The organism is Bacteroidota bacterium (genome assembly GCA_030706745.1).
In the GTDB taxonomy this organism is placed as follows: domain Bacteria; phylum Bacteroidota; class Ignavibacteria; order Palsa-1295; family Palsa-1295; genus PALSA-1295.
This window is the reverse complement of record JAUZNX010000012.1, coordinates 1-57671: the sequence shown is the minus strand read 5'-3', so window position 1 is coordinate 57671 and position 57671 is coordinate 1. Positions and strand designations below refer to the sequence as shown.

Below are 57671 nucleotides of genomic sequence, written 5' to 3'. Positions count from 1 at the left end.
TTATGAATGACGAATCGGGCTCAATCGACTTATTGGCAATGGGAAAACAGATGGCTACCTAAGAGACACCGTAGCTCGTTCATGAATATTTTCCGAAAACATAGTATAAAATTATATAGCGTGTCTGATGGAACAGATGATTGAGAATCGAGAGAATGCAGAGGCGTTCATTAAATGGCAGGCCTAAGCGGGCATGAGCTTCAGCAGCAACATTTCCATGAGTAACTCGTCGTTGGTGTGCCCGCGACGTGAGGTTTCTTCGGCATGTACGATGGCTCGGGCGGCTGCATCGAGTCGCTCCCGGGAGTATCGGCGGGCCGCGGAGATCGTCTCCTTGACGAAGTAGGCCGCGCCACCATGGAGCCCGAGCGCTTCTGCAATGGCATGCTCGCTTTCGCGCTTCGCGGAGAGTTCGTGGGCAAGCGTGAGTTGCTCGAAGTGCCTGGCGAGCATGATGAGCACGAAGGCCCGCTGGTCCTTGCCAGTGCGGAGAATGCGCAACAGGATCGTCGCCGCCAGCTCCCGGTTTGCGGTGCCGATGGCTTTTGTGAGTTCGAAGATGCTTCGCTCTCTAGAAGCGCCGGTGAGCGCTTCGACATCTTTGGAGGTGATCTCGTCGCGGTCGCCGGCGTAGATGGCGAGTTTTTCGAGTTCGCTGGCCAGCGTGCCGAGTCCGATGCCAAGCTGTGCGACCATGAGGCGCGCGGCTTCGGTGCCGAGCTTCTTCTTGTGCGTCATGGCGCGAGCTTTGACCCACTCGGTCGCCTCGGCATCCTTGAGCACGGCGAACTCGACGACTTCGGCCTTTGCAGCGAGTTCTTTGAACGGCGATTGATTTCGCGCGCCGAACTTCTCCATGTCGAAGATGAGGACGCAGTCCTGATTTGGATGCTCGAGATAGGAAAGTAGCGGATCCTCGCCGCCCTTTTTCTTGCCGCGCGACGCACTGCTGCGTGTTGCAGCCTGACCTGCCGGCTTGGGGCGGAGCATCCGTTCGGCTTCTCGGACAATGACGACTCTGCGCTCGGCCATCATTGGATAGCCCGAGGCCATTGTGATCACGTCTGACAGCGAGACGTCCGAGGCATAGAGCTGATCGAAGTTGAAAGAGCGCGTTGCCTCGTCCGGGACAAGGAGGGTGGGTGCCTCGTGCAGCAATTCGCTCCGAAGGAAGTCTTCCTCGCCGTGAAAAACATAGACGGGCGCCGGCTTGCCCGCGCGCCATGCTTTCAGGATATTTTCAACCGCTCCGGATTTCTGGCCCCGCTCTTGCATTCCTTCAAAGCAATTCGTAGATTTGTGCCGTTCCCCACGAGTCTCAACCAAACTCTTCCATCTGAGATGGCAGAAGGGTTAGAGCGGAGTGGGCGATTTTCGCACGATGCGCTCAACTTTTGATTAGTTTCGTATACCGGCCGTGCGCATTCCGCGCCCGGTCGGATCGCAAGAACGACAGGAAACGCGCGATTTTGAATTGATAATGCACTTTACTACAGAACAGGGAGACGCGAAGACCATATTCCGCCTCAAGGAGCCACGGCTCGATTCACAGAATGCCGGCCAACTCAAGGCGGAATTTCTTATTCTCGCGCAACCTGATATCGATGCGCTGATCGTCGATCTCACCCAGGTAGGGTATATCGATAGCGCAGGTATTTCAGCGCTCTTGTTAGCCCAACGTCAAATGAAGATCCACGAAGGCGAAGTCCGTCTCGTCGGAGTTCGGCCGAATGTCCTTTCAATGCTCCGGCTGACACAGCTTGATAGAATTTTTCCAATTTTTAACACGGTCGAGGAAGCACTTGCAGCCGAACTTGCGTTACCGGACGATGACGAAGCTTTTGGCGGCGAGCCGGAATCGGAGGAGGGGCTGGACGACCCAGAACTCTCGCTCGGGCCCGGCGCTCCGACCGCAAAAGCGATTAGGGCCGGCGCCATTGCCGCCGGCGGTTCTTTTGGTGCAGCAGCCTTAGCAAAAATCATGATGACTCCGTACGACGACGAACTGACAACCGACTTGCTCCTTGCTTCCGAAGCCCCGACCGCACTGGGGTCTTCCATGCCAGTCATTGGAATGCCAACTCTCGGTGATGACGAAGACTTCGTCGACGATGATGATTTCGATGACGACGACGATGATCTCGATGACGATCTCGACGAAGAAGAGGAAGACCTCGACGAAGAGGACGATGTCGAGGATATTGCCGAGGAAGAGGTCCTGGAAGAAGATGACTTCGAGGATGACGACTTCGACGATGAGGAGTTAGAAGAGGACGAGGAGGACGATTTTTAATCCACGGCTGCTGGCAGATTTGCCTGTCACTCGGCCAACAGTCTCCCCGTGCGTTGCCAAACTCCTGTTGCCGTCACTCCACGAATCACATAGAACATCACGCCACTTTGCTGTGGCGTGAATGTTATTGTGTGTTTCGTTGAGATTGCTCCATCGCTCTCCGGCTCACAAACGGTGCGGCCAAGCTCATCATAGAATGTGAGCGAGAGTGAACTGGGCACGTCGCTCTCGATTCGGATTGCGTCCGGGTTTCCAACAACTGCCGGTTGTCGTAACAGGAGCACATGCACTCCGGACACGTTGAGATCGCCCGAAACCGAACGCGGCAGATTCGACCCACTGTCACGAATGCTTTCGAGGCCTGACGCGAGAACAGAGACTTTGTAGTAGCCGAGTGTCGAGCTCGTATCGACGAACTGCAACGTGGAGGAGCTGAGCGTGTCCAACTTGCCGGCATCCTTCCAAGTCAGAAATGTGTAGCCCTCGCTGAGCGGATAGCCAAATGTAGTCTCCGGCGTGTAGTCCCAAGCGATCACAACAGCCTTCTTCCCATTGACCGTAGTGTCGCGAACAGCAAGGTTACTGACTGGCATTGGCGCAAATGGCTGGACCTTCGCTGTGTAGATGTCGAGATCGGTCATGCTCCGTGAGTCCGCCCACCCAGGATGCCAGGTGTTGTTCCAACCAGCGAGGTTGATATAATCACCGATGAAATAGAGTCTCTGTCCGGAATTAGTTTGACGCGAACTCTCCTTCACTGCAAGGCTGGAAGATGCGCTTGAAATCCGGCGGGCGCTGAATGTTGCGCCGCCATCCGTCGAGTGCTCCATGTAAAGATCGCTCCAGATGTTTGAAGGTCCGGTCGGCGCGACATAATAATCGATTGCAAGATCGCCTGTCTGGGGATCGGCAGCGACCCACGAAAAATATCTTGAATAGGCATTCGGAACAGAGTCAGCATCCGCGATGCGCGGTGCGCTCCAATTGACACCGGCATCATCGCTCGTCGCAATCCAGACGTGTGGCACTCCGTCATCAGATTTTCCACACCAGCAAATATACGTTCTGCCTTTGTGGGCGCCAGTATCGGATATGGCAATCGATGGGAAGCTGTTGATCATCACGAAATCCGTGTCAGTACCAATGGTTTGGTAACCGGTGCTATCGTTTGGCGTGACCCCGGCAAGGTTTTTATATTGGCTTAGCAGATGCGGCGCAGAGAATGTCTGACCCCCATCGGTCGAGCGGGTGACCCAGATCGCATTGGTATCCCAGTATTGGATAAATGTTACGATCAGTGTTCCATCTGGCGCAAGAGCCGGAACCGGCGCAGTGAAAAAACTTCCTCCCGCCAGCGAAACGCGATGCGACCAATGCACTCCACTATCGGTCGAATGCGAACAGACAATATGCGGCCGCGAATCGGCGAGGCCATCGGTCTGACCATAATCGACCCAAACGGCATAGAGTCTGTCAACATACGGGCTGCTTGCATTCACATCAACCGCAAGATAGTATTTATCGGACAGCGTATCGGCTCCCCAACTGGACGCAGTGTCGGCAAACGCATCGCCTGCCCATAACCACTTCGCGCCGCGATTGCTCGATCGATACAGAGCGACTTCATTCTGCGCCTGAGGCACTCCGAATTCGCTTCCAAGTCTCCCAAAGAGATAATACACGGTTCCGAAGCGGTCGAACGACACGGAGGGGTCGGTGGTAAGCTGCGCCCATAGTGGCACGCCGGGCAGCGACTGATTCAGCCAGGTTGCCCCGTCATCCGTTGACGAGCAGGCAAGCATCTGATTATAGATGCTGTCGTCGTTCGCGCCGATCACGACATTCGATGGATCTGTTGGATTGATCGCAATCGATGGTTCGGTCTGAGCGAAGAATAGCTGATGCGTTACATTGGTGTTTGGGAACGGCCAGTTGTGTGGTTCGGGCGCTGGCATACTAAGGGGTCGCATCCGCGGTTTACGCGAAGGACGAGGCCGGTCGTAGCCATCGTGGTGCATCCAGCTTGCCGGAGGCACGAGCCATTGCGCTTCGGCATCTATTGCCGAGCAGAACAGGAATGCGATAAACAGCCACTTCACGTTTGGCTAACACGTCGGAGCCTCTAAGCACTTCACTCTGGAAATCTTCTCCTCAATTCCGCCAGTCCCAAGTTGTGCAGCCGATTGCTCGGGGGGCGCATCCATTGTGCGCACACTGCAGCCCTGTACACCGAATCGGAAATCTTTGCGGAGCGAGATCCTGAAGAAGCCCTCTGTGAGTATAACACCAGCGTTTGCCCGGCTGTTTCAAAAATACTCCAACTCATTGATATTAAACAACTTGCAGCATATTTTCTAATTCCCGCCTTCCAGTTCTTCCTGGTATTTCGGATCGAAGTTCCAACCGATTGGCGGCGAGCGGAGCGGTTCATCCGAGGTCTGTATAATATGGAATGTAGGATTTGTGCTTCGGCTTCTTAGTGCCAGCATCGCTATTTTGGACAATTTCCGCCAGCGCGCACGCTGTAATTTTCTCTTTTTGCGCTCGTTCACAATATATACAACGAATATCAGCGCAAATATGTTGCATATTATGTCTATGCGGTTGATCCATAAGGACTTACAGGGAATATATGAGCACCTATTCCTCGTTCGACTCCTTGGCTTACTTCGCCACAACCACCCGCAAGCTCTGAACGCCCACTTGGGATTTGACCCGAAGATAGTACACTCCTGCGCCCTCCGGCAGCAATAGATGCGCTGGTGTCTCTTTCGTCGGCTTGACCGCGAGCGCGCCTCGTCTAACGCCGAGCATGTCGTAAATCTCGACCGAAGCATCCCCAATATCAAGCGAAGAAGTAAGTTCGACATCGCCCGATGTGGGGTTCGGACGAATTGTGAAGACTGAAACCTGGCCCGACTGAAGATACTGTGAGAGTATCGTCGTGCCGCAACCCGTGGGCAGCGTGATCGTGCTTGTGACAGCCGCCGGCAATGTGTACTCGCATGGAGAAATTGCTGATAGTACCGTTAGAGAATCAAACGTTACTTGCGGCTTAGTGCCGGAATCCGCGAAGACATTGAAACGCGCATAGCCTGCAACCACTCCGGAGGACGCCTGCGCGATGTGCAGCTTCGAGCGTCCCGGCCATTGCTCGCCGGGAATGTCGAGCGTGGTGTTTGCGGGATCGACTGAACTGTTGTATGCAAGTATTGGATCATAATGCAGAACGAGATCGATAGTCTCGGGACGCTTTAGGCCGCTGACGGTGATTGGGACAGAGAGGTCACCGCCGATAATGTCCGTCTTTGTGTCGGCTGTAATAATGTTTAGGGGGTATGTACCCACAGCGTGGCCTTCTAAGGCGATTGTATCGAATGTACCATTGCTAATTTGGAGAATAAATTTGGCATTGTAGTCGCCAGCGCGCGTTCCATGAAAGGTGACTGGAATGAAGACGCCATTTCGAGTGCCCACGCTGAAGGCCTCTGCATCGGCGCCCGCAAGCCACGACGAGTCAAGAGAAGCGGTGTTGCAACCGTTAGCACTCACTGTTACCGAACGGGTGATAGGTTCGCAATGGGTTGTATCGGCTGCAAAGAGTGAGTCCGGAGTAATTGTAAGCGGTACGGAACCCGAAGGCGCCAAGACGGAATCTCCGCCGCTGTTGGACGTGGACCAAATATTTCCGTCCGAGTCAACTGCAAACAAGATGTTGTCATTGATCGCACAGATATTTCTGGAATCCGGTGGGTTTCCAGGCCCGCCGATATTTTGCCAAGTCGTTCCATGGTCGGTCGACCGCAGAATGCCGTTGGTAATCGTCGCGGCATATAGCGCGTGCGGTGCAGTCGAGAACGATCCGGCAAGTCCAGGATAAGGAAGTGTGAATGCCGTTGTCCATGTTGTTCCTCTGTCGGGGCTTACGTACATGGATGAAAAGCCTTGAAATCGGGACGCTATGTCTTCATTTACTACATAGAGTCGGGATGGGTCGCAGGAATCGACATCGATACTCCAACTATCAAGCGAAACCTGACCAGATGCTCTCTGCCATGTGGTCCCGCGATCCGTGCTCGAAAATACATTACTGAGCGGCGGTCCAATCCATCTGCCGAAGAAGTCCTGATAACTATCGCTGCCGAGTGCATAGACCGTACCGTCCTTTGCGGTCGTAAGTGCGGTGAGCACGCCGGGGTTACGGCTCGATCCAGTGACCTGAACGGAGTTCCATCCCATGCCACCATCTAACGAAGTGGCAGTGGAGCCATAAATACACTCGACAAAATGGATAACCGATGAAGAATGATTATAAGTCAGGCGAGAAGCCTTCGAATTCGAGGGATCGACCCGAGACCAAGTCTTTCCGCGATCGGTCGTCCGATAGATCCCTCCCCAATCCCACACTTGAATCGCGGACGGATCAGCATTATAAAGTGCTATCACGCCGGTATCCTTATTCGCAAAGGCAATATCAAGAAACAGGAAGTTCGCTCGTGGATTCAAATAGGTAGGGAGCAAGAGATCGGTCCACGTCTTTCCGGTGTCCATGCTATAGGTTATCCCGGGAGTGGCTGTAAGCGCCAAGCTTCGCGGCCAAGCCGCGGCCCAGATAATCCCATCATTGAAAATGATCGCATCGCCGGCCGGTGCGTACTGGCGGACCATCTTCCACTGCCCTCGCAAGTCATCCCCACGCACGGCGAGGAGCGTGAGAAGCACGAAGACGCCGCGTTGAACGAAAGCTCTCATGATGACCGAAAGTACCGTTTGGTCGAGAACGTGACCGGGTTAACGCCTGGCCTTCGGGTGCAAAATACGACGATTTGGATCAGCGCGTTTGAATTTGGAGCTTACCCCGCCCACAGTCCCCGAATCTCCTCCTTGCCCATGCCATGGGCAAGCGCCACCATCAGCTTGATGCGGGCTTTCGGACCGGTGAGATAGGGCGCGAAGATGCAACCGAGGCGTTCGAGTTCGCGGCCCGCGCCTTCGTAGGCGTAGTAAGGGCGGACGGGTCCCGACATGCAACGCGAGGTAATGACGACCGGGATTTCCATCTCGCGGGCGCGAGAAATCCCGTTGACAACACCTGGTGGAACATTGCCTTGCCCCATCGCCTCGATCACGATTCCACGCGCGCCGGCTTTCAGTGCTGCGATAAAGAGCGAATCGTCCATCCCGGAATAGGTCAGGAATAACTCGACATACGGAAGTTCAGCATCTTCCGAAAGCGGAATATGGATGCGGTTATTAGGCGTCCGGTTGCGGCGTGGCTCATCGAGCGCGAGCGTGCTCACCGTGCCGAGCGGGCCGAAGTCCGCCGAGTGGAAGGTGTCTGCTCGCATTGTGTGCATCTTCGTCACCTCGCTGGCAGCATGGACAAGTCCATTCATCACTACGACCGCACCCGCGCCACGAAACTCCTCGCTCGCCGCGACAGCGAGCGCATCGACGAGATTTCGGCCGCCATCCCATGCCGCGTCGGTCGAGGGATGCATCGAGCCAGTCAACACGATCGGGCCATCCGAATTCGAGACCAGATCGAGAAAGTAGGCGCATTCTTCCATCGAGTCCGTGCCATGCGTGATGACGACGCCATCCAAGTGTTGAGTAGAGGAGCCGTCCTCGGTGGAAATCGCGCGGAGGAATCCGGCGAGCGTGAGCATCATTTCGGGCGACATGTGGGGCCCCGGCAGCATCGCAAAATCGTGGACTTGCACCTTGAGCGACGGAAGGTATTGCGCGATCTCCGGCACCCGCTCGAGAATTTCTCGGCCCGAGAGCACCGGCACGACGCTCGATTTTTTGTTTGCGCTGACGGCAATCGTGCCGCCAGTGAAGACCGCGGCAACGCTCGCGTGACCATTCGCGCGACGGTCCGCCGTCGGAAGTGATTCTATTTGCAGCTCTTCTGTAACAAAACTCATTGGCAGAGATTATTAAGCACGTCGGTTCGTGGCACCATGGATGGAAGGATGAAGGAAATGATAGAACCTTTAGCAGCGGATTTCCGATTCCGAAAGCTGCAAAATGATTACCGTTATATTCCTGATTATCTCGAACACGTTCATGACGTTCGCGTGGTATGGCCACCTGAAGTACACGCGCAAACCGTTGTGGATCGTGATTCTCGTAAGCTGGGCGATTGCGTTCCTGGAGTATTGTTTCCAGGTGCCGGCAAATCGCTGGGGCTACGAGCACGGCATGAGTCCGGCAAGGCTCAAAATTACCGCGGAGGCAATCGCGCTGGTGGTGTTTATCGTCTTCGCGAAATTCTATCTCGGCGAAGCCTTCACCTGGAATTACATCGTCAGCTTTGTTCTCATCATGGGCGCGGTTTATTTTGCGTTTGCGTTCAACTAAACTTCATGCGCATATTCGTTTTCCTCACACTCGCAGCTCTTACGCTGGCAACTTCGGCTTCTGTTGCACAACGTGCGAAAAAGCACTCCGCTCCAAAGCAGCCAGCCGCAGAAGACGTGGTTGAGTATCATCCGTTGCATCTGCTCGGCATCCGGCCGGGCATCTCGATCGATAGCATCCGCAGTGTGATCTACGATGCCGGTGCTCCCATCCGAGAGGTGAAGGAGGACACCTTAACACATTCCTACAGCGACGCGACAGTGCACGTGTTTGTCGTGGATTCGATCATTTGCCGCCTGACCTATATGCGAATGGTTTTCGTGGTCGATGCCTCAAACCGGCTGCGGCGGCTTTCGATCACTCCGCGCGTCAGCTCGATTGCGGTGGGCGCTTCGGATGACGTAGAGAATGTGCTCTTGCTCTATTTTGGCCAAACGTGGGGCAAGCCGGAGCTTATACTCGAGCCTCCGCTCGCTCACTTCCGCTGGAAGACCGGCAATATTGAAGTACGTGGGTTTATCCGGCGAGGTTACCCGGTATGGGTGATGGAGGGATGATCTTCAATTACGAATTACAGATGACGAATTGGGGAACACCGGAATGGTGCTCGGTATCGACTGGTTATCATTCCACAATTCGTCATTCGTAATTCAATTTTGGTCAAGCGTAACGAAACCGTAATTCCCGATCGTCTCGAAGCCGAATTCGAGAAATCGCTGCGTCCCAAAGAATTCGGTGAGTTCACCGGGCAAGTCTCGATCATTGATAATCTGCGCGTCTTTATCACGGCCGCGCGATCGCGTGGTGAGGCGCTGGACCACGTCCTCTTCACCGGTCCGCCTGGCCTCGGCAAGACGACACTCGCGCATATTATTGCGCGCGAAATGCAGGCCGAAATCCGGACGACATCAGGCCCGGTGCTCGAACGTGCCGGCGATCTGGCTGGACTCCTGACTACACTCGAATCGGGCGATGTCCTCTTTATCGACGAAATCCACCGTCTCTCCGCCGTGGTGGAAGAGTATCTTTACTCCGCGATGGAGGACTATAAGCTGGACATCATGATCGATACGGGCCCAAGTGCGCGCTCGGTGCAGATCGAACTGAAGCCGTTCACGCTCATTGGCGCGACCACTCGCGCGGGCCTGCTTTCCGCGCCGCTCCGCTCACGCTTCGGAATTACGAACCGGTTGGACTACTATAATGCCGCCGCGCTTAAGATCATTATCGAACGCAGTGCACGGTTACTCGGTGTCGAGATCGAAGAAGATGGCGCGCACGAACTCGCCCGCCGCTCGCGTGGAACGCCGCGTATCGCTAACCGGCTCTTGCACCGCACGCGGGATTTTGCGCAGGTCAAAGGCACGGGCCGCATCACCCGCGAGATTGCGCTCATCGCGCTTAAAGCGCTTGAAGTTGATGAACATGGTCTGGACGAGATGGATAAACGTATTCTGCTGACGATCATCGAGAAGTTTTCCGGCGGGCCCGTCGGGCTGAATACAATTGCAGTCGCCGTTGGCGAAGAAGGCGGGACCATCGAGGAAGTCTATGAGCCATTTCTGATTCAGGAAGGCTTTATTGCGCGCACGCCGCGTGGCCGCGAGGCCACCAAGCTGGCATATAAGCATTTCGGCATCGCACCTCGCAAAGAAACAGATTCGCTCTTCTCATCAGAATAGATGATTCACGAAAGTACCTTCTTTTATCAAAGACCATTATGAAAGGCACTCCTCTTAACGACCAGCTCTTCGAGTATATCGTCCACAACTTCGCCGAGGATGAGCGCGCCTTGCTCGAAAAGATGAGCGCCCGCGCGCAGGCCGCTGGAATACCCATGATCATGATCTCCGAAGAGCAGGCCCGGTTCATTGGCGTGTTTCTTCGCGCAATCAAGGCCCGACGCGTGCTCGATGTTGGGACGCTCTTTGGATACAGTGCCGCGATCATGTCGAGCGCCGTGGGTGCAGAAGGGGAGATCATCAGTCTCGAATTCGCAGAGAAGCACGCACGTGTCGCAAGAGAGAATCTCGACGAATTGGGAATCAAGAATGTTTCGATTACAACAGGTCCCGCTCTGGATGCGATGAAGATTATGCCCGAGAGCTCGTTCGACTTCATCCTGATCGATGCCGATAAACCCAACTATTCGAATTACCTGAACGAATCACTTCGGCTCATTCGGCCAGGCGGCGTTATTGCCGGCGATAATGCTCTGGCCTGGGGCAAAATCGCATCGGACTTACCCAAAGCCGATCCCGATTACGCGAGCGTAAGGGCCCTGCAACAGTTCAATCACGCCTTCGCGCAACAAAAAGCGATCTTCGGTGTCATCTGCGCGATTGGTGATGGCATGGCCATCGGAGTGGTCAGCAAGTGAATTGTTTTTTGAGGTTCCGTGTGTAACTTTCGTTTACTCGGCGTGTTCTTAGGCAGCACGGCCAAATGTCTGGGCTGCACCCTTTATCCCCACAACTAATTCAATCCTATGCGTTCGAAGATCTCTTGCGTTGTTGTTTCTCTATTTTTGGTACCGACTGTTTCCCCAGTGCATGCGCAGCAAATCGCGCGGCAGCTATCAAATGTTGTAGCTCTCGTCAAAGGCGAGGTTACCTCGACGGACGGCTCGCACCCCGGCGGAGTTTCGCTCACGTTCCTGAAAGGGACCGAACGCGTCACGACCACCAAGACCAAGACCGATGGCAAATTCTCGATGGTGCTCACACCCGGCGCAATGTATCGCATTGTCTGTAACGATCCGGAGTACCTATACCACGAGGATACGCTCGTGATTCCACAACTCACGGCCTACAAAGAATTCCCCGTCGCCACGGTCCTCACGCCTTTGCGAAATGGACAGCGGTTCGATCTCAGCTCGCCTTTGTTTCTGCCGAAATCAACAGCACTTGAACCTCGCGGCGCTGCCGAAATGGAAAAAATCGTGGAGGAATTGAAACATAACACGAAGCTCTCGCTGGCCATCACGGTCTACCCGGATAAACCAGTAATGTCGAAAAAGGACGCGATGCAGGAAAAGATCGCGATTGCTCGCGCTGCAAATCTTCGGGCATGGATGCTTGGCAAAAATATTCCGTCGACGCGCTACGAAGTTACCACGGTAACAACAAGTGTCCCGGCGGGCCGTTTTGATTTAGGCCCTGGCTATGCCACAAGTGACGAACCGAAAGGGAAGAAAAAGAAAAAGGCCGCTGCGCCAAAGGCCCCCTCGCTTGTGCCACAATTTGTTGAGATCACTGCGCATCTGGCGCAGTGATTCTGGAATGCGTAATGCGTTCACGCATTACGCATCATCATTGCGATGGAAGGTCAATACCGATTGGAAGATTTACTCTGATATCTTCTTTCGGCGCATAACCACAATTGCCGCAACCGGTCGCGCAGCCACCCTTAGCGTCAATTACGCCGCGCACCATTCCATATACATGCTTGCCGATGTGCCATGCAGCAACGGCGACCAAACCCCAGACGATCAGCGATTGAATGATCATTATCCCAATCCCAGCATCTTGCCACCATGATAGACGGCGAACGTGACGACCCACGCCAGAACAGTCATGTAGCTCAATTGGAAGAGCGGCCATTTCCAACTGTTGGTCTCCCGCCGAACTACCGCCAACGTTGAAATGCACTGCATCGCCAAAACATAATAGACCATCAACGAGATGGCAACCAGCGGTGTGAATACTTTCGCTCCGCTTGCAGGGTTGGTGTCAGCCTTCATCCGCTGCTGCAAATCGAACTGCGCCTTCTCCGTGCCGACATCCCCAACACTATAGACCGTGCCCATTGCCGAAACGAATACCTCGCGAGCCACAAACGACGAGATCATACCGATGCCCATCTTCCAGTTGAAGCCGAGCGGGGCAATTGCAGGCTCAATTGCGTGGCCAAAGACGCCGACGAAGGAATGGGCGGCGCGTTCCGATTGAGGAAGTTCTTCATGTTTTGGATAGGTCGCTAATGCCCAGAGGACAATAGACACGGAGAGGATCACCGTGCCGGCACGCCGCAGGAAAAGACCGGCGCGCTCGAGCATTTGGAGGAGTACATTCCTCAGGTGTGGCGCGTGATAGGAGGGTAATTCAAGGACAAACGTAGGTGCTTCACCACGAATCAGTGTACGGTGGAAGAGCCACGCGATGGTGAAGGCTGCAATCATCCCAAGAAAGTACATCGAGAGTAACACGAGCCCTGGAAGCGTGAGCAATACCAATGGGCCGATCGTGAGCACGGCTTTGCCCGGGATGAACGCCCCGATCATTAACGCATATACCGGAAGGCGTGCCGAGCACGACATGAGCGGCGCAACGAGAATCGTGATCAAACGCGCCTTGCGGTCCCCGATGGTGCGTGTTGCCATAATCCCTGGAATCGCACAGGCGAAGGAGGAGACCAAAGGGATAAAAGATTTGCCATGCAGTCCGACGCGACTCATCAGCCGGTCCATGAGGAATGCGGCGCGCGCCATGTAGCCGGTATCCTCCAGCAGCGTGATAAAAAAGAAGAGTAACAGAATCTGCGGCAAGAATACCAGCGTGTTTCCAACGCCGGCGATCAGTCCATCCTGAAGAAGGTCGCGCAAATCCCCAGCCGGCAGCAGAGTCCCAATCAGGCCGCCAAGTGCCTGCATTCCCGAGCGAATCCAATCCATAGGTGCCTGCACCCAGGAGAAGATCGCTTGAAACAGGACTGCCATCGTCACGAGGAATATCACGTAGCCCCACACTGGATGCATGACCACACGATCGATCTTCTCATCGACGGAGCGGCGTTCGCGGCGGGTTATCTTCACGCGCTCGATGGCTCCATCCGTAATCCCGGCGATCCACGTATAGCGGCCTTCGATGATCTGGACGGCATGATCGAGATCGTTTTGAAACAGGTGATGATCGTGCTCGCGCGCACCCAGGATTGCCGGAGCCCAAGCCGTCGTCGTTGCAATCAGGTTCTTTAACTCATCTAGTCCATGCTTCCGCGATGCAACAACCTCACAAACCGGAACACCGAGCCGCGACGAAAGCAATGCCGTGTTGACCCGTTGCCCATCTTGCTCGAGGAGATCGGTCATCGTGAGTACGACGATCACCGGCACGCCAAGCTCGAGTAATTGTCGTGTGGTATAAAGATTTCTATCCAGGTTGGTCGCGTCGACAACACTAAGCACGAGATCAGGTTTCGGTGTGTCGTTTCGAAGACCGAGCAATACTTCGCGTGCTATTGCTTCGTCCGGCGAATGTGGTGTGAGCGAGTACAGGCCTGGCAGATCGAGCACGCCAGCGGATTGGCCCCGACCAAAATGCACGGTACCTTGCTTCTTCTCGACGGTAACGCCGGGATAATTGCCAACTTTTTGCCGCAGTCCCGTCAGAGCGTTAAAGATTGTCGTCTTGCCAGAATTCGGATTGCCCACCAGCGCGATCGTCCTGATCACACTGGGCCGAGCCGGATCAACGCTGAGAATGCCGCTCTCGTGAAGAAGCGGATTCTGCTCTCGATCTTGACTAATGGAGTGCGGTGACGTGGCGATGACTCCGTCCTAATGGCTGGATAGTAACTGAATTGCCTGCGCTTCCTCGCGGCGCAGCGAGAGTCGGTATCCTCGAACGAGAATATCGAGCGGGCCTCCGAAAATTGCCAGACGAACAACCCGCACCGTCGTACCTGGTGTCAAGCCCATCTCCATCAAGTGCAATTGTGCGCTCGTTGTGCCGACAATCGTTTTGATTGTCGCCGAATCGCCTTCGTGTAGATCAGCCAAAGTCATGCGGGGCTTGCGAACATGCGGGTCGAAATGAAGGTGCGCTGTCGCTGATGTCGTAATGGCGACCGAGGCTCCGAGGGCAACAGCGTGCCGCCGGCGTCCACGAAAGATCTCCGGGATTCGAGCGAGCATGGAAACGCTACGATTATTCGATGGCAAATGACTTGGTTGCACAGGTTGCGAGGATTGTATAGTATCGGTTTAATAAGACTGAGTCTTAATACAACCAGTTCCATGCCCTATGTGAATTTCCGTTCAAAAACGGCAAAACGATGTTAAATTACTGGGATTGACCGTAAAAAAATCTTACCCGAACACGTTCGAGTAAGATTCTTTACCAATTCAGAATTCGGGCAAACTCGCCTACGGCTTCAACGGATCGAATGTGAGGATCGTATTCCAGCCGACAGCCACGAAGATAATGCCGGCCACAACGAGGAGTCCGAAGAGCGTCCGGCCAAGCAGCGGCTTCATCTTGTAATCGCGCATGATGTTCCAGATGCCGACGAGGCCGTGGTACATGCCGATGGTGATGAATCCGAGATACAGTCCTTTGAACCACGGGGATGCAAGGCGCGATGCGGTCTCACCGTAATCGTGTCCGCTTGCCGGATTGTAGTGCATGAGGATGTAATGCCCGACGAGAAGCGGTATCAGAGCGATACCGGAAATCCGTACGAGCCACCAGGCGGAGGCGCCAGAGCTCTTGGGGCGGGAGTAGCTGCGAAGAAAACGGGTACCTTCAAACGGTTGAGTCGGAGTTGCCATGACTTACCTCGCGAAGAGTTCGTTGCTGAAGATGAGACAGAACATCAGAATCACGGTCGCGACGGAAACGACCCACACGCCGGCCAATAGCTTCTTATGATATCGCGCGCCTTCGGCGAGATCGACGATCACGACGCGGATGCCATTGAATGCATGCCACATTACGAGCGCGCCGAGTAGCCACTCGCCGACCTTGAAGACTGGCGTAGTGAATGTTTTCATCTCTGCAGCGAAGGCCGCCCGGCCGTGCGTCAAAGAACTCAGCGCCCAGATATGGAGGAATAAATAAGCGACCAGGCCAATGCCGGTCAGCCGCTGGAGGAGGTATGCCCAGGAGCCGGAATAACGATGGTACGCAAGTATCAACTTATTCCATGCACCGAAAGGCTCGCGGTTCGGTGTGTATGCCATGTTGCGCCGGTAAACATTCGTTCAGGCAAGAAGGGTTGCCAGTGGAGAAGGAGTTTTGGGTATTCCAAAAATCTTCGAGTTCGATAAATTCTATAGATTCGATCGAATTCGAAGACTCTCTTCAATGGCAAAGCACCAAGCCGCTATCGGAGAATAATCATATTCTCCTCCATCGACTGAGACGAATTCGAAATCACGATACGATAGATGCCGGCTGGTAATGCATGCACATCGAGCACTATCTGAGCTTCGGAGTTGCATGTTGCCGACGTGGAGAGCGCGGTTGCACCCCGAATATCGAACAGCTCAACGTGCAAGTCTACTGGTCCATCGGCCTGAACGCTAATTTTCGCCTGATCGCCGAAGACAGGATTTGGCATTGGTTCGGACACGCTGAATGTTGGAGCATGGATCGGACCGCCGACGGGCGCGCGAAAACTGTCGGTCGAAACATACGCAAAAATATCCCCATCTGTCCCGATAGGATTCTTCCCCGTCCATGCTGCCGCAAAGGTGCCTCCGAAGGCATCGCTTCCGATGTAATCACCAATGAATGGGTAACCGGTAAATGGAATATCCCTTGGATCGAAGAGTGACTGATCGAGATTCTTGGGAGCATCGAGCGTGCTCCAATCAACTCGTGAAGCACGGATCAGATTGTTACTATCGGGATCATCTTCGGAGCTGAGGAATGTCACTCGTGGCTGCTGAAGTACCGGGTCAAAGGAAACCCATGCTTGAAAATGATCGCGGTTTTGTTTGCGCGGGTCGCCGAGTACGATAGGTGGGGTCCAATCTGCACCCTCATCAGTGGAGGTGATGGCAAGTAGACTCGCTGCATTGAGATTGTTGTTGTACGATCCATAGACAAGATACAACTTGTTCGTGGATGGATCGACATCGAACGCTACATACGGGAATGATCGGAATCCGTTGAATCCTTTCAGACCGGGATAATTAATGCTATTGATTGGAAAATTATCGAATGGCGCGACTGAGCGCTCGATGAATGTTGCGCCGCCATCATGCGAGACGAGTAGAAGGTGGTGTCCATAGGTCTCCGTGAGTCCGCTGTCCGTACTCGATGCATGAAAGAGGGTCCCGTGTGCCCCTGTTCGGAGAAGCGTAAATAATCCTCCATCAGTAGGAAGCGATTCTTGCTTCGACCAGGACTGGCCGCGATCATCACTCCATGCAATCATCGCATGGGAGGAATCACCATTGCGATCGAAATATTCATTCCACGCAATGTAAAGACGTCCATAATATGGGCTGCTCGGATCCCGATCGACGGTAATATTTTCTTTGTCCTGGAATAGAAACCGTGAAGAGTCTATCGGTCCCATTCCAAGGACGGGATTGCCCAACGTCCAGTGCTGCCCATCCTGACTGTGGGCGACCATCAAATCCGAGACATCGGTGGTATCCGAGAAATTTATGAGCAGAAATGCGTAGTAAAACATCCCATCGGCACTGCAGACGATCGATGGATCGCCATACGGCTGTGCGCCGAAATAATCCGGGGTGGGAAGCAGCGTCGTATTCCAGGATAGTCCGGCATTTGTGCTGACATAAGCGGGGGCCGTTAGATTGTCCATCGACAACAAGTTCGATCCGGCGATGACCAACTTGGGATTCGTACGGCTGATTGCGATGGATGTCTCATTCTGATCTACTGGAATCGCATCAACATCCGCAGTATTTTCGGTGATACTCGTCTTCAGCATGCGGCCATTGCCCAAGAAGGGAGCCGTCGATGCGTAAAGTCCGAGCCGCGCCCCGACGCGATGATCGATCATCCGCTGGAAGCCATCGCATCGCTCGTAAAGCTTCTTTCCATAGCCATGCGAGGCCAGTTCTTTCGCAACTTCGGCTCTGAACGCCGCCGACGATTTGGCGGGGTGACCTTGAGCGAACAACCGTGGACTACTGACAATCGCAATTGCGATAAAAAGAACGAGAGCGATGGACTTCATGCGCGCATGGGATTACCGCAATACAACAATGGATTTTTCTATCGTTTGTCCGTCTGAAGAAATGAGCGCGCGATAGACGCCTGCCGAGAGATTTTGCAAATCGAGATCGATTGCCGATTCAACTCCAGGCGAGAGCTTACGCTGCTGCGCAACGACTTCTTGCCCATTCAAGTCGATAAGCCGGATCAACGCGGATGCCTCAGCGTTCGTACTGATGCGAATGGTGACCGCGCCGCTGGTAGCAGGATTCGGGAATGGCTCACTCACGGAGAATTCACGAGCATTGATCGCGCGAGTAACGCCCGCCTTGGCGTTTGAAACATAGGCGTAAATATCACCTCCGCCGGCTCCCGACGCATCGTTCTCCGTCCAAACGGCAGCATAGATCCCACTATAAGCATCTCCTCCGGTATAATCGCCGATGAAGGAACCACCCCATGGATTGGTCACCGTGTTCGGATCGAAGAGATCGGATCCCAATGGTTCGGGCATCGTTAATCCAGAACCATTAACTCCGTCAAAATCGAACCGAACCATGCGGGTCATTTGGTTCGAGGCCAAGTCCTCCTCTGAACTATACATGGAGACGCGCGCCTTGCCAATGGAAGCATCATATGTCACCCACGGCTGAAAATGATCGGACTCGAGATAGTCCGGATTGCCAATTTGCTGTGGCGCGCTCCAATTCACGCCTTCATCCGTCGAGGTGACCGCGTATTGCACGGCATATCCGCTCGATCCGGTCGAGACGTAATCTCCATAGACCACATAGAGCTTGTTCGTTGCCGGATCGACATCGAAGGATGTATACGCATATGCTTTAAAGCCGTTCTTTAGCGCGTTTGGATACGTGTTGCCCGATGGAGGCGGGTAATTCAGATAGGATGCGATATAATGTTCCTGGAAGGTCTGGCCTCCATCATGCGAAACCATGATTCCATGCATCCCTGTGTCGTTGTCAAAATTCGAATAATCGATAGTTCGCGAGTTCGTTGCGATGAACACGGTCCCGCCTTTGCCAACGCGTATCTGCTCGAAATATCCGTATTTGGATAACCGTGATACCGGTTTGGACCATGTCATTCCATGATTATCGCTATAGGCTACCTGGTACTTGTTCGGATAGCCGGTATACCGCCATGCGATATAGACACGTCCGTAGTGGGGACTTGCGGGATCGCAGTCCGCCGCGATAGTTTCCTTGTCCTCATCACCGCTGACATGCGTTACATTTCCGACAACCGGCGCACCGAGGGTCCAGTGAATCCCATCCGTACTGCGCGCAACCATCAAGTCGGAAATATACGAGTTGGGATTGACATTCTGACTTGAGATAAGAAACGCGTAGTAGAAATTGCCCTGATCGTCGGCCGTGAGATACGGATCCCCAAACGCCTGGGCCGCTTTGTCCTGGACCATCGGCAGATAGTAAGTATTCCACGACCGTCCACCATTCGTGCTCACGAACGCGGGCATCGAGGAGTCATACATCGCGTAGAGATCGTTCGCGCCGGCAACGATGATGTTCGGGTTCGTCCGGCTGATTGCGACGGAGGCTTCGTTCTCGTCACACGTGTCGGGACTGATGTCCGATACTCTTGAAAAACCGGTAGGGCGGAGAACCCGTCTGCCATTAGTACCGAGCACCATCGCTCGAAGGTCATCGCGCGTCAAACCCAACTTGTGCGCGGCCACCACCTGGATCAGCCGCCGGAAATTATCGACCTCTCGATACCGCTCTTCGCCGTTCGGATAGCTTGCAACAACCTTCTCAACTTCGGTACGGAATGCCTCCGCCGAAACGCGCCCGGAGGAAGTGATCTGCTGGGCAGATGCACTGGAAACCAGAACGAGGGTAAGCAGGACGAAAATTGACTTCATAATCACAAATCTATTAACGGAGCGAAACCGAGCTCCGATTCGAGTAGTGATTCACGAACAGCCGGGAATGCCGGATAAATGCCCGCCAGCGGCTTGAATGAAACAGGGTCCAGCCTGATGAGGCCGGACCCTGTTTCAAAGATCAAAAGACCAACATCAGGTGCCCGCCGCGTAATCCAGATTGTACGCAAGCTGCTCTTCGGTCAGCGCGTCGATCGAGATACCGATCGTCGCGAGCTTGAGCGCACCAAGTTCCTGGTCCTGCTCGGTCGGGATGTCATAGACTTGTCCGCGGTCCATCGTCTCCTCGCCCTTATCAACCTTGACAAGACGAAGCTGACTCAAGAATTGATTTGCAAAGCTCATGTCCATAACTTCTGAAGGATGTCCTTCCGCTGCCGCAAGATTAACCAGGCGGCCTTGTGCCAGCAGATACACGCGTCGGTTGCCACTGAGCAGATACTCTTCGCAGTTCGCGCGGATGGTGCGGTGCGTGGCAGAGCGCTCTTCGAGTTGCGGGATATTGATCTCGCAATCGTAGTGACCCGTGTTGGCAACGATCGCGCCGTCCTTCATCACATCGAAGTGACGACCAACGATCACGTCCTTTACGCCGGTGGCTGTGATGAAGATGTCACCGATCTTCGCGGCTTCATCCATTGGCATGACGCGCATCCCTTCGAGCGTCGCTTTCAGAGCGGCGGTCGGCTTGACTTCGGTGGCGATCACGTTCGCGCCCATGCCCTTGGCCCGCATTGCAACGCCCTTGCCGCAATGGCCGTAACCGGCGATCACGACATTCTTGCCTGCAAGCAAGACGCTCGTCGCGCGGATAACACCATCGAGCGTGGACTGACCCGTACCATACACGTTATCGAAATCCCACTTCGTCTCGGCATCGTTAACGGCGATAACCGGATACCGAAGTTTGCCATCCTCGGCCATCGAGCGCAATCGGTGCACGCCCGTCGTCGTCTCTTCCGTGCCGCCGATGATCTCATCGAGCAACTGTGGATACTTGTTGTGGACCGTGAAAATCAGATCGGCGCCATCATCAAGCGTCAGGTTCGGATGGAAGTCCAAAGAGCGCTCGATGCACCAGTAGAACTCATCGACGTCCATGCCGTACCAGGCATAGATCTGCACGCCGGCCGCAGCCAGCGCGGCAGCAACTTCATCGTTCGTCGAAAGCGGATTGCAGCCGGACCACGACACTTTGGCACCGGCGGCTTCGAGCGTCTCGATCAGCACGGCAGTCTCTTTGGTCACGTGCAGGCACCCGGCGATACGATAGCCCGCGAGAGGCTTCGTCTTCGAGTATTTCGCGCGCAGCGCCATGAGCACCGGCATGCGGCTCTCAGCCCATTCGATCTGCCGGCGACCCGCATCGGCAAGTTTCAGGTTACGTACTTTATACTGGCCTTCTTTGAAATCCATTGTCTGAACCTTGATTATATAAGATATTGGAGACTCTTCCGATGGGTCCAAGATGGCCCCCATTCCGACTCGCGCGGCTAACAGCACCTGCGACGCCTGAGTTCGAAATACGCCGCTTGCGGGAGCATGTTGCAGCACTTCTTATCTAATTTCATCCGCTGGGGCTAGCCTTCCGCTCATTCGCAACCTGCCTCGCCTCGATCACCACCGCCTCGATTTCGAGCTTCTCCATAATCATAGCTGCCTCTCAGACACGCCATATAATTTTATATTACGTTGTCGGAAATTTTTCATGAAACAGTTATGGTGTCTCCTGGATAGCTATTTGTATTTCCCATTGCCAACCCGCCTGAATCAGGCCAAATTCGTCATTCACAATTCGTAATTCGTAACTGACGAAGAGACCCCTCTCCACCTAATACAACGTTGTTCGATACACCCGGCATCGCATATTTTCGATGAATTCTGCAAAATAAATTGTTGCGGCCGGCTTTCCCGGCCCTTCCGCATCGGCATTCCCGCGAAGCGAGGGCGCGAGCCGGGAATCCAGGCCCACACAATACTTGATCCTGAGGTAGGACTTGAACCTATGACCCTTCTGATTAACAGTCAGATGCTCTGCCGGCGACCCACTGATTAAGAGCAAGTTACTCTACATCGTCATTCCCGCGAAGGCGGGAATCCGGGCCCCGGAATTGTCAAAACCTGAATTCCCGGCACGTGCCCACGCTTCGCGGGGATGACAGTCCCAGCGGGATGCACTCAAATCCCCTCGACCCGGTAGCTCTCCATGTATTGCTTCACCCGCTCGGTGAACTGGACGGCATAGAGGCCGTCGATCAGACGGTGATCGTGCGAAAGTCCCAGGAACATCATCGAGCGGATCGCAATGTAGTCGTTGCCTTCGGCGTCGGTCTTCACGACGGCGCGTTTGACGATCGCGCCGGTTGTCATAATCGCGAGGTTGGGCTGATTGATGATCGGCGTCGAAAGGATATTGCCGAACATACCAGGATTCGTCAGCGTGAAGGTGCCGCCCGAAATGTCATCGGGAGTGAGCTTGCGCGTCCGCGCCTTGTTTGCGAGTTCGTTCATCGCACCGGCAATACCGGCCAGGCTGAGTCGGTCCGCATGTTTAATCACCGGCACGATGAGCGCCGGTGGCAGCGGTGAGCCTTCCTGCTTTGGCATCGCGACTGCAAAGCCAAAGTTGATCTCGTTGCGAATAATTATATTCGTACCTTCGATCGATGCATTGATAAATGGGAATTCGCGCAGTGCGCGGACCATGCACTCGATAAAGATCGGAGTGAGTGTGAGCTTCACGCCATAGCGTTGCAGGAACGCGTCTTTGCCGCGCTTCTGCGCGTTGACGATATTCGTCACGTCCACCTCGCTGATCGAGGTAACGTGTGGGCTCGTATGCACCGAGCGCACCATGTGCTCGGCAATACGCTGACGGATATTGTCCATCGGAAGGACCGTTACGGCTTCGCCAGAAGATGCAAATGACGGTGTAGCCATCGGCTGCGGCTCGCGCGCGGCAAAGCTGGGAGCAGACTCTCCCGCTTTTTCGAGGCGGGGGCTGGGAACTGGTTGAACCCGGCCGGACTTGCGCGCCTCGACATAGGCCAGCATGTCGGTCTTGTTCACGCGGCCACCCATACCGGAGCCTGTGATCGTTGCCAACTCCTGCGGCGAAACGCCCTCTGCCTTGGCAATGGATTTGACAAGCGGCGAGTAGAAGCGATCGTCTTGAGCCTGAGGCGCTTGTTGTGCTTCGCGGCTAACAACTGCTGTTGCCAGCTTCTGAACTTGTTGTACCTGCTGTGCCGGAGCCTGCTGGGCAGGTGCTTGCTGCGGGGGAGCCTGTTGAGCTGGCGCTTGCGGAGCTGGCGCTTGCGGAGCTGGCGCTTGCGGAGCTGGCGCTTGCGGAGCTGGCGCTTGCGCAGAAGCTGCACCGCTCGAAATAAACGCGATAGTCGCGCCGACGGCAACGGTTTCCTTTTCCTGCGCGACGATCTTAGTCAGCGTCCCGGCAAATGGCGCCGGGACTTCGGTATCAACTTTATCAGTCGAAATTTCGAGAATGGGCTCGTCTTTTTCGACTGTGTCGCCTTCCTTCTTCAGCCACTTCAGGACGGTGCCCTCTGCAATAGACTCACCCATCTTCGGCATCACAACCGCTTGACCCTGAGCTGCGGCGGAGCCATTGCCCTGTGCGGGCTGTGGCGCTGGTGCCTCGGCTTTAGGCGCTGGTGTCGGAGTCTGAGTCGGAGCCGGAGCCGCAGGCGCGGCTTGCTTCGCTTCACTCGCAGCAGGTTTGGCTTCCGATTTTGCGGGCGGGGCAGCAACTTCGCCGTTCGTGCCGATCGATGCGATCGGCTCGCCAACCAAAACGGTCTGCTTTTCCTGCGCAAGGATCTTCAATAGCGTCCCGGCAACCGGCGACGGCACTTCAGTATCGACCTTATCAGTCGAAATTTCGAGGATCGGCTCATCTTTCTCAACTGCGTCGCCTTCCTTCTTGAGCCAACGTAGGATTGTGCCTTCCGAGATACTTTCGCCCATTTTGGGCATTACTACATTCGTCGCCATGATCAATAAAAGGTGAAGCCGGCCACTCCGGAGGAGACCGGGAGCGCGTAAACACTATTTCTGCCTAAAGGCTTCCGGCCTTTGGAGCGCTAAGTTTTGCGATGACCTTCGCCAAACCTGAGATTGACATGAGAAAACGGTTACTCAGCAATCAGGTATTGTACCTTCGCAAAGAATTGTCGCTCGGTCGGCTGAAGTGAGTTTATGCTGCCGACCGTTGAGACAAAATTGTGCGTCGAGCCGATATAGAAACTCGTAAACGGATTGACCTTATACGTGATGAGAGGATCGATATCCAATTGATCCGCAAACCCATTGTATTGCACGATCACTCTCGCATCGAGTTCCCGGGTGAACTGATACGTGAAACGTGAGCGATAGATCGACCCTGCATAGAAGATGGCACCATTATCGTGCGCCAATTGTGAGAACCGATAGGATGGCTCGATGAGTAAGCTCCCGATCGGTTTGAGCGTCGCCGACGCGCTGACGTCCACGCCCTTTCCAGCAAAAGGCACTGGAGCGGTCGTTGCAATCGACTGTCCGACGGTGATCTCAGCGTATAATGACACACCAGAAGCAAAGGTCGTATTGCCGCCAATATCCCATTGCGTCAATCCCGGAAACAGAATGCCTCCGAATTCCTGCGAATAAAAACGATGATAATACCACAAGCTTGACTGACCGATAAAGTCCACGTGAATCAATGGGCGCAACTCACGCAACTTAGTCACGTCGTCAAAATTCCAGTTGTACTGGGCCGTCACCGAAGGATCGACTTCCACGAGCCAGCCTAACCAGGCATTTTGATTGACCATCGGTATCTTGTAGCGCGCCCACCCTGTGGCACTTTGGATATCATTGTTGAAGTAAAATCCATTTCCCGCTCGGAATGCCGGACTGGTTTCGGAGTAGACAATATGAGCGTCGATACTCTCCGTTATGCGTTCGATTTGCAGAGATGCGGAGGTCCCACCAAGCCGTTCGCCATCGTACTCCACAGTGTGGCGTGCATCATTGAATAATGTGGTGTCCCCAATCGAGTGCGTGTTCGATTCAATCGTACCGCTCCACAATCCCTGTCCGCTGAGAGCTACATTTTCGAATAGCCGCACTCTGCCATCGATCCCAGCGACAGTATTCGAGCCCTTGTCGGCATATCGACGGTCAGTCAAGAGCGCACCAACATAGCTATCCGTGCCAATCGTCTTAGCAACACGGAGAATATTCGAGTAGCTTTTCCCGGCATCCGGAATCACAACGCTTCTTTCCTCCAGCGGAATGATGACCGGCGAATGTCGATCGTAACCGCCCAGATATCCCAAGCTCCATGTTGGGCCGCGATGCAACAGCTTGATTGCTCCAAGCGGATCATCGATGGAGCGAGTATAAACAGCGGCCAGTGGGGTTGTAAACAAATCACTACCGTCTTGAAAGAACGGCCGGTGCTCCGGGTAGAATAGCGCGAAGGTTGTATTCACGCTGACTTGTGCGGCATCCGATTCAACTTGGCTAAAGTCCGGATTGGCTGTTGCTTCAATTGAACTCGCCGGTCCCATGCCATAACGAATTCCGAGCGACGGCTTGAGTCTGATGGGTTCGTTGCTTAGCAGGGAGGCTTGGCCAGTTCTGGCTGCTGCCTGTGTGGCTGCAAGCGAAGGGAGAAGTTCGACGGAGCTGGTGTGCGGAATGTTCTCGATCCCAGTTAGTGGTCCCAATTGACAAAAGATGCACGGAATCCGAAAGTCGATCGGGCTGGACGACATTTTATAAACGACATCGCGCGGATAGCTTCGCCAGAACGCGATATGGAAATTCTGGACAGCCACGTTGGGAAACCGGAGGCTGCGAAATGGAATCCGCATCTCAATCTGCCAGCCGTCGGAAGTGATTTTCGATTCTCCCGAATAGATCAGATCGTAGCTCATGTCTTCGTTCGTTGCGCTCCAAAACAAGTCTCCCTGAATGCCGCGAGGATTGAGATACACTTCGAAGGCCCGAACTCCATCTCCGTATGGATCGAGGATGATCCCCATGAAGTCGTCCTGCCAGATATTGTCGCGCCCGATCATGGACTGACGTATGTTCTCAGGATGTGGGTCGTGCCCGATCATTGCCACGTACAGGTAATCGTCGTCATACGTCACGAGTGCCTCGGTTTCGACCGGTGGCGGTGTCATTGGATGCGGGACGCATCCGGTGAAGACTTTGGTACGGGCGGCATGGGTCCATCCGGCATCGTTCAAGTTACCATCGATCGTGATGGTCCCGACACGACGAGAGACCGCGAGTGAAGGATTTAGAACGGGATGAAAACTCGTATCACGCTTAGAATTCTGGCAATAGCTTGTGCTCCTGAGCGTTAGCAGTGCAAGAAAGACCAGAACGAAAGAACAATTGCGCACGATAAGAAGGCCGATGAGATAAGACGAACTGAATGAACAGAAATTCACAGCACTACGCCACTCGTTCCATCATGTTACATCGTTCTTGATAGGAACCATGACAATGATTCCGAATGGCCGCAAAACCGTTCGGACCCGGCGCTTCATTTTCGGTCGTAGATTTGCACGTGAGGATTGCTCCAATGTTTGCTCATCCATAATCCTTAAAATCAATCAGCGGAATCTGGCGCAACCTTGGTTGTGCCGACCTTAATCCGCGTAATCCAGGTTCAGGCTTCTATGCTCGGCTCTTTCACCTTCATCCTTCACACGCACCTGCCGTATGTTTTGCATCATGGCAAATGGCCGCATGGCTCCGATTGGCTCTCGGAGGCGGTTGCCGAGTGCTACCTGCCGATTCTGAGTGCGCTCGAACGGCTCGACGCGGAGGGACTCGCGCCACGCATTTCGATGGACTTTTCACCAATCAATCTCGAACAACTCGCCGATCCGGCATTCGCCGAGGTCTTCGCCTCCTATTGCGACGAAAAGATCCTAGCTGCCGAGACCGACTACAATTTTTTTGCGACGAATGAAGAAGAGCGTCTTCAGCCGCTCGCCGAGATGTGGCGAGAGTATTATTCGAACGCAAAGCGAAAATTTCAGGATGAGTATGGCGGCAATGTCGTTGGTGCATTTCGCCGCTTGTCAGAGCGGGGAATTCTCGACGCGATGACTTGCGGTGCTACGCACGGCTATTTCCCGCTGCTGCTGAAGGATGCCAATATCCGCGCGCAGATCAAATGTGCAATCGCCACGCACGAAAAACATTTTGGCACGAGGCCACGCGGCATTTGGCTGCCAGAGTGCGGATACCGTCCACGTTACCGCTGGTCGCCGCCCGTCGGGCCCGAAGCGTATCAGCGCAAGCGAGAAGAGCGCGCCGGAATTGAAGAGTTAGTAGCCGAGGCGGGGCTGGAATATTTTGTTGTCGATGGCGCGCTCACGAAAGGTGGGACCACCATCCCGGCGTATCAGCCGCTTGCCCGGAAACTGCACCAACAGTATCTCGAAGAGATGGGGGCACGAGGCGAGACGCCGTTTGAAGCCGATGCAGATCGCTCGCTCGCGGAGATCTATTCTATTGATTCGGGCAAGCCGGGCCGGCTGGCGAATCCCCCGGCAGTTTTTTCCCGTGACCCTCAAAGCGCCGCGCGTGTCTGGGCTGCCGATCGAGGGTATCCAGGTGCCGGAGTTTATCTCGATTTTCACAAGAAGCATCACAACTCTGGTCTTCGGTATTGGGGCGTGACGGGCGCGCGCGTCGATCTCGGTGCCAAGCGTGTGTATCAACCCGGCCATACCGAGTGGCAGCTCGATCTCGATGCTTCGGATTTCGTTTCGCTCATACGGCGTGAACTCGCCGAGCATCTCGGTGCGCGCGGCACTCCAGGGATTATCGCTGCACCGTTCGATACGGAATTGTTTGGACATTGGTGGTTTGAAGGTCCCCGCTTTCTCGAAAAAGTCATGCGGCAACTCCTGGCGCCCGAAACGGATGTCGAGCTCAGCAACTGTTCCAAGGCACTCCTTGACTATCCGCCCACAAAAACGATCTCGTTACCCGAGGGCTCCTGGGGCGAAGGCGGACATCACTTCGTCTGGACCAACCAGGCTGTTGCATGGATGTGGGACGTGATTTACCCGATGGAAGATCGCTTCCTGAAGATAATTAAGACCATCGCTCCCCTCCCGCTTGCGGGAGGGGTTGGGGGAGGGGATAAGATTCTTCAAACGATCCTGAAGCAAGCTGCACGGGAAATGCTGCTCTTGGAATCGAGCGACTGGCAATTCGTGATCTCCACACAAGGCGCAATCGAATATTCGAAGGAGCGGTTCGAAGAGCATCGGGCGTTCCTCGAAGCCTTGCTTGACATGGCCGAGCGCTATGCTGCCGGTCACGGTCTTACGGAGGAAGACACCGAGATACTCGAAACCTCCAGCGTCAAAGATCGGCCGTTCGAGACGATCGATCTTGCGTGGTGGAATTAGAGTTCTCGTACCCTACACAAGTCAGTACAGGCAGTCGTGGATATTTCGGAAATCGCTCGTCGGTTTGGGATAGCAGGCACATGGTAAACTCGCTCCCGCGCTGGGAGCGGATGATCTTTGAGTGCTGGCAGGTCGAGCATAGGCCCGGAGATGATCGCGGCATGTTTTACCGGGATGATGTGTGGAAGATTCCAACTTCAAAGTGATTGATTCTGATTCCATGGTGTTTTACGGGCACTCAGCACTCAGTACTTAGCACTTAACCCTTCCCCATGCTTGTCTCTTTATCGACATGGAAGCACGGCTTCCGACCAAATCAAGTTACCTATGATGCGCTTCTCGCTGGCAAGCCGGCACTCGATGCCGTTGAGGCTGGCGCGAAATACTGCGAGAGCGATCTTACGTGTATGTCCGTGGGCCGCGGCGGATTGCCGGATTCAACGGGTGTCGTTACACTCGACGCCTCGATCATGGACGATGAAGGCAATTGCGGTTCTGTCGCGTTCGTGCAGCGGTACGAGCACGTGATCTCGATCGCGCGCCGCGTGATGGAAAAGACTCCGCATGTGATGCTGGCCGGCACCGGTGCGGAGGCATTCGCCGCGAGCGAAGGATTTCCTCAAACTGAGTTACTAACGGAGAAGGCAAAGGCATATTATGCCGAGTGGATCAAGCAGCCAGACCGGTTGCAGGTCCGCCTGCGTAGGGCTGCCGAAGGAGAGCACGAGTATGTGTTCGTCCACATCGATGAGAATGGCAAGGAGTCTGAAGCGCACGAACAGAATGGCCGGATCTCGCGTGTTGCGGAAGCCTCGCACGATACAATCGGCGTGATCGGCATGGATGGCGCTGGACGGCTGGCTGGTGCATGCACCACGAGCGGACTTGCATTCAAACTGCATGGCCGTGTGGGTGATAGTCCAATCATCGGCTCTGGACTGTATGTCGATGGTAAGGTCGCGGCCGCTGTTGCCACGGGAGATGGCGAGCTCATGATGCGAGCATGCTCGGCGTTCCACGTCGTCGAGATGGTCCGGCAGGGCATCGAGCCGGGTGAAGCACTGGAGCGCGCGCTCAAACGCATCCGAGAAGACCGGCATCTGAAACCGGATTTGCAGTGCGGCCTCATGGTCGTTCGCGCGGATGGTGTTTGGGCGGCGCGGTCGCTAAGGCCCGGATTCCAACTCGCGGCGGCAAGCACGGCTCTGAAAGACCAGAACATACTGCATGATGTAACGGAGCGAGGAATGTCGCTGGCAGCATAATCATGGAAGGACTTGCACTCGTCACTGGAGCGGGACGCGGCATAGGACGCGCGATTGCGTTCGCACTTGCAGAGGCGAACATTCCGGTCGTGCTGGTTGCACGGTCGAACGAGGAAATCACGGATATCCGGAATGAGATCATCTCAAACGGCGGATCGGCATGGGCATGTCCATGCGATATCACCAAGGTGGATGAAGTGAACGGATTGGTTACTGACATTGCTGCGGAAGTTGGCGCTGTCAATATTCTCGTCAACAATGCTGGAGTGGCTCCGTCAGCGAAGCTCGAAGATACGACCGACGAAATGTGGCGTGAGACTTTTGGCGTGAATGTCGATGGCCCGTTCTATCTCATGCGTGCCCTGCTGCCACAAATGAAAGTAAGTGGTGGGCAAGTGATTTCAATCGCATCCACTGCCGCCCTGCAGGGTTTTCGCTACACGGCAGCCTATACCGCATCCAAGCATGCGCTGCTTGGACTCATGCGCGCACTTACCGAAGAGATGAAGAATACGCCAATTGTTTTCAGCACGATCTGTCCCGGCTTCACGCGCACCAATATATTAGAAGAGAGCATTTTGGCGACGATGGCGCGCGGCAAATCGCGAGAAGAGGCGGAAGCAATTTTCGCAGCGATGAACCGGGAGGGCCATATCATCGAAACCGAAGAGATTGCGCAGACTGTAATGAATCTGATTTCGTCATCGAATGCCACGAGCGGACAGGCCTATCATGCCGATGGCACGCCGATTTCAGGCGTATGACAGAGGAGTCGCCGCAATAGCGAAGGCCAGGGAATTCGCTGGCAGGCAGCACGGTTCCAGCCTCACGGAGCATAGTATGGACAGACGATTTGAAGCGACATTCGACGAACACGGGCATTTCGATATGCCGGCTGACATCAGAGAGCGACATGGCTTCACCAATGGCGCAAAAGTAAAGATCGAAGAGCAAGGAAATAAATTAGTCATCGAGGCCGCCAAAAGCCTGAGCATCGAGGATATCAAGAAGCTCACCGCCAGGGAAGCTATTGAAATGGCCGTCGGCTTTAGTGGGAATGATGGAAGGGCCCTCGAAATACTTCTGGAAGAACGGAAGCGATTCTGATGCTGGTCTTCGATAGCTTCGCGCTTCTGGTTCTTTTTAATCATCAGCCCGGCTGGGAAATCGTGCGAGACCATCTCTTCGACGCCGATGACAATGGATTCCGCCAGTTGATTAGCGCGATCAATTATGGCGAATTCTAATACATGGAAGCAATCAATAATGGATTCGAGCACGCGGAGACGTCGCGCAAGCTGGTTGAGCTGCTTCCACTTCAAATACACACGCCTTCCTTTGAACAGATCATGGAGGCCGCGCATCTCAAAGGTGGCGCGAAGGCCTCCTATGCCGATTGCTTCGCCGCCGCACTAGCGCTCGAGATGGATGTTCCTGTTCTCACAGGCGATCCGGAATTTCAGAGATTCGAGGATTATGGAGTCAAGGTCGAATGGCTCCCGAAGAACAGATAGTGAGTTGGCACTAACAGAAAGTTAACCGTTGATCGGGGCATTCTCGGCACGATAAATGGGTTCAATCTTACGCAGGAGCAATCCAACGAATCTATCTGCGCAATCTGCATACAATCGGCGTAATTCAGGCTCTATATTGAAAGAATCCTTTCGTTTTTTCGAAACCCACAAGACCCGCGAGCGTGCGGCTATCGTAACCCTTATTCGCTCCAGCGACGAAGAAAGTCGCGCTGAAGCCCTCGAACATTTAAGCGAACTTGCGCTCCTGGCAGACACGGCGGGCGCTGATGTCCTTTACCGTGTGACACAAGAGCGGCCCACACCCGATGGAGCGCTGTATCTTGGCAAGGGCAAAGTCGAAGAGTTGAAGAACCATGTCGAAGTGCTCGAGATCCAGCTTGTCCTTTTCGATGATGATCTTTCGCCGGTGCAAATCCGTAATCTGGAGAAAGAGCTTGGCGTCAAAATTCTCGATCGTTCGGGGCTTATCCTCGATATTTTCGCCAGTCGTGCACGCACGCGCGAAGCAAAGACGCAGATCGAGCTTGCGCAGCTCGAATACTTGCTGCCACGCCTTACACGCGCTTGGACCCACTTGTCAAAACAAATGGGCGGAATCGGCACAAAGGGACCTGGCGAAACGCAGATCGAGACCGACCGCCGATTAGTCAAGACTCGCATTTCGCTCTTGAAGGGGAAGCTTGCCGAGATCGAGCGTCAGCACCGCACGCGCCGCGAAGGACGCTCGGATGAGTTGACACGGATCGCGCTGGTGGGATATACAAACGTCGGCAAATCATCGCTTCTGAACACGATAGCCTCGGGTGTCTCGGAGGTCTTCGTCGAGAATAGGCTCTTTGCGACACTCGACGCAACGACGCGCGCGATGGCGCTCTCGCACGGCCGTCAGGCGCTTGTGACCGACACGGTCGGATTTATCCGCAAGTTGCCGCCGCGCCTTATCGCATCGTTCCGAACGACGCTGCGCGAAGTCGAGGAGGCGGATATCCTTTTGCATGTCGTGGACATTGCGAGTCCAGCGTACGAAGAGCAAATCGAAGTCGTCCGTGAGACGTTGCGCGAGTTGGGCGCGCATTTGAAGCCCACGATCATGGTCTTTAATAAACTGGATGCGCTGGATGAAGACCGCCGTCAACTTACGCATGAGCTTCGCGCACAATATCCGCATGCTGTCTTTGTCTCGGCGGAGCGGGGCATTGGTATCGAGCAACTCAAGAATGAGATCGAGAAAGTAATTACCGAGGCATCATTCGAATTAACTGTCGAGATACCTCTGGCGCATTACGACATCGCCTCACGTCTGCACGAACTGGGAGAGGTGACCGAGCGCGTCTTTACTGATACGCACGTTCGTCTCCGCCTCCGAGTGCACTCGCGTAATAAGGAGCGCGTCGAACGGCTGCTGGCGACGGCGGCGTGAGGTCAATTGGATTAGTTACACTTCGTCCTTCTCCACATGCACCGATTATGCGATTCGATTACAAACGTGCGAACCCCGAAGCATCTGCGGCGATGCTGGCATTCAACCGCTTCAGTCACGAGACCAAACTCGATGCAAAGCTGATCGAACTCATCAAGATCCGGGCCTCGCAGATCAATGGCTGCGCATTCTGCCTTGACATGCACACGCGGGATGCGCTGGCGCTTGGGGAATCTGACAGGCGTTTGCATGTCCTCGCGGTGTGGCAAGAGAGCGGGATGTTCTCCGAGCGTGAACAGGTCGCGCTTCGATTGACCGAAGCTGTCACGCGTATTAGCAAGCGTGGTGTCCCCGATGATCTTTACGCGGCAGTCCGAACCCACTTCGATGAGCGGGAGTACATGGACCTGATTAGCGTGATCAACATCATCAACTGCTGGAACCGCATCGCAATTGCAACGGGACTCGGACCGCCCGAGAAGGCTTAAGCGAGTATCGCCTCCGAATCAACTAAATCCCCCGACTATCGAACCCAGCGCCGCCCGAAGTGAGAGCCAGATGAACTGGAATAGCTCTTCCGTTTTGGCACGCGTCCGTGTGGTTGTGGCCGAAACAACTGGGGTCATCTTGTCTGCCGGATTATCTCCCCTCAATATAAATGTATTAGCGGCCAGCGTACTGATTCCTTCGATGAGGCCTGCAGAATCCTTACTACTGGTTGCGAGAACTTTCATCGAGACTCCCCGATAATGAGGGGTCAAATTGGTGGTCGAGGTGCCCGCCGCGATGTTCATTGTAACAAAGGCCGTGTCGACGCGACTCTCCGTCAATTCCTTTCGTTCGTTCGGGACGAGGAACGTATTCAGTCTATTAACCGAGAACGAACCAACTGTTGCCTCGAGCTGTAGGTTGAATGCGGAATCATGCAATGGATACGTGGCTTTGATCGCAAGTTGTGACTGGCCGACAAACATTCCGTTCAAATCGAAGCGCGTGGGCACTCCATAGAGTTTGCTCTTCGCATCCGTTGTGAACGGCGAGACGACGACGTTCAGATGATCGAAATTGAGCACGCCTGCCTCTGCGCTGCCCGCTGCTCGCTCACGAAATCGGATGTACCCATTCTGGAGTATGATGGTCTTGATCGTAACTGGGAATGTGATCGATCGCACGAGTTCGTTCGGCATTACGGCATCTGCCGGGAGAGGATCCGCCGGCTGGCGCTTATCCTGATATGAATCGAGTGTCCACACAGGTAATCGCACTGCTCGAATGGCGAGGCCCCGACCCGCCAGCACCCCGGCGATATTAATGCCTTCCGCGCGGAAGTTCGCACATCGAAAGTCCGCCCAACCTTGTGAGTATTTATTCTTTGCGGCGAATGCATCTTCCGACCATTTGGGAATGTAACCGAAATTATCGATCGTGATGAGAGAATCGCGAAGATTTCCCTGTATGTTTCGGAGCTCGACCGCGTAAAGCCCATCGCCCGCGTCCAGACTGAGTCGCGGAACTCGGAACTTGGGGTGAGAGTCTCAATGATTTGCCCTGGAAATATGATGTGTTGTTCGGCGGGCATAGTTATTCTGCTGAGGTCGGGCTCGCTGCCCAGTGCACTGCCTATTCCATGCCATCGAGCGCAAGTATCACATCTTTAATAGATCTAATACCTTATAGATCAGCATTCCTGGCCAAAAGATGGCCTTTAGGACGCCAAGCACGCCCTCCCAGAAAGTCGCCGCGTGTTGGACATAATAGACCACCGCGCCTAGAAATGCGAAGCCATAGATGCTTCCGGCGCTATTATCGACCATGGCTCTTCGGCCACGTCCTCGGCACGATCCATCTTGCTCGTCTGCCATAATTACTCCTTTCGGAGAAATGATGACAAGCCGAGTGCCTTAGCAAGTCAACTGGAAAAGTCGGGCAATACGCGTCGAACGCCATGCATTGCCATAGTCCTGTCAAATCACGCTTGTGGAAGAATCTTCCTCATGGCAAAGATTCTTCCACATTCACGGCAAGGCATCGCCGCGCGTGTTACGGCGAAACTAGAGCGACTCCAGAAACTTCACCAAAGCCTCGCGGTCTCGTTGGGGAAGCATGCGGACGTATTCGCGCGAACGAGTTGCTTCGCCACCATGCCACATAACTGCTTCGAGCAATGATCGCGCTCGGCCATCGTGCAGGAACCGGGTATGTCCATTAACGACATACGTCAAACCGATTCCCCAGAGCGGCGGTGTTCTCCACTCACTGCCTGTTGCCCGATATTCCGGACGGTTATCTGCGAGATCGGGTCCCATATCGTGGAGCAGCAGATCGGTGTAGGGAAAAATTGTCTGGTTCGAAAGCTCGGGAAAATCGGGATTGGTCCCGGTCTTCATCATGGGAATATGACAGGAGCTGCATTTCGCATTGTTGAATAGGTACTTTCCGCGGATGACCTCGGCATCTCCCATATTGCGGCGTCCGGGAACACCAAGAGTCTGCATGTAACCGGCGATATCCCGAAGCGCGGCATCTCCGATCTCCGGCGCTTTCGCGCTATCGGCGACAGCCCAGTATTGAGTCTGGTTATGACAACTCTCAACTCGAAAAATCGGGTTCGTAATGCCCATGTCCTCATTCAGCGCCCCGGCCGATTGCTGTATCAACGATGGCTGCCCGGCCTTCCAGCCAAAGCGTCCAAGCCGCATTGTTTGCGCGGTTGCATCCCACACCATGTTAGGCTTTCCGGAAATACCGTCGCCATCGAGATCGTTTTCATCGGCATGCGATAGAATCTCGTCATCTGGAATTGATTCCAGAAGTCCCAGACCAAAAACGGATGGCGCAACGCGTGGAGAAGTCATCAGGCCGGCCGGTAGTGGCATATAAGGATTGGCGATCGTGTACGAAGGCGCAGCAAGTTCATAGCTTGAGCCGTCCGCGAACGTATGCGTTTGCATCGAGTATGAAATCTGAACATCCGCTTCCGGAGCGACGTCATAGGCTGCGCGCTGTTGAAGCTGTCCGCCAAACCCCGGAGCAGGATTGGGACCTCCATGTGGATCGGTGCCGGGGACGCTGAGCCGAATGAGAAGTCCAACCATACTCTCATCGCCGATCGGAGCCCGGCCACGGCCGTCATTGACATGACACGCGGAACAGGCGTTGGCATTGAACAGTGGTCCCAGGCCCCCATTGGGTGATGCTGGGGCCGGGACGTATTGTGCTTCGAACTGAGCATCGCCTCGCTCGTGCATTGCCGCATGATCGGCCGAGACGTTGGGCAGCACTTGACTGAATGCCGTCACACCCTGAACGAAGACGGTCTGCGAACCGCCGCTCATTGATTCATCGATGGAACTCGTGGAAGCCGGTGGGCTCGAAACAGAATTGGAACAAGACTCGAAAATGGGTGCGCAAACCAGAACGGCGACAATAGATGTGTTGCGCAGATGTGAAATAATCTTTGCTTGTAACATGGTCAGTTCTCCTCTTTTTGAATGATCGGGACGAGTTTGGAATTCAGCAAATCCTCAAGGGAGGTTATTGCATCTACAGCAGTCGGGACGAGCGGCGATCGGTCTAGGATTGCCGTGCCGAACGGTGAAGGAATAGCAGATACCCTCGCGATCGCTGTGTCGAAGCCGCTGCGGATCTCACGATCGAGCGCGGAATCGCCAGAGGAGAGAAGCATGGACAGGCCATGCCCGGTCGTTGCTCCTCCCCCGGTATATACATCTCTGGCTCCACGCAATCGCGCTGCAAACTCGGAGACCGTATTGCCAGAGAATGGGGACGGGTCGAGAAGTGGGTTGCCGGACTGATACGGCAGTCCGATACCCTTGTTTGCCAGATCATCACACATACCGGAGATTGCCGTAGTAACATCGAGCAATGCAGCTCGCTGCGTCGGATAGAGATCACTTCCTGAACCGGCATCCACAAAGGAGCGATAATAACTTCCACTGGTTGCAGAATCCCAGCTGCTACGAATTTGGCTCGCGGTCGCCATTACATCATTCGCCAGCACCAAGAGGTATTGCAGGGCCCGTGGGGAAAGATCATGCGCAAGCTTCGAACCGTTTGATCCGAAGAGAACATATTCTATCGCATGAAAACCTCTCAAGTCTTCCTCCCAACCAGCGAGACTTTGGCTATTGATTGGCGCAGTTCCTTCAAGCAGTGAGTCGATTCGATCGTATGCAACCGGCCACGGATCAATGGTCGGAGCCGTGGCGTTCGTGGCAATATCGCCAATGTTACATGCGTAGCAATGCTCCCAAGCGCTACGCATTACACGCCATGCGTCGCGGGAATTTTGGAGGTTTGCATCGGTCGGAGACGACTGCAATACCATGATTGACTGGTCGAAGGTGGTTGCGCGTTGGTCGAACTCCGAATATGTTGGGACGAAGAATCGATCGGCAAGATCGGTCAGAACGACACTGTTGTGCGGTGACGGGCTGATCGTAGGGCCAGTCGGACTGGAACATGATGCAAAGAGTAAAGCAGAGAATGGCACGATGCTCAAGAGCATCGTGCGCGAACGCATAGTCGTCATAGCCGACACTAATCCTTTCTGTTGATTGGCTAAACTAAAATTCCGATACAGCAGTAAAACGACCAAGTATGCGAGTTGAAGACTTCCGAACAGTTAGAATAGTCTCGTATATACTTGGTGCAACGAGTAAAAACAATCTTTGAAGAAAGGCAACGGTTCCGAAAGTCAAATTACATTAAGCACAAGTAATTTAATGAAATCGATGTCTATTCAGATATTTATAGAAGCGCCGACAACCAACCGATGCCGTGACACTTTGGAAGTGATTCCTGAAATCGGATTCTTTCGGTGGTAAGGTGAGTTCGCCACAAACTGCTTACTATTGCGAGGGCACTATGGAATCATCATTGAATGGTCAGTATCGTGAGATGAATGCCGAGTCCGACGAATCATTGGATATGACTCATAGCGGCGAAGTGTCGGCGGAGGACGCATCCCCGAGCTTCTATCACAACGCGATTCAAGTCGGTCGAAATTTGCTCCAGCGTGAGATGGGTTTTGGAGGCTATCTGATACTTGCTGTTGTGTTGATGGTAATCTTGGTCGTTTACGGTTATTTCTTCGGTAATCCTCTGCATGGCGCGGCGGGCCCGGACTAAGTAGCAATGGCCACCCTTTCGATGGCCATTGCTTGTTTCTCAATAATTAGTTTGATCGATCATTTTGCGATCCAGTCGTCCATTGCCATTGTCTTGCCTTCTCTGGTATGGGTGACAATGGAGCCTGTAACGGCATCGCCGTTCAAATCGATAATGATGGTTCCAAGATCGGCCTGAATCACCGTTGGGCTGGAGCGATCGAGCATTTTCATCACGACGATCGGCTTATGCATGCGTTTGCCAGTCGGCAATCCGCTCGCCACATCACGAGGGTGTTGGATCTGCGGTGTCACCGTGATTGTAAATGCAACAGACTCCTTTGGGCTTTCGCCACCGCTTGGCAGCGATGTTCGCCCGGATGATCCGGGACCTGTTGTGCTCGGCCGGCTTGTGCCAAACGACCAGCGATACGTACCGGCTTGCAGTGGAGGCGTCATAAAGGTGCCGTCACCATTGATCGCAACTCTCGTCTCCTTGCCAGTCGAGTCTTTGAAGATAAGATATGCGTTGATCGCTTTCGCGTGAACCAGCGATGTAACACTGAATGCGATAAGGGCAACCAGGCCCATCATTCCAATGCGAAGGATGTTGTGTGGCTTCATAGGTTTTTGGATTGTATGTAAAAGGCGGATGGGGCAAAACTCATCCGACCGTGGGGACAGATGTCCGTGAAGGAAAGTTTCAAGTCGGAATCTTCGGTCAACTCCGAACCGTGCAAAATTACTTGAATCCGCCAACAACCATCCCGAGCGGACGACGGATCGCGTACCACAAGAATTGAAAGAACTCCTGCGTCGGCTGACGTTCAAGAGTTGCACGGCCGGTCTTTGGAGGACCGCCACCTTCGTCAGGATTATCGTCCCGCAGCACGAGAAGATTCGCTGCTAGCGTCTTGATGCCTTCTTCAATATCCGGCGGATCATTTGGATCCGGCGGAAGTACCTTCAGCTTGAAATGATCATAAATCGGGGTGACGACCGCGTTTGCCACTCCACCCTGGATATTCACCTTAATATCTCCATTGTGGAATTGGCCACTCATGACCTGCACATGTTCTGCGTTGACAAGGAATTGGTTGAGCTGCGTTGCATCGAACGGACCGACCGTTCCATCGATCGAGAGATTGAGTACAGAGTCGTGCAACGGATAGATCAGCCGCGCGCGGGTGGGGGACTGGCCGACGAAGATTCCGCTCAGGTTAAATTGTGTCGGCCTGTGAACCTCGGGGCTGGCCGAATCCAGCGTGATAGGAGTAGCCTCGACTTGTACATGTTGAAAGGTGAAATCGCCGGTCGGGACGCCGTTACGAGTGTGTTCCCGAATTTGAATACGGCCATCCTCCAGAACAATGTCCTGAATCGTGACGGGGATATTCATTCCGCGGACAATATCATTGGGCATTACTGCCGGTGGGGGATGTGGATCCGCCGGTTTGCGCATGTCCTTGTAATAGTCAAGCCACAGAGTTGGCGCATCGAATTTCTGAACGATGATACTTTCTCCGGCGATCAAGCGCTTCGTGTCGATGCCTAAGAGTTGCACTGGCGCCAGTCGAAAGTCAGTCCGTCCCTTGGAATAGGTATGGCGCGCGGCGAACTCATCCTCCGAATACTTTGGAATATAGCCAAGGCTATCCATGGTCACAGCCGATTTGATCAGATCTCCATTCAAATTGCGAATCTCCCAGGAATAGAATCCATTCAGCGGCGCGTAGCTGAAGGTCGGGACCTTGCAAACAACTTGTCCGAACGCGAGCCGAGCTCGTTTTTTTGACGGCGGATAAAGATGAAAGTTGTCGACGTTGAGAGTAGTGACTTGGGTTGTTAAGGTGGGAGAAAAGCCATTCGAAGCGGAATCCCTCTCGTGGAATATGACGCTCCCATGGGGCAGAATCGCGCGACCAATCGAGATCGGTAGCTTCATTGTACTCTTCGTCGCAGCCTGCGTCACGTTCGCGGTGACCTTGTCGGCCATGCGTTCGATTTGCCAGGACTGAGCCTTCGCTGTGTGTATGGCGATTTTCTTGGTGTCCATTAAATTCGGAATGTCGATCCCCTCGATTTGTATGTGCGTCGCTTGATAGCTCATGTTGTTGACCGCGCGCCCTGTGGATTTGGATTGATACCGTGCCGAACCGGCAGCGATCGAACGGCCTTTGAGCCTGACATGCGCGTCCCGAAGATCGATTACATTACGCTGCGCTTTATCTGAATAGTGAAATGTCGGCGCATCGACCCAAATGTCTTTAGAAAAGAAGAGATTGTTGCTCGATGCACTGGTGGAATCGAGGTTGAAACTTACCGCTACGAGTCTTGCGCCATGTGCCAGGATCCTCGGTGCCGATCCGCCAGTAATCTGCAGAGTGCCATTCCGAAGATCGATTTCGCCAATCCGAACCGGAAGTGAAATTGACTTTGCGATATTTCTCTGCTTGGCCCAAATCGATTGGCTCGGCTTTTTTGATTTGGCGCCGCTTGGCAATTGAGAAACTCGCCACGCGCTCGTCCGAAGCGAACTGGCGGCGATGCTCTCTCCGCTCGCGAGATGGGGGAAGTCGATGCCGGCAATGTCCACTCCATCGAACTCTATCGGGGTGGCGTGTGTCCGATCGCCACTGCGCGCTCGCGAATCATACGAGATGCTGTGTGCCCTCACGAAGGAGTCTTGAATATTTGCTTCGAGAGCGTTTGCTTCGATCGATGTACCCGTCGCACCATAGCTTACAAAAGCCGAGCGGATCTCGAGTTGCTGCGAGAAGAATGGCTGCTGTGCAGCTATGCCAGTATCTATATTCAAACTTGCGGCCGTAATACTCAGGTCATGCGCCTTGAAAGAAGATGCATTCGACAACTGAACGTCCACCGTGCCGCTTTGCAGATCCGCATGCTTCACCTCAATCGGGATGTGTATGGACCGCGCGAGCGCATCCTGCCACGATCCCGATTGAGCCGGTCGTTTGCTGGTATCGGCGGCAGCCAGCGCAACGCTCCATGTTCTACTATCGAGGGAGCCGATGGAAATGCGCTTGCTGGTAATGAACCGATTCCAGTTCAGATTGCGGACGCGAATTCCCGAGCCATGAAATGCCGTTGCACTCGTTGCACTCGCGTATGCAAAGGAATCGATCGTCATGGCTGAATCAGCCGATGCGATGTATGCGCCGTTCAGCAAAAATGCTCCCATCGAATCAGCATATGCAAGATGTGGTACGCCGAGATCGAACCGGTCCCATGCCAAATGTAACAGTGCCGGCGATTTCGTATCGTACTTTAATTTCCGGCAACTGAACGATACCGAGCCCACTTCGTGGTCGCCAGAATGATCGCGTCCAAATATTAGAATATCCGGTAGCAATATGGTCTTCGCCGAGATCGATAGATTACTCTGCGACGAACTACTCGACGGTCTCGCCGTGTCCGGCAGCACCATCTTTGTCAGCGCGCGCTCTCGGGCCGCATCGCAAAGTGCGATCTTCGGGTCCCACGTTCGGACTGTCGAAAACGTAATCGGCTTTCCGAACAAGATGTCCCACCAACTGATACCGGTCACCAGAACCGAGTCGATGGTGATTCGCCGGACTGTTGTTCCGCGCTCGCCGGGCAGGTAGCCGGCGCGGGCGAAGTCAACTCCGGCGGCCAACAGATCGCCCTGGTGATAATCGAATCGCGCGAAGTGTAGCCGGTACTCGCCATGCCAGGCTGTCCGCACATCGTCCGCCAACTTTTGCTGCGCGATTCGGCTGAGGATGCCATCAAAGAAGAACATGATGAACGTCCACAGCGAAACGATGAATGCCATCACGATCCAGGCGATGGTCTTACGGGTTGAGGTGCGCATTTTACCCAAAAAGTGGCTTTCTTCTGTGTCTCCTCCTTTCTCATTTCGTGCCACTCCACATCAAATTGACCTCATCTCAGGAATTACATCAAGATGGGGGATGGGCCTCACGGACTACGTGACTTTCAGAAAAGTACAGATGCAGCGCGCGCACGTTTGGGTGCCGGTTCAGTTTAAGTTCACAATATACTTTATGTGCTTGACTTGACAGGCATAATCTTCGTATCTTTGTAGGCATGAATTTGGAGCACGCAACGACGATAGCGGGTTACATCATTGCTATCTTGATGCTATCGTATGTTCAGCGCCTACGAGATAAGAAAAAATGATTAAGCCAAAAAAGACACCGCGAGATGTAAACCAACTGGCCGCGCAGATCGTGGCACTCAGCACCGGACAAGCGGAGCCAGAAGAAGAGTTGACGCCCGAACAGAAGTTCAGGAAGGAGTTCGCCCGAAGTGGTGGGCTGGTCGGTGGGAAAGCAAGGGCCGCGTCCCTCTCGCCACGGAAGCGCAAGGAGATTGCGAAGAAGGCGGCGGCAGCGAGGTGGAAAAAGAAGCCCAATAAGTAGTTTTCTCGAATTCTGATTTTTCAGTCACCATAGGAACCACCGGATAGCAATGCGTGTCTGTCTGATGGCTACTTTACGTTTTTGCTGCAATTCGCACAAAAGCATTACAACATTCAAGCGACTGAAAAAATGGAAAACGAGACAATGGACATCTTGGATGTCGAAGACATCCGCCCGCTGTTAGCGGCTTTGGTTACGGGCCTCAATACTCTTTCGGCTGAATCTTTCAATACGGCGAGCCAGAAGACATATTATGATGCCCACATTACATGGCTCACCGGCGTAATCCGATTCTCAATGGCGCAGCGCCTTCTTGCGGAACTTGGACTTCGGTTTGGGTATCCCGTAATCAAAACGCACTCTCGGGCCACGTTGATAACGAAGCATTTTTCGGTTCATCTCTGCCGCCTTAGCTCGCGCAAGCAGCTTCCGCGTGAATCGAAAGAGAAAACGTCAACTGCCCAATACAACCTTTTTACAGGGACGCCGGATGCACTTCCCGAAAGACTGTATTTAGTGATCGGCTTCGTGTACTCGACATCTGGTAAAAAGACACTGGAAGAACGTCTCAGTCAGCCAGCACTCATTCAAGCGGGATTGCCCCTGCCGGATTGGACTGGCTATGCTCTCGAACCGGCGCAAATATCAGAATATCTTGCGCGTGAACCGAAAGCAGAAAAACCAAGAATCAACATCATCGACGACACGATTCGCGAGGCCCTGCGCAAACGTGCGAAGAAGATTAAGCGCAACGATAACGAACAATCATCAGAGGCAGCATGACCACGGTTCCACACGAATTCAACGGAGAAAAGTTAACAGAAGCCCGCGAACTCAATGAGCGCACGATGGTGTCGCTCGCTGAGGAAGCGGGTCTTAGTAGGCAGATGCTCTCTGCCTACGAAAGCGGTAGGCTCGTTCCGCGTCCAGACAACCTATACCGCTTAGCCCTAATTCTTGGAGTTAAGGAGAGTTACTTCATGACTCCCTCTTCGATCAAATCGAATCCCACCTATTTTCGATCGTTCGCTGCACTTACTAAGCGAGCGAGAGAAAGCGCGGTGAGAAGACTCGATATTTTTCAGTCATTAGCACATTCTGTTTGTGAAACGGGAATTGTGATCGAGCCGGATATTCCTGATTACAATTTGGGAGACTCGCCCGAGCAATACACAGAAAAACAAATTGAAAAATATGCCGATGACCTCCGGCGAGATTGGAGATTAACCAGCGGACCAATTTCGAGCATGTCGGGCTTGCTCGAAATCCACGGTATTCTAATCGCCTGCTCCATGTTCGGCGATAGGAACCTTGACGCTTTTTCCGAATGGGGTCAAGACGGTCGCCCCTATATCTATTTGTGCATGGACAAGCATTCTGCGGCGCGAGCCGCCTTTACGTATGCTCACGAATTAGGCCATTTACTGCTTCATCGGCAGGTGCCGAAGAAAAAATTCGAGTCCCGGTTGTATCATAAATTGTATGAGCACCAAGCGGATATTTTCGCCGGCGCCTTTTTACTTCCGGCCCAATCATTCGCAGCGGAGCTTCCAAAGTTCAGCCTGGACTATTTCCTTTCGATAAAACCCCGCTGGCGCGTGTCAGTGGCGGCGATGATTAAACGGTGCGCTCAACTCGGCTGGATAACCGAGTCAGAGGAGAAGAATTTATGGATTAATTATTCAAGACGCGGTTGGAGAAACCATGAACCCTACGACGAGGATAGTGCTGCCTTGCGAGTGGATGAGCCAAAGCTTCTTTCAGAAGCGATTGCAGTCCTTAACGAGGAAGGCATTCTTACCACGGAGAGCTTGCGGGAGGATCTAAAAGTCCCCGCAGATCGACTTGCAAAAATGTTCAATTTGGATATTCTTCGCAGTCCAAATGCGCCGCCACTTCGTAGCGATGACCCGTTTCAACGCTCGCTTCCGGCCAATGTAATTCTTTCGAATTCGACCAGAACGGGCACCTAAAATAAAAGCGCCCCGGATTGGGGCGCTCGAAGGTCGTTGGCTAAGGACGAACTTCACATTCAAATAGACTGAAGGATAGCGAGAATGGAAATCACAAATCCCCCACTTACCCCCACAACGCCCAAATAAGCACCAATCGTTCGTCCAAAATGGCATTCCTGAGGAATTCTATTTTGTCTCAATTAAACTGACACTTGTGCTTGACAAGACACGTATAATGTTGTATCTTTGTATCAACAAATACGACGAACGTTATGAACCGACTCAGCCGCGAAAAACAGATTGAAGTAGTGAAGGCACTCGTTGAGGGCAACAGCATCAACGCAACCGTGCGCATGGCTGGCGTTGCGAAGAATACAATTCTGAAGCTGCTCGTTGAACTCGGAGAGGCTTGCCAGTCGTACCATGATGCGAACGTTCGGAACGTGACTTCGAAGCGGGTTCAGTGTGATGAGATTTGGAATTTCGTTGCCAAGAAAGACCGAGCTTGCACAATGGAAGAACGTAGCATGACTGGAATCGGAAGCACATGGACGTGGGTAGCCATTGACGCTGATTCGAAGCTGGTGCTTTCGTATCTCGTTGGCGGACGCGACGGAGAATATGCGTATGCCTTCATGCAGGACGTGGCAGATCGGTTGGCGAATCGCGTGCAACTTACGACCGACGCACACGGCGTTTATTTACAGGCTGTGCGTGAGTCATTTGGTGAGGCCATTGATTATGCCATGCTGATTAAGAAGTACGGCAAAGGACAGGACGGTCCCGAGACTCGTTACAGTCCAGCGATTTGCACCGGGATTGAGAAGAAACCGAAGATCGGAAATCCAAACTACGATGAGATTTCCACGTCCCTCATCGAGCGCCAGAACTTAACGATGAGAATGTCCATGCGCCGGTTCACACGCCTCACGAATGGCTACTCCAAGAAGATCGAAAACTTGGAAGCCGCCGTTGCATTGCACTATATGTTTTACAATTACATCCGAGTCCATCAAACACTCGGAACAACACCGGCAGTGAGTGCGGGTCTAACCGATAAAGTTTGGAGCTTCGAAGACCTGATTAGCATGTTCGAGAGTTTCCAGTTCGAGCGCAAGATTGCAGCACCGAAGAAGAAGAAAGCGAACCGATAGGCCGAACGCTTGTTTAGCATGAAGGGCGAGTCGTTGACGCGACCCGCCCTTCAATTTTCATAACCATAATTACGAATCAATCATGGCTAATCAAACTTGGAAAGAGGGCGATGAGGTTTGGCACAAATCAGGTGGCCCCAAAATGGTCGTTGATGAGGTCTCGGCGCAAGGCTTAACCATTACATGCAAATGGCATCTTAATGGCGAGTTCAAAACCCAAGACTTCCATCCCAATGCACTCACTAATAAAGACCCTAATTCATAGTCAGTTTAGGGCAGTTTAGAATCTTACGAAGAGAAGATCGTCTGGGCTGAACGTGCCCTCCCTGAGATCGGCACCAATGAACCATTGGCAAACGACTCCTGCCGCCGTGACTTCACGCACGGTCATGGTGTGATTGTGCGTTCTTTTGATAACGACATCCCCGCATTTAAATTCCTGTTCTGAGTTCATAAGTCAAAAAGTATAAGTGAATGTCTAAATTAATTCAAACTGAACCGACACCCACGTTTGTACTTCATGAACTTTATTGAGACATAAGACTTTACAGTATTCTGTCTATAAGACAGAATACTTTTCTCCGCACCTATCCGCATAGGTGCCCATCACATCAGAAGTAACATACGAAAGAATTCTGCGCTCTCAATCAGAACGGCTTGCCTTCCATCAACACAACGATGAGAATGAGTGCGACGCACATCAGCATCGTCATCGTGCGCAGCTTACCGAGCATTGGCGAAGAGGGAAGCGGCGTGCCCGAGGCAATGATCTTCTTGAGCGTCCCCGACGCGATGCCATGAAACGCGAAGAGTGCGATGAAGAACAAGAATGAGATGCGGAACCACCAGGTCTGTTCGAAGACCCAACCGGTTGCCGCGAGCATTCCAACACCCGTCACAAGCATGATGACCATACTCCAGACGACGATCTTGAACATCTGCAGCATGAATTGGGCATTTGCCCAGCCTGGTTTGCGCGCCATGAGTGCAAGCGCGGTGATGAGGCCCAGCCCGGTGACGGCGGCGAGAAGATGGATGACGGAAAGAATGATATTTAACGACATGCCCTACAAACGGAATTTGTGCGGGCACCGTTCGGCGGGTCAAGAAGGAACTCCGAAGACCTCTCGCCATGTCTCATATCCTCACACTTGACACTCACACTCATGGATTCCAACACAGCAGAGATTTTAGAACTCGAACGGCAATTCTGGCAGACGATGATCGACCGCGATGTCGATGCCTCCATTCGTCTCACCGACGACCCATGCATCGTTGCTGGCGCGCAGGGAACGGCGAAGATCGATCACGCCATGTTCCGGCAGATGATGATTGGCGGCACCTGGAAGCTGCACCGCTTCGAGTTTAAGAATGCGCAAGTCTATTTCCCAAGCACGGACCTCGCGATCGTCGCGTATGACGTGCATGAAGAGTTGACCGTCGATGGTGCGCCGCTCAACATGGACGCCGCCGATACGTCCGTCTGGACACGCCGCGATGGCCGCTGGGTCTGCTCGCTGCACACCGAGTCGGTCAAAGGCGATCCCTATGGCCGTGATCGAAAAAGGTAATATCCCGCGCTAATGCCGCGGGTTCTTCTCGAGCTGTTCCTTCATCGTTGTGTATTCTTTGGGGTTGAACATCCTCCCATCGCTCGTGACAAACTGCATGGTACCCGAGATTGTATCGCCATCAGTATTGACGGTGAGGTCCGCACCATCGTTGTCGAGGATGATGATTGAACCGCTTTTGCGCTCGACGGGCTTCGTGACCGTGATGTCCTCATACTTCGGCTTACCGATCTGCTTGCTCACGTCCGACGAGCGGTCCCAATGGAAGCGCACCTTCACGCGCGCGATCTCCGAGACTGATGGCGCCGAGGCCTCCCGGCTGCTCGAGCCGCTGCCCGCCGGCTGGCTCAGCATACTCCACCGATACGCACCGGCGGCCAACGGTGGCGACTTGAACGTGCCATCCTGATTGATGGCGACTTTCGTCTCCTTTCCCGCTTTGCTCTTGAAGATGATGTACGCATCGAACGACGCGAAGCTACTGGTGGCATAGCCAACGAGCGCGATTGCGACAACGCTCGCGATGACCAATGGACGAAGGATTGATTTCATAGGCAACAAAAAAAGAATTGTGACGTGGGGGCCGAAAAAACCCTTCGGGGCCAACCTCGCTGGTGAAAAGTAGATTCCAACGCTAATCTGTAGAATGTCACCCATTCGCTGCATCCGCTCGGGGTCCCACAATCAACATACACGGCGTTGGCGCTTAGTGGTTGTGTTGGTAAAGTTGTAGCACATTGCCAAACGGATCGGCAAAAAGCGCTACCTGCTCTTGAGCGGTGGCATTCCCTGCATTGACGACGCGTCCTCCATTTGCGGTAATGAGCGCGAGCGTATCTGGAATACTATCGACCATGATGGAGATGAGAATTCCCTGTTCTGTTGAGGGCTTCTTGCCGAGCACCCACATTCCGCTTACCTCGCCAACGGAGTCATCGAATGCGGCATTGTCGGCATTGTCGCTTCGAATCTCCCAGCCAAACGCCGCTCGGTAAAACTGAGCCGATAGCTGAATATCGGAAGCAGGAATTTCAAGGTAGCAAATTTTGCCGTTGCCAAATGTGGGATGTGTGTCTGCCATAGTCTGTTTTCAATTGATATGCACCCGTTCGCGGACCCGCAGTTGTCATGCGGGGCTTCACGCGAGCGGTGACGTATTCCATATTGCGTCTGACAAAACCACATTCAGGTTCAGAGAATGCCGCCGCCCGTGTGCCGGGAAGCGCTGCTTCCCGGCGGCGCGCCGAAAGTGATGACGCCCAAGCCCACACCGAGCTACGCGCGCGCGAGGCAAAACCCAAACACCCGAATCACAAAGGCGGGAAGACGCATCCTAACTTGAAGGGCACAATTTATGATCACCGAGGAGAACCACTTTGAAAAACCGAACGTATCCCTTAGCCTATGAAAACTTACACAGAGCAGGTATACGACGTTCGCACACCAGTGCCATCGTTCAGTTTTATTGTGAAGCGGGACGATGTCGAAGTTTACAAAGGTGTTACAGTGACCTTAAAAGTACCCTATCCTAAGATTCTTGACGGGAAATATGTGCGTCAAAGGGTCAAGGAGTTACTCGTGAAGGAGAAGTTGGATATTGTTGGCGCACTCGCAAAAGCTAAAGGAACCATCACGGTCGTTTTAAACGTCTTAGTTCTTGAGCAGGAGAGGGAAGAGATTGAAGTAAAGCGACTGAATCCTCCGGAACGCTATTTCCCAATTACCAAGCTTGAGGACATGATCACCAAGCAGGTGCAGCGGGCTGCCAAAGAGGCTTTTGAAACACAAAAGAAATTGCGTGGTCACAAATAAGTCCTATTTAACGCAGAATTGGACGGTCTTCACCCTTTGATCAGGATTGGATCAGGTGGAATCAGATAAGAAGGCTTTTTTGAAATCAATCCATGCTTGTGGTAGAACCTAAAACGCATCAGAATTGGGACATAATACCAGTTCTGGCGATAGTTCTCGTTTTGTTTGAGGAAGTCGTTGACGAAATCGCTCAGAAGTGCAAGGACTTGCTTCTCACCCAAAAAAGCAAGCGCCATCAACTCTGTGAAGGCCCCGTAGAAAAAGCATAGGGTTCCAAGGTTCTTGTATAAGTGAGCTAAGTAATAGCCGTCTTGCAGCTGAATGACGCGCGGAATGCCCAAATAATTCGCCCATACTCTAAACTTGTAAAGCACGTTGAGGAGAAAATCTTCTTCGGTCGTTAGTGAAAGGTATAGGTCCTCAAGTTGATAAATCGATAAGTCATACCGTGGAGAGCGAGCGTAATTAAACTTCCAGAACGCCTTCTCACCACGCTTGGCGTTAAGCACTTTCGCGGGAGCGTGCGAGAGATTGAAGGGATAACAAACAAGATCGGTTTCAAATTTGCTAAGCAGGTTCTTATGAAAATAGTTTGTGCTCTTGCGGTGCTCTTCAGTGCGCAAGTTGTCTGAGTTAGTGAATACGAGCGCGTTCACGTATTCGTAAATGGCGTAGTAACTTTGAACAATATTCCACGCCGCAAATCTTCCGTGACAGGAATCCGGGGAGACCCTTGTGCCTATTGCCAAAATGTTTTCATTCAACGGTGTAGATCTGACCATTTCATTGTACCAGCCCTTTGTCAAATGAAACGTGAATCTGTCTGGAGACGACGACCGCCCTTTAAGTCGAGTAAGCTTTCCTATCTCAAATTGCTTCTCGGTTAAGAACTGATCAAAAAGTCTGTCTAATCGGTATGCCTTCCTGCTTCGGATATCCTCCTTTGAAGAATACCGAAGTTTGATAAGCCAAGTGAACGCATCAATCGTATCGTGAAAGCATAAAAAGTCCGCCAACTCCGGATTGTATTCATACATGAACGAACGATCAGCTACGAGAGCAATCTTGTTCGCGAACTCAGGGAATTTGCTGACTGCGATGAGCTTGTACACATCACTTCGGCTGAACTCAAATTGACCATTAACTTCATAACCTGTTATGAAGTCGCGATCAATTAGCCGCCTCAGCAATGAAACCTCAATTCCTGTTGCGTCTGACCATTTTTGTAACTGTTTGTCTTGCATTGATTATTCTTTCTCAATCTGGATAACCAGGCTGCCAGTGATAGTGACGCCGAAGAGAGGAGAGAGTTCTCTTGACGGTGAGTTCTAGGCACTTGATGTCCGCCCTGACTTCTTCGACGAAGTACTCCGGGCTCATCACGTTTTGATGAATGAGAAGGTGTCTTCTGCCAATCAAGTCCTCAAGTCGTTTGTCTAATCCAGAACGCGCTCGATTAGAGGGCCTTCTCAATATGCCCAGTAGGTCAATCTGGGGATCGACCTCCCTATAGTATTCAGCGATCCGCTTCACGTTTTGGAAGGTCATTGACTTGGCCACAGCATCCTCAACTTTCAAAAGCCCCTCGCTAACTGCGACCATATCGTCGGCTGAAAGCCGAGCAGACTTGAAAACTCCCTGCTTGCGTGGAGAGTAAGTTAGGAGACCGACATATACTGAACGAAAGAAGTCTTCGATACATGAGACTAGGTACGGGGCTAGCAGGTTGTATACGATAAGCGGCGGCTGCATTCCAGCTAGCTGGGGAATGGCCTTCAGTAGTTTCCGATCAATCATTGCATCGCTCTCCTTGTGTGCATTCAAGAGGACACCCGCTGCAACGATAGCGTTTTGAAATCTTGACTCAGCGTAGTAACAGGCTGCCTCAGCTTTCTCTCGAACAAACCCGTCATATGGGATATACTCACCTTCGCCAGCATCGGAGGTGAACTTACCTCCGAACCTCTCATGCACCGCCTTGATCGTCAAATTATGGTAGTCATTATCATACTTGCTACGCCAGACGGATGTGCGTGTATGCATGCTCGCACCTGATTTGCCTTTTGATTTGACCCAAGCTCCTACGCCTTCACGATATCGAAAGTGTTCGTCCTTGTAAAAACTGAAGAATACGCCTTTGAAGAAAGGCGTGCCCGCTTGCTGCTTGTAACCTAAGATCTCGAGGAATCTATGAACCTCTTTCGACGATGTCCCTCGGGGCAGGTCGATATAACAATCCCATCCCACAGTAGCTTCCCTATTTGAAGAGGCCGCTCTTAGCGCCGTTGATTTATGAAAAAATCAAAGAGGCCACCTTGCGGCGGCCTCTTTGTGTGAATCCTAAAAGGTCGCCGTATTACGAGCACCCGCTCGTGGTCCCGCAGTCATCGCAGACGGTGCAGGCGCCGTTGCGCTTGACGCGCATCGAGCCGCAGGCGGAGCATTGCTCGCCGGTGTAGCCTTTCGAGCGGGCTTCGCTGCGGAGTGTGCTCAGTGCCGCGCGCGGAGTGTTCGGGTGTTTCACCTCCGCCATCACCGGCTCGTCCACTAACTCGCTGCGTAGCTTGGCGATGTTCTCGTCCTCGCTGACGGTCCGGCCCGCCACTGCATCGGTCTGCTCGGCCCGATCCGCAGCATGAGTTGCCGCCGGCGTCTCAGTTGGCGGCACATGCTTCGGCTCGTCCACAGCCTTCACGTGGACGAAATCCTCGCGACCGAGATACTCATACCCCAACGCGCGGAAGACGTAATCCAAAATCGATGTGGCGTTCTTGATCGCCTCGTGTCCCTGCACGTTGCCGGCGGGCTCGAAGCGCGTGAACGTAAAGGTATCGACCAACTCTTCGAGCGGCACGCCGTATTGCAGCGCCTTCGATGCGAGCACGGAGAAGCAGTTCATCAGTCCCTTGAAGGACGCGCCCTCCTTGTACATGTCGATGAAGATTTCTCCGAGCGATCCATCTTCATACTCGCCGGTGCGGAGATAGACTTTGTGTCCGCCGACGACGGCTTCGCGGAGCCATCCTTTGCGCTTGGTCGGCAATCGGTGACGGCGCAGCTCGGGCGGCACGGTCCATCCATCGCCAACGCCTTCGCTGGCCAGTTCCTGATTCTGGAGTTCGAGCAACTGGTGAATCTTTGCGGCGTCGATCGTCTCGTTCGCCGGATCTTCCACGTCGTCGAACAACACTTCCTCTGCGAGATCGCCGTCCTCGTTCGAGGAGTTCAGCGGCTGCGAGAGCTTGCTTCCATCGCGATAGAGCGCGTTGGCCTTGAGCATCAGCTTCCACGAATCGAAGTAGGCCTTCGATACTTCCGCGACGGTCGCCTCGTTCGGCATGTTGATGGTCTTGGAGATCGCGCCCGAAATAAATGGCTGCGCCGCGGCCATCATGCGGATGTGCGCCTCGTATGGAATGTAGCGCGTGCCATAGCGTCCGCACTTGTTCGCGCAGTCGAAGATCGGAAGATGTTCGTCCTTCAGCGCGGGCGCGCCTTCGAGTGTCATCGTGCCGCAGACATAATCGTTGGCCTTCTGAATTTCCTCGCGCGTGAATCCGAGCGAGACGAGCATGTTGAAATTTGGATCGACAAGCTGCGACGGCGTGAAGCCCAGCTTCGCGCAGAACTCCTCGCCGAGCGACCACTTGTTGAAGGCGAACTTGAGATCGAAGACGTTATCGCACTGCTTCTCGATCTCGTCGATCTTCTCGTCGGTAAATCCTTTTGCCTTCAGCGTGTGCCGGTTGATCGTCGGGCAACCGACGAGCGTGCCGTGGCCCTTCGAGTATTTCTCGATCTCCTCGATCTGCTTCTCGCTGTAGCCAAGCTTCGTCAGTGCCTTATGCACGGACTGGTTGACGATCTTGAAGTATCCGCCGCCAGCCAGCTTCTTGAACTTGACGATCGCGAAGTCCGGCTCGATGCCGGTCGTGTCGCAATCCATGACGAGACCGATCGTGCCCGTCGGCGCGATGACGGTCACCTGTGCATTGCGGTAGCCGTGCTTCTCGCCAGTGGCATACGCGCGGTCCCACGCATCGCGGGCGGCTTGGAGTAAATCTTCCGGGCAGAACTCGGGATCGATGCCCATCGGCTTGATCGTGAGTTGTTCGTAGCGGTCCGGCGCGGCATTGTACGCTGCGAGCTTGTGATTGCGGATGACGCGCAGCATCGAATCCCGGTTTGGCTCGTAACGCGGGAATGGGCCGAGGTCCTTCGCCATCTCGGCCGATGCGGCATAGGACTCACCCGTCATGATCGCCGAGAGCGCGCCCGCAATGGCCAGCGCCTCGGGAGAGTCATACGCGATGCCGGCCGTCATCAGGATCGTGCCGAGATTCGCATAGCCCAGGCCAAGCGTGCGGTAATCGTACGAGCCTTGTGCGATCGCGCGCGATGGGAATTGCGCCATGAGCACCGAGATTTCGAGCACGATCGTCCACAGGCGAACGGCGTGCTTGTAATCATCGAGCTTGAACGCGCCGGTCTCGTCATCATAGAAATATGCGAGATTGAGCGAGGCAAGATTGCATGCCGTGTCGTCCAGGAACATGTACTCGGAGCACGGATTGCTCGCGTTGATGCGGCCATCGGTGGGGCAGGTGTGCCACTCGTTGATCGTCGTATCGTACTGCAAACCCGGATCGGCGGAGGCCCATGCCGAAAGCGTGATCTTATCCCATAGCGTCTTCGCCTTGACCTTCTTGGCGGTCTTGCCACTCGTTCGGAATTTCAGGTCCCACTCGCCATCGGTCAGCACGGCGTGCATGAAGTCGTTCGTCACGCGGACGGAGTTGTTCGAGTTTTGTCCCGAGACGGTCTGATATGCTTCGCCTTCGTAGTGCGTGTCGAATGTCTTGAAGTCGATGTGGTCGTAACCCATCGTGACCATCTGCAGGCAGCGCAGAATGTAATTCATCGGCACGCCACGCGCAAGTGCGCGCTTGATCGCGATGTCGAGATCGTGGTTCTCCTTGCGATCGGTGCCGCCATCGGCCGCGATCTTCATGATCGTGTTCAGGAACACATCGCAAACTTTCGAGCCGGCGACCATCGCGGCGACCTTCTGCTCTTCGAGGGCCTTCCACTCGATGAACTGCTCGATATCCGGATGGTCGATGTCCAGGATGACCATCTTCGCGGCGCGGCGCGTCGTGCCACCGGATTTCACCGCACCGGCAGCGCGGTCGTTGATTTTGAGGAAGCTCATGACGCCTGAAGCGGCACCGCCACCTGAAACGCGCTCGCCTTCGGCGCGGAGCGCGCTGAAGTTGGTGCCCGTGCCAGAGCCATACTTAAAGATGCGCGCCTCGCGCGTGACGAGATCGAAAATCCCGCCTTCATTCAGCATGTCGTCCTTGATGGACTGAATAAAGCAGGCGTGCGGCTGCGGGTGAGTGTAGGCATCGGTCGAGCGGGTCATCTCGCCAGTCTTCGGATCGACATACCAGTGTCCCTGCGGCGTGCCCTTGATGCCGTAGGCCCACGCAATGCCCGTGTTAAACCACTGCGGGGAGTTCGGCGCGGCCATCTGACGCAAGATCATGTAGCTGATCTCGTCATAGAAGGCTTGTGCGTCTTCTTTGGAATCGAAATACCCGTGGTCTTCGCCCCATGCACGCCAGCAACCGGCCAGGCGGTGCGCGACCTGCTTGATCGAGCGCTCGGGACCGAGCACGACCTCACCCTTTTTATCTCGCAGCGGCACGCCGAAGGTATCGACCTGCGGCACGCCGGCACGGCGGAAATATTTTTGTGCGAGGATATCGGTCGCGACCTGCGACCAATGCTTGGGGACCTCGATGTCCTGCATCTCGAAGATGGGCTTGCCATCCGGATTCCGGAGCACGGAGGCGCGTTTCGTGTACGAAAAGAGGTCGGCCGGGCTGGGGGACGCACCCATGGTCCCCGGGCCCGCCTTGGTAAAGCGACGTGCGATCTGCATAGCTGTTGTAACGCTAATTTATCAGTTTTTGATCTCTGCTCCACACAAAATGTAGAGCGAGGGCGAGGCTTTTGATGAGATCATCGATGATCTCATCTGCCTCTATTAAGCTTTTTTAACTTCCATAGAACCCCCGCCTTTTCAAGGCGGGGCGCATCGTCCACGATGCAAGGGGGTGGTTAACCCAAAATCCCAAACCTCCGCCCTCAAAAGAGGGGGTAAGTCTCCCGCCCCGACTCTTGAAAAGCCGGGGGCGCGGATGAGTGACCATCCGCATGGGGTGGTTACATCTACCAGGGGCTGTTAGGGGTCAGACGGCGCAACCATGGTCGCACCGTTTTTCGCGGTAACTCGTGAAGCATCCGAGTCCGCGACAGGATTCGGTGATCTAATGAGACCATCGATGATCTCACTTAGGGCTCGGGGCTAAACTCTGTGGTGTGCCGTCAATACAACCGTGGTTGCGTGATACTTAGCACTCAGCACTTAGCACTCAGCACTGCGATTCGCATGATCGCTCATGCGACGAATTCCGTGCATCAAACTTACTAAAATACCGCGTGAATTGTTCGCCGAAACGCCCCAATTCTTCCCACATTTTTTAAGAACAATTGCCCGAGTTATCCACCGCTTTTCGGAAGTTGTGTGTAAGTTGTTGGAAAGGAGTGGGAAGGGGAAAGAAGGAATCCCGGAGAATACATTGCCTGTCCTTGCCGTTAGAGCAGGAAGAATAGAGACTTCAAAATGTTCTCCCCAAGATTCCTGATCCGATCGTTCCGAATTAGCGCGCTCGTCATCGTGTCGGTTGCGGCTCTCACGAACGCCACCCTTGCACAGCCATTCACGTGGCATTACATGGGAAAAGCCGGTGCCACCTGCGGTTATTTTTGGAACGCGAGGACTGGAGTGACAGGCTATGGCACAAGCATCCTCTATACGCGCGACGGGCGAACGTGGCGCGATGGTAGCGGGCTCACGGGTAATCTGTTTGTCAGCTCGATCCGTTGCTTCGATGGCAGGACGCTATACGCAGCGGGCCTCAATCGCGGCGTGGGTAATGGAGAAGTGTGGAAGTCAACCGACTCTGGGGTCTCCTGGAGCTTTGTTTTTAGTCAACCATTGGGGATCAATCCCAATGGATGGGAAGGGGCCGATGTCTATTGGGACTACAAGGCCAACGCTCCGGCACTCCGGGGTACGACCGTTGTGAGTTTGGATTCGAATCACTTGTTCAACACTCAAGGAGATTGGGCAGCATACCGGTCCATGGACGGAGGCATTTCGTGGAAGAGCTGTGGAAGTTCTATCGCTGGATTTAGCGCTTATGCTGACCCTCTTAACAAGCTCTACTATTCAAGTCAGGAGATAGGTTACATTCTAAGCTCGACCGATTCCGGGATGACATGGAACAGCTTGCCAAAGATGCCGTCCGTAGCCTGGATGGATGGTGTTGAGGGTTGTGGCGAAAAAATCTTTGTTCGGACTGGTGTTGGACTATACAGGAGCATAAACCGCGGGACAACGTGGGATAGCCTCGGAGGTCCGAAGACTCGATTTCAAGAAGCCAGACGGTTTAATATCATTGGCTGCAGTTGCTCCACGGTAATTGCACCGGATGACACGGGTGCGCTTTGGATTGCCAACCCGGAAGACGCGACTCCGCCACCAAGCCTCCACTCCACATTCTCCACCAACGGATTCGAATGTGACACCTCCAACATTCTGGTCAAGATCGATTCCTCTTTCCTGCCCGGTCGATTGCGTCTTTATTTAACAGACGATTCTGATGGTACCTTTTCCATCATTGGGCCGGATACCATACTTGGAAATTCAACAGGTTCAAATATTTTCGTCAGCTTTACCAGTCACGATCTTCGCTCGCATCATGCAACGATCACGATCGTCCCCCTCGATTACGGCCAGTGCATGTCGGAGAGTCATACCATTTCTGGAAGAGCGAGTCTTGCCGCGCCGGTCATTCCTGGAGCGTATGTGAGGGTGGGATGTGACACAGCAAAGGGTGCAATAACGATTCTCAATTCCAATTGCGATAGTATTCGCCTCACCAGCGCGAACAACCCTTCGTCTGATTTTTCCCTCCTTCCCTTCGATTCCGTTGTAAAGGCTACTGGCAGTATTCCGTTCTCATTCTTGCCACTTCTCAAAACTGGCTTGCAAAAATATTCCGTACACCTTACCGGGCATTTCGAGCCTTCGGGCATTCCTTTCGATACAATTATTTCGGTCACCGCTCAATACGGGCATCTGTATTCGAATGTTGTAGTGCCCGCATTGACGTTCGATTTAGGAATACTGCCGAACTGCAACCCTCAGCGCCGATACGCTGTTCACATTTTGGAATGATGGTTGCGATACGTTACGAGTGCCCTTGTCTCAGACTCCCGGCAAAGAGTGGAGCATTACACCTGCTTCGGATACACTTACGCTCTACCCCGGTCAGCTTGATACGATTCGCGTTCACTTCTCCACACTGATTCCTGGCTTCTTCACTCAGAGCCTTACGTATTCCTACTCCGGCCCTCACTCCGGCACGCTCCCGATCCACTTGAGCGTGACCGTTCTAGCTGTACATCCTGTCGTCTCTCTCTCAGACACAGCGTTCGCTCTCGGCAACCGCTCCATCTGTGCGAGTGATACCATCGTGAGCGTTTGGGTTCGTAATACCGGATGTGATACGGTGCTTTGCAGTAGGTCACATATCACGAGAAGTAATGCCTTTATACTTCTGAACTCGGGTGACACCGCGCTCGCACCAGGCGATTCCGTTCAACGGACAATTGCCGTGCATCTGAAACAGAAAGGTCCGGAGCAGGGAGAGTTCATCACACACCTGAGCCGAACAGACGGCACCATGTCCCACGACACTCTAATACCACTCTCCGTCAATGTCGTCCGTGGCGCGGCGTTGCTTACGTGCAAAACATCCGCTCTCGATCTCGGCACCACCCCCATCTGCGAGGAGCGCGACACGTTCGTTGTGATTCAGAACACGGGCTGCGACACGGTGTGCGATTCATCGATCTCGATTGCACCGCGTGGCGCGGCCATCCTGGCCGCGTTTATGCTGGCGAAGCCGTGGAGCGCGCGGTGCCTCGCGCCGGGCGAGCGGGATACCGTGTGGCTTGTATCGAGCATGGACACGAACGGACATGCTGGACAGAATCTGGCGACGCTGAGTATTATCTCCAATGCGGACACCGCCTTGCCTCCGATCACACTCACGCGAGAAATTCAGTATCCGGCTGAGTGGCACCTCACCATCAGCGCGCCGGACAGCGCCTACGCGGGCAAGCCGGTCATCTACAAGCTTATCCAGCATGGCGCACTGCCGGCTGACGTCACCGCGATCGACTTCGTGCTGCATTATGATGACGACTTGCTGCAATTCCTGCGGGCGGACGAACCGTTCGTCACAACGCAAGCCGGAAGTGTTGTGCAGCATGTTGCGAGCTTGGGAATTCACATCGCGCCGGTGCCAACGGAC

General features: G+C 53.8%; 50 protein-coding genes. 24 read left to right on the top strand and 26 right to left on the bottom strand.

What is annotated here, in order from left to right:
• Positions 1 to 183: 183 nt before the first annotated feature.
• Positions 184 to 1275 carry a DNA polymerase III subunit delta gene (gene holA, locus Q8902_12680; GenBank protein MDP4200411.1) on the bottom strand — a complete coding sequence of 364 codons (1092 nt, stop codon included), beginning with the start codon at positions 1273 to 1275 and terminating at the stop codon, positions 184 to 186.
• 205 nt (positions 1276 to 1480) lie between these two features.
• Between holA and Q8902_12675 the strand changes: the two genes are divergently transcribed.
• Positions 1481 to 2293 carry an STAS domain-containing protein gene (locus Q8902_12675; protein MDP4200410.1) on the top strand — a complete coding sequence of 271 codons (813 nt, stop codon included), beginning with the start codon at positions 1481 to 1483 and terminating at the stop codon, positions 2291 to 2293.
• Positions 2294 to 2319: 26 nt separating this feature from the next.
• Here Q8902_12675 and Q8902_12670 read toward each other — a convergent pair whose 3' ends face one another.
• From Q8902_12670 to Q8902_12660, 3 genes are all read right to left on the bottom strand, one after another.
• Positions 2320 to 4392 (bottom strand): sialidase family protein, encoded by a 2073-nt coding sequence (locus Q8902_12670; GenBank protein ID MDP4200409.1) that lies wholly within the window; start codon positions 4390 to 4392, stop codon positions 2320 to 2322.
• Positions 4393 to 4957: 565 nt separating this feature from the next.
• On the bottom strand, positions 4958 to 7045 hold the full coding sequence (locus tag Q8902_12665; protein MDP4200408.1) for a T9SS type A sorting domain-containing protein: 2088 nt from the start codon (positions 7043 to 7045) through the stop codon (positions 4958 to 4960).
• 101 nt (positions 7046 to 7146) lie between these two features.
• A complete protein-coding gene (locus Q8902_12660) occupies positions 7147 to 8223 on the bottom strand; it encodes an asparaginase (protein MDP4200407.1) in 1077 nt (358 codons plus the stop codon).
• A gap of 103 nt (positions 8224 to 8326) precedes the next feature.
• Between Q8902_12660 and Q8902_12655 the strand changes: the two genes are divergently transcribed.
• The 5 genes from Q8902_12655 to Q8902_12635 all read left to right on the top strand — a co-directional run bounded on the left by Q8902_12655 (position 8327) and on the right by Q8902_12635 (position 11933).
• Positions 8327 to 8659: a DMT family protein gene (locus Q8902_12655; GenBank protein MDP4200406.1), complete on the top strand. Its 333-nt coding sequence runs from the start codon at positions 8327 to 8329 to the stop codon at positions 8657 to 8659.
• A 5-nt stretch (positions 8660 to 8664) separates the two neighbouring features.
• Positions 8665 to 9216 carry a hypothetical protein gene (locus Q8902_12650; GenBank protein ID MDP4200405.1) on the top strand — a complete coding sequence of 184 codons (552 nt, stop codon included), beginning with the start codon at positions 8665 to 8667 and terminating at the stop codon, positions 9214 to 9216.
• Positions 9217 to 9315: 99 nt separating this feature from the next.
• Complete coding sequence (gene ruvB, locus Q8902_12645; protein MDP4200404.1) at positions 9316 to 10341, top strand: Holliday junction branch migration DNA helicase RuvB; 1026 nt, start codon at positions 9316 to 9318, stop codon at positions 10339 to 10341.
• A gap of 38 nt (positions 10342 to 10379) precedes the next feature.
• Positions 10380 to 11039: an O-methyltransferase gene (locus Q8902_12640; GenBank protein ID MDP4200403.1), complete on the top strand. Its 660-nt coding sequence runs from the start codon at positions 10380 to 10382 to the stop codon at positions 11037 to 11039.
• Between the two features lie 108 nt (positions 11040 to 11147).
• The gene (locus Q8902_12635) at positions 11148 to 11933 is read left to right on the top strand and encodes a hypothetical protein (protein MDP4200402.1); all 786 of its coding nucleotides are present in this window, start codon (positions 11148 to 11150) and stop codon (positions 11931 to 11933) included.
• Between the two features lie 37 nt (positions 11934 to 11970).
• Here Q8902_12635 and Q8902_12630 read toward each other — a convergent pair whose 3' ends face one another.
• The 10 genes from Q8902_12630 to Q8902_12585 all read right to left on the bottom strand — a co-directional run bounded on the left by Q8902_12630 (position 11971) and on the right by Q8902_12585 (position 25917).
• Positions 11971 to 12168 (bottom strand): hypothetical protein, encoded by a 198-nt coding sequence (locus Q8902_12630; GenBank protein MDP4200401.1) that lies wholly within the window; start codon positions 12166 to 12168, stop codon positions 11971 to 11973.
• Entirely contained in the window at positions 12168 to 14111 is a 1944-nt protein-coding gene (gene feoB, locus Q8902_12625; protein ID MDP4200400.1) for a ferrous iron transport protein B, read from the bottom strand. The genes Q8902_12630 and feoB overlap by 1 nt, the downstream gene beginning before the upstream one ends.
• Positions 14112 to 14216: 105 nt before the next feature.
• Positions 14217 to 14573, bottom strand: a complete 357-nt coding sequence (locus tag Q8902_12620) for a FeoA family protein (GenBank protein MDP4200399.1) — start codon at positions 14571 to 14573, stop codon at positions 14217 to 14219.
• A 231-nt stretch (positions 14574 to 14804) separates the two neighbouring features.
• Positions 14805 to 15209, bottom strand: coding sequence for a succinate dehydrogenase, hydrophobic membrane anchor protein (sdhD, locus tag Q8902_12615; GenBank protein MDP4200398.1), 405 nt, complete (start codon positions 15207 to 15209; stop codon positions 14805 to 14807).
• Between the two features lie 3 nt (positions 15210 to 15212).
• Positions 15213 to 15620 (bottom strand): succinate dehydrogenase, cytochrome b556 subunit, encoded by a 408-nt coding sequence (sdhC, locus tag Q8902_12610; protein MDP4200397.1) that lies wholly within the window; start codon positions 15618 to 15620, stop codon positions 15213 to 15215.
• Positions 15621 to 15763: 143 nt separating this feature from the next.
• A complete protein-coding gene (locus Q8902_12605; GenBank protein ID MDP4200396.1) occupies positions 15764 to 17596 on the bottom strand; it encodes a T9SS type A sorting domain-containing protein in 1833 nt (610 codons plus the stop codon).
• Between the two features lie 12 nt (positions 17597 to 17608).
• Positions 17609 to 19477: a T9SS type A sorting domain-containing protein gene (locus tag Q8902_12600; protein MDP4200395.1), complete on the bottom strand. Its 1869-nt coding sequence runs from the start codon at positions 19475 to 19477 to the stop codon at positions 17609 to 17611.
• 156 nt (positions 19478 to 19633) lie between these two features.
• On the bottom strand, positions 19634 to 20914 hold the full coding sequence (locus Q8902_12595) for an adenosylhomocysteinase (protein MDP4200394.1): 1281 nt from the start codon (positions 20912 to 20914) through the stop codon (positions 19634 to 19636).
• Between the two features lie 762 nt (positions 20915 to 21676).
• Positions 21677 to 23512 (bottom strand): 2-oxoglutarate dehydrogenase, E2 component, dihydrolipoamide succinyltransferase, encoded by a 1836-nt coding sequence (gene sucB, locus Q8902_12590; protein MDP4200393.1) that lies wholly within the window; start codon positions 23510 to 23512, stop codon positions 21677 to 21679.
• A 140-nt stretch (positions 23513 to 23652) separates the two neighbouring features.
• Positions 23653 to 25917 (bottom strand): DUF5916 domain-containing protein, encoded by a 2265-nt coding sequence (locus tag Q8902_12585; protein MDP4200392.1) that lies wholly within the window; start codon positions 25915 to 25917, stop codon positions 23653 to 23655.
• Positions 25918 to 26196: 279 nt separating this feature from the next.
• On the opposite strand from Q8902_12585, the gene Q8902_12580 reads away from it, so the two are divergent.
• The 8 genes from Q8902_12580 to Q8902_12545 all read left to right on the top strand — a co-directional run bounded on the left by Q8902_12580 (position 26197) and on the right by Q8902_12545 (position 32656).
• On the top strand, positions 26197 to 27948 hold the full coding sequence (locus tag Q8902_12580) for a DUF1957 domain-containing protein (GenBank protein MDP4200391.1): 1752 nt from the start codon (positions 26197 to 26199) through the stop codon (positions 27946 to 27948).
• 272 nt (positions 27949 to 28220) lie between these two features.
• A complete protein-coding gene (locus tag Q8902_12575) occupies positions 28221 to 29213 on the top strand; it encodes a N(4)-(beta-N-acetylglucosaminyl)-L-asparaginase (protein MDP4200390.1) in 993 nt (330 codons plus the stop codon).
• 2 nt (positions 29214 to 29215) lie between these two features.
• Positions 29216 to 29977 (top strand): SDR family oxidoreductase, encoded by a 762-nt coding sequence (locus tag Q8902_12570; GenBank protein ID MDP4200389.1) that lies wholly within the window; start codon positions 29216 to 29218, stop codon positions 29975 to 29977.
• Positions 29952 to 30320, top strand: a complete 369-nt coding sequence (locus Q8902_12565; GenBank protein MDP4200388.1) for an AbrB/MazE/SpoVT family DNA-binding domain-containing protein — start codon at positions 29952 to 29954, stop codon at positions 30318 to 30320. The genes Q8902_12570 and Q8902_12565 overlap by 26 nt, the downstream gene beginning before the upstream one ends.
• On the top strand, positions 30320 to 30460 hold the full coding sequence (locus Q8902_12560; protein MDP4200387.1) for a hypothetical protein: 141 nt from the start codon (positions 30320 to 30322) through the stop codon (positions 30458 to 30460). The genes Q8902_12565 and Q8902_12560 overlap by 1 nt, the downstream gene beginning before the upstream one ends.
• A 3-nt stretch (positions 30461 to 30463) precedes the next feature.
• A complete protein-coding gene (locus Q8902_12555) occupies positions 30464 to 30727 on the top strand; it encodes a hypothetical protein (protein MDP4200386.1) in 264 nt (87 codons plus the stop codon).
• Between the two features lie 136 nt (positions 30728 to 30863).
• A complete protein-coding gene (hflX, locus tag Q8902_12550) occupies positions 30864 to 32168 on the top strand; it encodes a GTPase HflX (protein MDP4200385.1) in 1305 nt (434 codons plus the stop codon).
• A gap of 47 nt (positions 32169 to 32215) precedes the next feature.
• Positions 32216 to 32656, top strand: a complete 441-nt coding sequence (locus tag Q8902_12545) for a carboxymuconolactone decarboxylase family protein (protein MDP4200384.1) — start codon at positions 32216 to 32218, stop codon at positions 32654 to 32656.
• Between the two features lie 18 nt (positions 32657 to 32674).
• Here Q8902_12545 and Q8902_12540 read toward each other — a convergent pair whose 3' ends face one another.
• The 4 genes from Q8902_12540 to Q8902_12525 all read right to left on the bottom strand — a co-directional run bounded on the left by Q8902_12540 (position 32675) and on the right by Q8902_12525 (position 36720).
• Entirely contained in the window at positions 32675 to 33421 is a 747-nt protein-coding gene (locus tag Q8902_12540) for a DUF748 domain-containing protein (protein ID MDP4200383.1), read from the bottom strand.
• A gap of 393 nt (positions 33422 to 33814) precedes the next feature.
• Positions 33815 to 34030, bottom strand: coding sequence for a hypothetical protein (locus Q8902_12535; GenBank protein MDP4200382.1), 216 nt, complete (start codon positions 34028 to 34030; stop codon positions 33815 to 33817).
• 189 nt (positions 34031 to 34219) lie between these two features.
• On the bottom strand, positions 34220 to 35638 hold the full coding sequence (locus Q8902_12530; protein MDP4200381.1) for a di-heme oxidoredictase family protein: 1419 nt from the start codon (positions 35636 to 35638) through the stop codon (positions 34220 to 34222).
• Between the two features lie 2 nt (positions 35639 to 35640).
• Entirely contained in the window at positions 35641 to 36720 is a 1080-nt protein-coding gene (locus Q8902_12525) for an imelysin family protein (GenBank protein ID MDP4200380.1), read from the bottom strand.
• A gap of 335 nt (positions 36721 to 37055) precedes the next feature.
• Here Q8902_12525 and Q8902_12520 point away from each other — a divergent pair, with 335 nt between their 5' ends.
• A complete protein-coding gene (locus Q8902_12520) occupies positions 37056 to 37319 on the top strand; it encodes a hypothetical protein (protein ID MDP4200379.1) in 264 nt (87 codons plus the stop codon).
• 59 nt (positions 37320 to 37378) lie between these two features.
• Here Q8902_12520 and Q8902_12515 read toward each other — a convergent pair whose 3' ends face one another.
• On the bottom strand, positions 37379 to 37921 hold the full coding sequence (locus Q8902_12515) for a hypothetical protein (GenBank protein MDP4200378.1): 543 nt from the start codon (positions 37919 to 37921) through the stop codon (positions 37379 to 37381).
• Positions 37922 to 38039: 118 nt separating this feature from the next.
• Entirely contained in the window at positions 38040 to 41156 is a 3117-nt protein-coding gene (locus Q8902_12510) for a hypothetical protein (GenBank protein MDP4200377.1), read from the bottom strand.
• Positions 41157 to 41481: 325 nt separating this feature from the next.
• Here Q8902_12510 and Q8902_12505 point away from each other — a divergent pair, with 325 nt between their 5' ends.
• The 5 genes from Q8902_12505 to Q8902_12485 all read left to right on the top strand — a co-directional run bounded on the left by Q8902_12505 (position 41482) and on the right by Q8902_12485 (position 45101).
• Positions 41482 to 41727 (top strand): histone H1, encoded by a 246-nt coding sequence (locus tag Q8902_12505; protein ID MDP4200376.1) that lies wholly within the window; start codon positions 41482 to 41484, stop codon positions 41725 to 41727.
• 129 nt (positions 41728 to 41856) lie between these two features.
• Entirely contained in the window at positions 41857 to 42510 is a 654-nt protein-coding gene (locus tag Q8902_12500; GenBank protein MDP4200375.1) for a hypothetical protein, read from the top strand.
• Positions 42507 to 43700 carry an XRE family transcriptional regulator gene (locus tag Q8902_12495; GenBank protein MDP4200374.1) on the top strand — a complete coding sequence of 398 codons (1194 nt, stop codon included), beginning with the start codon at positions 42507 to 42509 and terminating at the stop codon, positions 43698 to 43700. The genes Q8902_12500 and Q8902_12495 overlap by 4 nt, the downstream gene beginning before the upstream one ends.
• Before the next feature lie 254 nt (positions 43701 to 43954).
• The gene (locus Q8902_12490) at positions 43955 to 44836 is read left to right on the top strand and encodes an IS1 family transposase (GenBank protein MDP4200373.1); all 882 of its coding nucleotides are present in this window, start codon (positions 43955 to 43957) and stop codon (positions 44834 to 44836) included.
• 82 nt (positions 44837 to 44918) lie between these two features.
• Positions 44919 to 45101, top strand: coding sequence for a DUF2158 domain-containing protein (locus tag Q8902_12485; protein MDP4200372.1), 183 nt, complete (start codon positions 44919 to 44921; stop codon positions 45099 to 45101).
• Positions 45102 to 45483: 382 nt separating this feature from the next.
• Here Q8902_12485 and Q8902_12480 read toward each other — a convergent pair whose 3' ends face one another.
• Positions 45484 to 45900: a hypothetical protein gene (locus Q8902_12480; protein ID MDP4200371.1), complete on the bottom strand. Its 417-nt coding sequence runs from the start codon at positions 45898 to 45900 to the stop codon at positions 45484 to 45486.
• Positions 45901 to 46002: 102 nt separating this feature from the next.
• Between Q8902_12480 and Q8902_12475 the strand changes: the two genes are divergently transcribed.
• Entirely contained in the window at positions 46003 to 46407 is a 405-nt protein-coding gene (locus Q8902_12475) for a nuclear transport factor 2 family protein (GenBank protein ID MDP4200370.1), read from the top strand.
• 9 nt (positions 46408 to 46416) lie between these two features.
• Here Q8902_12475 and Q8902_12470 read toward each other — a convergent pair whose 3' ends face one another.
• Together Q8902_12470 and Q8902_12465 are read right to left on the bottom strand one after the other, a co-directional pair.
• A complete protein-coding gene (locus Q8902_12470; GenBank protein MDP4200369.1) occupies positions 46417 to 46959 on the bottom strand; it encodes a hypothetical protein in 543 nt (180 codons plus the stop codon).
• Positions 46960 to 47113: 154 nt separating this feature from the next.
• Complete coding sequence (locus tag Q8902_12465) at positions 47114 to 47488, bottom strand: VOC family protein (protein ID MDP4200368.1); 375 nt, start codon at positions 47486 to 47488, stop codon at positions 47114 to 47116.
• Positions 47489 to 47811: 323 nt separating this feature from the next.
• Between Q8902_12465 and Q8902_12460 the strand changes: the two genes are divergently transcribed.
• Positions 47812 to 48219, top strand: coding sequence for a hypothetical protein (locus tag Q8902_12460; protein MDP4200367.1), 408 nt, complete (start codon positions 47812 to 47814; stop codon positions 48217 to 48219).
• Positions 48220 to 48248: 29 nt separating this feature from the next.
• Here the strand turns inward: Q8902_12460 and Q8902_12455 are convergent, their stop codons facing one another.
• From Q8902_12455 to Q8902_12445, 3 genes are all read right to left on the bottom strand, one after another.
• Positions 48249 to 49463, bottom strand: a complete 1215-nt coding sequence (locus Q8902_12455) for a hypothetical protein (protein MDP4200366.1) — start codon at positions 49461 to 49463, stop codon at positions 48249 to 48251.
• Positions 49464 to 49476: 13 nt separating this feature from the next.
• Positions 49477 to 50262, bottom strand: coding sequence for a hypothetical protein (locus tag Q8902_12450; protein MDP4200365.1), 786 nt, complete (start codon positions 50260 to 50262; stop codon positions 49477 to 49479).
• Between the two features lie 313 nt (positions 50263 to 50575).
• Complete coding sequence (locus Q8902_12445; GenBank protein ID MDP4200364.1) at positions 50576 to 54166, bottom strand: vitamin B12-dependent ribonucleotide reductase; 3591 nt, start codon at positions 54164 to 54166, stop codon at positions 50576 to 50578.
• Between the two features lie 744 nt (positions 54167 to 54910).
• On the opposite strand from Q8902_12445, the gene Q8902_12440 reads away from it, so the two are divergent.
• Together Q8902_12440 and Q8902_12435 are read left to right on the top strand one after the other, a co-directional pair.
• Positions 54911 to 56530, top strand: coding sequence for a hypothetical protein (locus Q8902_12440; GenBank protein ID MDP4200363.1), 1620 nt, complete (start codon positions 54911 to 54913; stop codon positions 56528 to 56530).
• A 25-nt stretch (positions 56531 to 56555) separates the two neighbouring features.
• Positions 56556 to 57671: hypothetical protein (locus tag Q8902_12435; protein MDP4200362.1), on the top strand; the 1116-nt coding region annotated here is incomplete at its 3' end.

Excerpts from the sequence above, each read along its gene's own strand:
- holA (MDP4200411.1), bottom strand. The coding sequence starts at position 1,275 with ATGCAAGAGCGGGGCCAGAAATCCGGAGCGGTTGAAAATATCCTGAAA.
- Q8902_12605 (MDP4200396.1), bottom strand. The coding sequence starts at position 17,596 with ATGAAGTCCATCGCTCTCGTTCTTTTTATCGCAATTGCGATTGTCAGT.
- Q8902_12450 (MDP4200365.1), bottom strand. The coding sequence starts at position 50,262 with ATGCATACACGCACATCCGTCTGGCGTAGCAAGTATGATAATGACTAC.
- Q8902_12595 (MDP4200394.1), bottom strand. The coding sequence starts at position 20,914 with ATGGATTTCAAAGAAGGCCAGTATAAAGTACGTAACCTGAAACTTGCC.
- Q8902_12675 (MDP4200410.1), top strand. The coding sequence starts at position 1,481 with ATGCACTTTACTACAGAACAGGGAGACGCGAAGACCATATTCCGCCTC.
- Q8902_12575 (MDP4200390.1), top strand. The coding sequence starts at position 28,221 with ATGCTTGTCTCTTTATCGACATGGAAGCACGGCTTCCGACCAAATCAA.
- Q8902_12555 (MDP4200386.1), top strand. The coding sequence starts at position 30,464 with ATGGAAGCAATCAATAATGGATTCGAGCACGCGGAGACGTCGCGCAAG.
- Q8902_12500 (MDP4200375.1), top strand. The coding sequence starts at position 41,857 with ATGGAAAACGAGACAATGGACATCTTGGATGTCGAAGACATCCGCCCG.
- Q8902_12535 (MDP4200382.1), bottom strand. The coding sequence starts at position 34,030 with ATGGCAGACGAGCAAGATGGATCGTGCCGAGGACGTGGCCGAAGAGCC.
- Q8902_12635 (MDP4200402.1), top strand. The coding sequence starts at position 11,148 with ATGCGTTCGAAGATCTCTTGCGTTGTTGTTTCTCTATTTTTGGTACCG.
- Q8902_12655 (MDP4200406.1), top strand. The coding sequence starts at position 8,327 with ATGATTACCGTTATATTCCTGATTATCTCGAACACGTTCATGACGTTC.
- Q8902_12530 (MDP4200381.1), bottom strand. The coding sequence starts at position 35,638 with ATGTTACAAGCAAAGATTATTTCACATCTGCGCAACACATCTATTGTC.
- Q8902_12470 (MDP4200369.1), bottom strand. The coding sequence starts at position 46,959 with ATGAAATCAATCCTTCGTCCATTGGTCATCGCGAGCGTTGTCGCAATC.
- sdhD (MDP4200398.1), bottom strand. The coding sequence starts at position 15,209 with ATGGCAACTCCGACTCAACCGTTTGAAGGTACCCGTTTTCTTCGCAGC.
- Q8902_12495 (MDP4200374.1), top strand. The coding sequence starts at position 42,507 with ATGACCACGGTTCCACACGAATTCAACGGAGAAAAGTTAACAGAAGCC.
- Q8902_12490 (MDP4200373.1), top strand. The coding sequence starts at position 43,955 with ATGAACCGACTCAGCCGCGAAAAACAGATTGAAGTAGTGAAGGCACTC.
- Q8902_12640 (MDP4200403.1), top strand. The coding sequence starts at position 10,380 with ATGAAAGGCACTCCTCTTAACGACCAGCTCTTCGAGTATATCGTCCAC.
- sucB (MDP4200393.1), bottom strand. The coding sequence starts at position 23,512 with ATGGCGACGAATGTAGTAATGCCCAAAATGGGCGAAAGTATCTCGGAA.
- Q8902_12440 (MDP4200363.1), top strand. The coding sequence starts at position 54,911 with ATGTTCTCCCCAAGATTCCTGATCCGATCGTTCCGAATTAGCGCGCTC.
- Q8902_12460 (MDP4200367.1), top strand. The coding sequence starts at position 47,812 with ATGAAAACTTACACAGAGCAGGTATACGACGTTCGCACACCAGTGCCA.
- sdhC (MDP4200397.1), bottom strand. The coding sequence starts at position 15,620 with ATGGCATACACACCGAACCGCGAGCCTTTCGGTGCATGGAATAAGTTG.
- Q8902_12565 (MDP4200388.1), top strand. The coding sequence starts at position 29,952 with ATGGCACGCCGATTTCAGGCGTATGACAGAGGAGTCGCCGCAATAGCG.
- Q8902_12510 (MDP4200377.1), bottom strand. The coding sequence starts at position 41,156 with ATGCGCACCTCAACCCGTAAGACCATCGCCTGGATCGTGATGGCATTC.
- Q8902_12465 (MDP4200368.1), bottom strand. The coding sequence starts at position 47,488 with ATGGCAGACACACATCCCACATTTGGCAACGGCAAAATTTGCTACCTT.
- Q8902_12520 (MDP4200379.1), top strand. The coding sequence starts at position 37,056 with ATGGAATCATCATTGAATGGTCAGTATCGTGAGATGAATGCCGAGTCC.
- Q8902_12600 (MDP4200395.1), bottom strand. The coding sequence starts at position 19,477 with ATGAAGTCAATTTTCGTCCTGCTTACCCTCGTTCTGGTTTCCAGTGCA.
- Q8902_12480 (MDP4200371.1), bottom strand. The coding sequence starts at position 45,900 with ATGTCGTTAAATATCATTCTTTCCGTCATCCATCTTCTCGCCGCCGTC.
- Q8902_12570 (MDP4200389.1), top strand. The coding sequence starts at position 29,216 with ATGGAAGGACTTGCACTCGTCACTGGAGCGGGACGCGGCATAGGACGC.
- Q8902_12515 (MDP4200378.1), bottom strand. The coding sequence starts at position 37,921 with ATGAAGCCACACAACATCCTTCGCATTGGAATGATGGGCCTGGTTGCC.
- Q8902_12475 (MDP4200370.1), top strand. The coding sequence starts at position 46,003 with ATGGATTCCAACACAGCAGAGATTTTAGAACTCGAACGGCAATTCTGG.
- Q8902_12630 (MDP4200401.1), bottom strand. The coding sequence starts at position 12,168 with ATGATCATTCAATCGCTGATCGTCTGGGGTTTGGTCGCCGTTGCTGCA.
- Q8902_12580 (MDP4200391.1), top strand. The coding sequence starts at position 26,197 with ATGCTCGGCTCTTTCACCTTCATCCTTCACACGCACCTGCCGTATGTT.
- Q8902_12455 (MDP4200366.1), bottom strand. The coding sequence starts at position 49,463 with ATGCAAGACAAACAGTTACAAAAATGGTCAGACGCAACAGGAATTGAG.
- Q8902_12485 (MDP4200372.1), top strand. The coding sequence starts at position 44,919 with ATGGCTAATCAAACTTGGAAAGAGGGCGATGAGGTTTGGCACAAATCA.
- Q8902_12665 (MDP4200408.1), bottom strand. The coding sequence starts at position 7,045 with ATGAGAGCTTTCGTTCAACGCGGCGTCTTCGTGCTTCTCACGCTCCTC.
- Q8902_12445 (MDP4200364.1), bottom strand. The coding sequence starts at position 54,166 with ATGCAGATCGCACGTCGCTTTACCAAGGCGGGCCCGGGGACCATGGGT.
- Q8902_12620 (MDP4200399.1), bottom strand. The coding sequence starts at position 14,573 with ATGCTCGCTCGAATCCCGGAGATCTTTCGTGGACGCCGGCGGCACGCT.
- Q8902_12545 (MDP4200384.1), top strand. The coding sequence starts at position 32,216 with ATGCGATTCGATTACAAACGTGCGAACCCCGAAGCATCTGCGGCGATG.
- Q8902_12660 (MDP4200407.1), bottom strand. The coding sequence starts at position 8,223 with ATGAGTTTTGTTACAGAAGAGCTGCAAATAGAATCACTTCCGACGGCG.
- Q8902_12505 (MDP4200376.1), top strand. The coding sequence starts at position 41,482 with ATGATTAAGCCAAAAAAGACACCGCGAGATGTAAACCAACTGGCCGCG.
- Q8902_12650 (MDP4200405.1), top strand. The coding sequence starts at position 8,665 with ATGCGCATATTCGTTTTCCTCACACTCGCAGCTCTTACGCTGGCAACT.
- Q8902_12560 (MDP4200387.1), top strand. The coding sequence starts at position 30,320 with ATGCTGGTCTTCGATAGCTTCGCGCTTCTGGTTCTTTTTAATCATCAG.
- Q8902_12525 (MDP4200380.1), bottom strand. The coding sequence starts at position 36,720 with ATGACGACTATGCGTTCGCGCACGATGCTCTTGAGCATCGTGCCATTC.